Origin of the sequence: Vreelandella sedimenti, from assembly GCF_013416325.1 — a bacterium.
GTDB lineage: Bacteria > Pseudomonadota > Gammaproteobacteria > Pseudomonadales > Halomonadaceae > Vreelandella > Vreelandella sedimenti.
In genome coordinates, this window is record NZ_JACCGK010000011.1 from 55,654 (window position 1) to 112,447 (window position 56,794).

At 54.4% G+C, this 56,794-nt stretch carries 53 protein-coding genes (1 of these 53 cut by a window edge); 10 read left to right on the forward strand and 43 right to left on the reverse strand.

All coding sequences use genetic code 11. The annotated features are described in order from the left end of the window. Positions 1–210 precede the first annotated feature (210 nt). Positions 211–801, forward strand: a complete 591-nt coding sequence (gene smrA, locus HZU72_RS13415; RefSeq protein WP_027959436.1) for a DNA endonuclease SmrA — start codon at positions 211–213, stop codon at positions 799–801. Between the two features lie 81 nt (positions 802–882). On the opposite strand, the gene HZU72_RS13420 is transcribed toward smrA, so the two are convergent. From HZU72_RS13420 to metH, 4 genes are all read right to left on the reverse strand, one after another. Further along, entirely contained in the window at positions 883–1,446 is a 564-nt protein-coding gene (locus tag HZU72_RS13420; protein WP_180092935.1) for a DUF934 domain-containing protein, read from the reverse strand. After that, on the reverse strand, positions 1,439–3,091 hold the full coding sequence (locus HZU72_RS13425; protein ID WP_180092937.1) for a nitrite/sulfite reductase: 1,653 nt from the start codon (positions 3,089–3,091) through the stop codon (positions 1,439–1,441). The genes HZU72_RS13420 and HZU72_RS13425 overlap by 8 nt, the downstream gene beginning before the upstream one ends. A gap of 157 nt (positions 3,092–3,248) precedes the next feature. After that, the gene (locus HZU72_RS13430) at positions 3,249–4,574 is read right to left on the reverse strand and encodes an MATE family efflux transporter (protein ID WP_180092939.1); all 1,326 of its coding nucleotides are present in this window, start codon (positions 4,572–4,574) and stop codon (positions 3,249–3,251) included. 3 nt (positions 4,575–4,577) lie between these two features. Then, positions 4,578–8,273, reverse strand: coding sequence for a methionine synthase (metH, locus tag HZU72_RS13435; protein WP_180092941.1), 3,696 nt, complete (start codon positions 8,271–8,273; stop codon positions 4,578–4,580). Between the two features lie 292 nt (positions 8,274–8,565). Here metH and nfuA point away from each other — a divergent pair, with 292 nt between their 5' ends. Then, complete coding sequence (gene nfuA / locus HZU72_RS13440; RefSeq protein WP_027959432.1) at positions 8,566–9,189, forward strand: Fe-S biogenesis protein NfuA; 624 nt, start codon at positions 8,566–8,568, stop codon at positions 9,187–9,189. Between the two features lie 66 nt (positions 9,190–9,255). On the opposite strand, the gene HZU72_RS13445 is transcribed toward nfuA, so the two are convergent. Beyond that, the gene (locus tag HZU72_RS13445) at positions 9,256–10,296 is read right to left on the reverse strand and encodes a DNA-binding protein (protein ID WP_180092943.1); all 1,041 of its coding nucleotides are present in this window, start codon (positions 10,294–10,296) and stop codon (positions 9,256–9,258) included. 215 nt (positions 10,297–10,511) lie between these two features. On the opposite strand from HZU72_RS13445, the gene HZU72_RS13450 reads away from it, so the two are divergent. Together HZU72_RS13450 and HZU72_RS13455 are read left to right on the forward strand one after the other, a co-directional pair. Continuing rightward, positions 10,512–11,690, forward strand: a complete 1,179-nt coding sequence (locus tag HZU72_RS13450; RefSeq protein ID WP_180092945.1) for a tyrosine-type recombinase/integrase — start codon at positions 10,512–10,514, stop codon at positions 11,688–11,690. A 59-nt stretch (positions 11,691–11,749) separates the two neighbouring features. After that, positions 11,750–12,166, forward strand: coding sequence for a SufE family protein (locus tag HZU72_RS13455; RefSeq protein ID WP_039858498.1), 417 nt, complete (start codon positions 11,750–11,752; stop codon positions 12,164–12,166). A gap of 8 nt (positions 12,167–12,174) precedes the next feature. Here HZU72_RS13455 and yidD read toward each other — a convergent pair whose 3' ends face one another. Genes yidD through HZU72_RS13485 form a run of 6 tightly spaced genes read right to left on the reverse strand, consistent with a single transcriptional unit; the run spans position 12,175 to position 16,901 of the window. Beyond that, positions 12,175–12,507 carry a membrane protein insertion efficiency factor YidD gene (gene yidD, locus HZU72_RS13460; protein ID WP_180092947.1) on the reverse strand — a complete coding sequence of 111 codons (333 nt, stop codon included), beginning with the start codon at positions 12,505–12,507 and terminating at the stop codon, positions 12,175–12,177. Between the two features lie 23 nt (positions 12,508–12,530). Beyond that, a complete protein-coding gene (gene hisI / locus HZU72_RS13465; RefSeq protein WP_180092949.1) occupies positions 12,531–13,001 on the reverse strand; it encodes a phosphoribosyl-AMP cyclohydrolase in 471 nt (156 codons plus the stop codon). Positions 13,002–13,006: 5 nt separating this feature from the next. Beyond that, the gene (locus tag HZU72_RS13470) at positions 13,007–13,453 is read right to left on the reverse strand and encodes a transcriptional repressor (RefSeq protein WP_007114248.1); all 447 of its coding nucleotides are present in this window, start codon (positions 13,451–13,453) and stop codon (positions 13,007–13,009) included. A gap of 44 nt (positions 13,454–13,497) precedes the next feature. Further along, entirely contained in the window at positions 13,498–14,511 is a 1,014-nt protein-coding gene (locus HZU72_RS13475) for an alpha-L-glutamate ligase-like protein (protein ID WP_180092951.1), read from the reverse strand. Next, positions 14,508–16,031, reverse strand: coding sequence for an inactive transglutaminase family protein (locus tag HZU72_RS13480; RefSeq protein WP_180092953.1), 1,524 nt, complete (start codon positions 16,029–16,031; stop codon positions 14,508–14,510). The genes HZU72_RS13475 and HZU72_RS13480 overlap by 4 nt, the downstream gene beginning before the upstream one ends. Before the next feature lie 33 nt (positions 16,032–16,064). Then, entirely contained in the window at positions 16,065–16,901 is an 837-nt protein-coding gene (locus HZU72_RS13485; RefSeq protein ID WP_180092955.1) for an ATP-dependent zinc protease family protein, read from the reverse strand. A 225-nt stretch (positions 16,902–17,126) separates the two neighbouring features. Between HZU72_RS13485 and HZU72_RS13490 the strand changes: the two genes are divergently transcribed. Next, positions 17,127–17,660: a DUF3833 domain-containing protein gene (locus HZU72_RS13490; protein ID WP_180092957.1), complete on the forward strand. Its 534-nt coding sequence runs from the start codon at positions 17,127–17,129 to the stop codon at positions 17,658–17,660. Between the two features lie 96 nt (positions 17,661–17,756). Here HZU72_RS13490 and HZU72_RS13495 read toward each other — a convergent pair whose 3' ends face one another. The 4 genes from HZU72_RS13495 to gorA form a co-directional block, all read right to left on the reverse strand. Further along, positions 17,757–18,149 (reverse strand): ectoine synthase, encoded by a 393-nt coding sequence (locus HZU72_RS13495; RefSeq protein WP_022523470.1) that lies wholly within the window; start codon positions 18,147–18,149, stop codon positions 17,757–17,759. A 103-nt stretch (positions 18,150–18,252) separates the two neighbouring features. Continuing rightward, positions 18,253–19,524 carry a diaminobutyrate--2-oxoglutarate transaminase gene (gene ectB, locus HZU72_RS13500; RefSeq protein ID WP_180092959.1) on the reverse strand — a complete coding sequence of 424 codons (1,272 nt, stop codon included), beginning with the start codon at positions 19,522–19,524 and terminating at the stop codon, positions 18,253–18,255. Between the two features lie 106 nt (positions 19,525–19,630). Continuing rightward, complete coding sequence (ectA, locus tag HZU72_RS13505) at positions 19,631–20,209, reverse strand: diaminobutyrate acetyltransferase (protein WP_180092961.1); 579 nt, start codon at positions 20,207–20,209, stop codon at positions 19,631–19,633. Positions 20,210–20,428: 219 nt separating this feature from the next. Further along, positions 20,429–21,811 carry a glutathione-disulfide reductase gene (gene gorA, locus HZU72_RS13510; protein ID WP_180092963.1) on the reverse strand — a complete coding sequence of 461 codons (1,383 nt, stop codon included), beginning with the start codon at positions 21,809–21,811 and terminating at the stop codon, positions 20,429–20,431. Positions 21,812–22,018: 207 nt separating this feature from the next. On the opposite strand from gorA, the gene can reads away from it, so the two are divergent. Further along, positions 22,019–22,666 carry a carbonate dehydratase gene (can, locus tag HZU72_RS13515; RefSeq protein WP_180092965.1) on the forward strand — a complete coding sequence of 216 codons (648 nt, stop codon included), beginning with the start codon at positions 22,019–22,021 and terminating at the stop codon, positions 22,664–22,666. Positions 22,667–22,693: 27 nt separating this feature from the next. Here can and HZU72_RS13520 read toward each other — a convergent pair whose 3' ends face one another. The 7 genes from HZU72_RS13520 to galU all read right to left on the reverse strand — a co-directional run bounded on the left by HZU72_RS13520 (position 22,694) and on the right by galU (position 32,964). Continuing rightward, positions 22,694–23,221: a cytochrome c gene (locus HZU72_RS13520; protein WP_180092967.1), complete on the reverse strand. Its 528-nt coding sequence runs from the start codon at positions 23,219–23,221 to the stop codon at positions 22,694–22,696. A gap of 49 nt (positions 23,222–23,270) precedes the next feature. Then, positions 23,271–23,903 (reverse strand): peptide-methionine (S)-S-oxide reductase MsrA, encoded by a 633-nt coding sequence (msrA, locus tag HZU72_RS13525; RefSeq protein ID WP_180092969.1) that lies wholly within the window; start codon positions 23,901–23,903, stop codon positions 23,271–23,273. 11 nt (positions 23,904–23,914) lie between these two features. Next, the gene (gene tamB, locus HZU72_RS13530) at positions 23,915–27,967 is read right to left on the reverse strand and encodes an autotransporter assembly complex protein TamB (protein ID WP_423841456.1); all 4,053 of its coding nucleotides are present in this window, start codon (positions 27,965–27,967) and stop codon (positions 23,915–23,917) included. Between the two features lie 9 nt (positions 27,968–27,976). Further along, positions 27,977–29,830, reverse strand: coding sequence for an autotransporter assembly complex protein TamA (tamA, locus tag HZU72_RS13535; protein ID WP_180092971.1), 1,854 nt, complete (start codon positions 29,828–29,830; stop codon positions 27,977–27,979). Positions 29,831–29,934: 104 nt separating this feature from the next. After that, on the reverse strand, positions 29,935–30,768 hold the full coding sequence (locus tag HZU72_RS13540; protein ID WP_180092973.1) for a GumC domain-containing protein: 834 nt from the start codon (positions 30,766–30,768) through the stop codon (positions 29,935–29,937). Between the two features lie 9 nt (positions 30,769–30,777). Next, positions 30,778–32,070, reverse strand: coding sequence for a nucleotide sugar dehydrogenase (locus HZU72_RS13545; protein ID WP_180092975.1), 1,293 nt, complete (start codon positions 32,068–32,070; stop codon positions 30,778–30,780). A gap of 3 nt (positions 32,071–32,073) precedes the next feature. Next, on the reverse strand, positions 32,074–32,964 hold the full coding sequence (galU, locus tag HZU72_RS13550; RefSeq protein ID WP_180092977.1) for a UTP--glucose-1-phosphate uridylyltransferase GalU: 891 nt from the start codon (positions 32,962–32,964) through the stop codon (positions 32,074–32,076). Positions 32,965–33,135: 171 nt separating this feature from the next. On the opposite strand from galU, the gene ubiG reads away from it, so the two are divergent. Further along, entirely contained in the window at positions 33,136–33,879 is a 744-nt protein-coding gene (gene ubiG, locus HZU72_RS13555) for a bifunctional 2-polyprenyl-6-hydroxyphenol methylase/3-demethylubiquinol 3-O-methyltransferase UbiG (RefSeq protein ID WP_180092979.1), read from the forward strand. Next, on the forward strand, positions 33,880–34,548 hold the full coding sequence (locus tag HZU72_RS13560; RefSeq protein ID WP_180092981.1) for an HAD-IA family hydrolase: 669 nt from the start codon (positions 33,880–33,882) through the stop codon (positions 34,546–34,548). A 64-nt stretch (positions 34,549–34,612) separates the two neighbouring features. On the opposite strand, the gene HZU72_RS13565 is transcribed toward HZU72_RS13560, so the two are convergent. The 13 genes from HZU72_RS13565 to HZU72_RS13625 form a co-directional block, all read right to left on the reverse strand. Next, a complete protein-coding gene (locus HZU72_RS13565; RefSeq protein ID WP_180092983.1) occupies positions 34,613–35,374 on the reverse strand; it encodes a YciK family oxidoreductase in 762 nt (253 codons plus the stop codon). Positions 35,375–35,418: 44 nt separating this feature from the next. After that, positions 35,419–36,213, reverse strand: a complete 795-nt coding sequence (gene ybgF, locus HZU72_RS13570) for a tol-pal system protein YbgF (protein ID WP_180092985.1) — start codon at positions 36,211–36,213, stop codon at positions 35,419–35,421. Between the two features lie 80 nt (positions 36,214–36,293). Further along, positions 36,294–36,833, reverse strand: a complete 540-nt coding sequence (gene pal, locus HZU72_RS13575) for a peptidoglycan-associated lipoprotein Pal (protein ID WP_180092987.1) — start codon at positions 36,831–36,833, stop codon at positions 36,294–36,296. 53 nt (positions 36,834–36,886) lie between these two features. Beyond that, positions 36,887–38,173: a Tol-Pal system beta propeller repeat protein TolB gene (gene tolB, locus HZU72_RS13580; protein ID WP_180092989.1), complete on the reverse strand. Its 1,287-nt coding sequence runs from the start codon at positions 38,171–38,173 to the stop codon at positions 36,887–36,889. Continuing rightward, positions 38,173–39,339 carry a cell envelope integrity protein TolA gene (gene tolA / locus HZU72_RS13585; RefSeq protein WP_371829546.1) on the reverse strand — a complete coding sequence of 389 codons (1,167 nt, stop codon included), beginning with the start codon at positions 39,337–39,339 and terminating at the stop codon, positions 38,173–38,175. Before tolA ends, tolB begins: the two co-directional genes overlap by 1 nt. Before the next feature lie 13 nt (positions 39,340–39,352). After that, a complete protein-coding gene (gene tolR, locus HZU72_RS13590) occupies positions 39,353–39,790 on the reverse strand; it encodes a protein TolR (RefSeq protein ID WP_180092991.1) in 438 nt (145 codons plus the stop codon). 11 nt (positions 39,791–39,801) lie between these two features. Next, on the reverse strand, positions 39,802–40,497 hold the full coding sequence (gene tolQ / locus HZU72_RS13595; RefSeq protein WP_007114222.1) for a protein TolQ: 696 nt from the start codon (positions 40,495–40,497) through the stop codon (positions 39,802–39,804). A gap of 58 nt (positions 40,498–40,555) precedes the next feature. Continuing rightward, positions 40,556–40,969 carry a tol-pal system-associated acyl-CoA thioesterase gene (gene ybgC / locus HZU72_RS13600; RefSeq protein WP_180092993.1) on the reverse strand — a complete coding sequence of 138 codons (414 nt, stop codon included), beginning with the start codon at positions 40,967–40,969 and terminating at the stop codon, positions 40,556–40,558. Next, on the reverse strand, positions 40,966–42,003 hold the full coding sequence (gene ruvB / locus HZU72_RS13605) for a Holliday junction branch migration DNA helicase RuvB (RefSeq protein ID WP_180092995.1): 1,038 nt from the start codon (positions 42,001–42,003) through the stop codon (positions 40,966–40,968). Before ruvB ends, ybgC begins: the two co-directional genes overlap by 4 nt. A gap of 84 nt (positions 42,004–42,087) precedes the next feature. Then, a complete protein-coding gene (gene ruvA, locus HZU72_RS13610) occupies positions 42,088–42,696 on the reverse strand; it encodes a Holliday junction branch migration protein RuvA (RefSeq protein WP_180092997.1) in 609 nt (202 codons plus the stop codon). A gap of 105 nt (positions 42,697–42,801) precedes the next feature. Beyond that, entirely contained in the window at positions 42,802–43,365 is a 564-nt protein-coding gene (ruvC, locus tag HZU72_RS13615; RefSeq protein WP_180092999.1) for a crossover junction endodeoxyribonuclease RuvC, read from the reverse strand. 78 nt (positions 43,366–43,443) lie between these two features. After that, positions 43,444–45,225 (reverse strand): aspartate--tRNA ligase, encoded by a 1,782-nt coding sequence (aspS, locus tag HZU72_RS13620; protein WP_180093001.1) that lies wholly within the window; start codon positions 45,223–45,225, stop codon positions 43,444–43,446. 65 nt (positions 45,226–45,290) lie between these two features. Further along, a complete protein-coding gene (locus HZU72_RS13625) occupies positions 45,291–45,590 on the reverse strand; it encodes an FmdB family zinc ribbon protein (RefSeq protein WP_180093003.1) in 300 nt (99 codons plus the stop codon). A 251-nt stretch (positions 45,591–45,841) separates the two neighbouring features. Here HZU72_RS13625 and HZU72_RS13630 point away from each other — a divergent pair, with 251 nt between their 5' ends. Beyond that, entirely contained in the window at positions 45,842–46,783 is a 942-nt protein-coding gene (locus HZU72_RS13630; RefSeq protein WP_180093005.1) for a D-2-hydroxyacid dehydrogenase, read from the forward strand. Between the two features lie 35 nt (positions 46,784–46,818). Here the strand turns inward: HZU72_RS13630 and HZU72_RS13635 are convergent, their stop codons facing one another. Together HZU72_RS13635 and HZU72_RS13640 are read right to left on the reverse strand one after the other, a co-directional pair. Then, entirely contained in the window at positions 46,819–47,094 is a 276-nt protein-coding gene (locus tag HZU72_RS13635) for an acylphosphatase (protein WP_180093007.1), read from the reverse strand. 36 nt (positions 47,095–47,130) lie between these two features. After that, positions 47,131–48,030, reverse strand: a complete 900-nt coding sequence (locus tag HZU72_RS13640) for a YihY/virulence factor BrkB family protein (protein WP_180093009.1) — start codon at positions 48,028–48,030, stop codon at positions 47,131–47,133. A gap of 142 nt (positions 48,031–48,172) precedes the next feature. Between HZU72_RS13640 and HZU72_RS13645 the strand changes: the two genes are divergently transcribed. Next, complete coding sequence (locus tag HZU72_RS13645; protein ID WP_180093011.1) at positions 48,173–49,267, forward strand: bifunctional nicotinamide-nucleotide adenylyltransferase/Nudix hydroxylase; 1,095 nt, start codon at positions 48,173–48,175, stop codon at positions 49,265–49,267. Between the two features lie 17 nt (positions 49,268–49,284). Here the strand turns inward: HZU72_RS13645 and HZU72_RS13650 are convergent, their stop codons facing one another. The 6 genes from HZU72_RS13650 to HZU72_RS13675 all read right to left on the reverse strand — a co-directional run. Continuing rightward, complete coding sequence (locus HZU72_RS13650; RefSeq protein WP_180093013.1) at positions 49,285–50,202, reverse strand: LysR substrate-binding domain-containing protein; 918 nt, start codon at positions 50,200–50,202, stop codon at positions 49,285–49,287. Between the two features lie 63 nt (positions 50,203–50,265). Continuing rightward, positions 50,266–51,687: a cardiolipin synthase gene (cls, locus tag HZU72_RS13655; RefSeq protein WP_180093015.1), complete on the reverse strand. Its 1,422-nt coding sequence runs from the start codon at positions 51,685–51,687 to the stop codon at positions 50,266–50,268. A gap of 92 nt (positions 51,688–51,779) precedes the next feature. Beyond that, complete coding sequence (locus tag HZU72_RS13660) at positions 51,780–53,285, reverse strand: fumarate hydratase (protein WP_180093017.1); 1,506 nt, start codon at positions 53,283–53,285, stop codon at positions 51,780–51,782. A 210-nt stretch (positions 53,286–53,495) separates the two neighbouring features. Continuing rightward, complete coding sequence (nei, locus tag HZU72_RS13665) at positions 53,496–54,329, reverse strand: endonuclease VIII (protein WP_180093019.1); 834 nt, start codon at positions 54,327–54,329, stop codon at positions 53,496–53,498. A gap of 4 nt (positions 54,330–54,333) precedes the next feature. Beyond that, the gene (gene uvrB, locus HZU72_RS13670) at positions 54,334–56,358 is read right to left on the reverse strand and encodes an excinuclease ABC subunit UvrB (RefSeq protein WP_180093021.1); all 2,025 of its coding nucleotides are present in this window, start codon (positions 56,356–56,358) and stop codon (positions 54,334–54,336) included. Positions 56,359–56,395: 37 nt separating this feature from the next. Continuing rightward, positions 56,396–56,794: the 3' portion of an OsmC family protein gene (locus tag HZU72_RS13675; RefSeq protein ID WP_071693199.1), read on the reverse strand. Its footprint extends 9 nt past the window's final position; only the last 399 of its 408 coding nucleotides appear in the window; its start codon lies beyond the right edge, outside the window; the stop codon is at positions 56,396–56,398.

A 56,794-nucleotide genomic window follows, 5' to 3' on the forward strand; every position in this document is an offset into this window, starting at 1 on the left:
CACACCAGGGCGCCTCGCAATGTAGGATGAGAATGTGAATGGGGCGATAAAAAAACAGATGCTTAGCTTGTCGCCACAGACAGAGGATGACAAGTTCTATGTTATCGACTGTTTGAATCTGCTTAAGCAAACTACCCAGGTTTGCTAGGCTATGTTGGTAAAGTCTGCATGTGAATAGGTGCTCATTAGAACCTGCCGTAGGAGCCTGCAATGAATCAGCCGCTTCGTGATGATCTGGATTTTCGTGCTCTCGTAGGTGATGTGAAACCGCTGCCACCGAGAAATCGTGCTGACCCAGGCGCTAATCGCAAAAGCCCCTCAGAATCCCAGTTGGCTCGGCGGGAGTGGGCAGAGGAAGAAATGGGCGCACGCAATTTTCTGTCCGACGACTTTGTCGATCTGCTGCCCCCCTTTGATCCGATGGAGTATCGCCGCGAAGGCATTCAGCAGGGCGTAGTCGATAAATTAAAGCACGGGGGCTATAGCGTTCAGTCGCAGCTCCACTTGCTTCGGCGTCCATTAACAGAGTGCCGCCGTATGCTCTTTCCCTTTATTCAAGAAGCCTACGCCCACGATTTACGCTCCGTTATGATCGTGCATGGCCGCGGGCGAGAGATTGATAGCCCCGCCAACGTACTGCGTTCATACCTGGCCAAGTGGCTATGCCAGTTTGAGGAAGTGCAGGCGTACGTCTCCGCACAGCCTTCGGAAGGTGGGTTGGGCGCGACCTGGGTAATGCTACGTAAAAGCGATCGCGCCAAAGCCAATAATCGCGAGCGCCAGCAGAAGCGGCGGGGGTGACGGTTTAATAATAGAGCCAGTCACAAATAAAAAGGGCAACCGAAGCTGCCCTTTTGAGTTTATAATATTCACGCCCTGCGTCTACTTATTGTCGGCTAAACGGTGCTCAAACAGCGCCTGTCGCTCTTCTACATCGGGTTGGTAGCGAACGCTGATAAAACTTAGCGCGCGCAGGGCATCCTCGGGATGCTGGTCATCGCGCAGCGCCATGGCAGTAAAACCACAGCGGCGCATATACTCCAACTGATCCACCAGAACATCACCTACCGCGCGCACTTCGCCACTATAGCCGTATCGCTCGCGTAGCAGGCGGGCGATGGTGTAACCCCGGCCATCCGTAAACGCAGGGAAATCAACCGCGATTGCGCTAGCACTACTCAGCTGTTGGCCTAACTCAAGATTAAGCTCGGTATCGCTGGTGAGTAGCGGTGCCAACTCAGCGTCGTCCTGATTGGCCTGCCACAATGCCAGCGGTACAAACGCCGGGCGCTGCTCGGGAAGGGCATCTGCATCGTAGGAAACACACCAAGCGTTTTCCGCCGCAAGCTCGCCATTGAAAATTAAGTGATCGACATGAACCGGTGTCTGTTCAACCGCTTCAGCTTGCGTCTCATCAGGTTTATTAGGCACAGGGTTATTAGGCATAGACACGCTCCTTAAAGGGTTTTAAGCCAATACGGCGGTAGGTATCCAAGAAGCGTTCGTCCTCATGGCGCTGTGACACATAGACTTCCAATACTTTTTCAACTACATCCGGCACGTCTGAGCGGAAAAAGGACGGGCCTAAAATCTTACCAAGCGAGGCATCGTCGGTGGAGTTGCCGCCAATCGATATCTGATAGAACTCTTCGCCTTTTTTATCCACGCCCAAGATGCCGATATGACCAACGTGGTGGTGGCCACAAGCATTCATGCAGCCGGAAATATTCAGATCCAGCGGGCCAAGGTCATACAAGAAGTCGAGGTCTTCAAAACGTTCCTGCAGCGCCTGGGCAATGGGAATAGAGACCGCATTAGCCAAGCTGCAGTAGTCGCCCCCAGGGCAGCAGATAATGTCGTTGAGCGTGCCTACGGTCGGGTTCGCCATGCCCAACGCTTCCAGCTCATTCCACAGTGCTTCCAGTTCATCGATCGGCACATCAGAGAGCACTAAGTTCTGCTCGTGGGTAACACGCACTTCACCAAAGCTGTAGCGATCGGCTAAATCAGCGACGGCTTCCATTTGGTCAGCGGTGACATCCCCAGGCGCATGCTCGCGGCGTTTCAGTGACAGCGTTACGGCCTTATAGCCGGGCACTTTGTGGTCGGTCACGTTGTTGGTGACAAAGCGTGCGAAGCTGCGGTTTTCAGCGCGCAATCGGTCAAAATCTTCGTTAGCATTCTCTGCAACCGGGCGACGATCAGGCTCAGGGAAGTGAACTTTGGCTGCGTCGACGGCTGCTTGGTTAAGCGTTTGCGGGCCGTCTTTCAAATGCGCCCACTCTTCCTCCACCCGACGACGGTACTCCTCAATACCCAGAGCTTTTACCAGGATTTTAATCCGCGCCTTGAACTTGTTATCCCGGCGACCAAACTGGTTGTATACCCGTACACAGGCTTCCAGGTAGGTGAGCAGATGCTGCCAGGGCAGATCTTCACGTACCACGTCTGCAATCATCGGCGTACGGCCAAGGCCGCCACCGGCTAGCACTTTAACACGCAGCTCGCCGTCGGCGTTGTGCCATAGGCGCAGGCCAATATCGTGTACTTGAATCGCCGCACGGTCTTGGGCCGCACCGCTGACCGCGATTTTAAACTTACGCGGCAGATAGGCGAATTCCGGGTGCAGAGTCGACCACTGGCGGATTAATTCGCACCAGGGGCGTGGATCTTCCACTTCATCGTTGGCGATGCCGGCAAACTGGTCGCTGGTGGTGTTACGAATGCAGTTACCACTGGTTTGAATCGCGTGCATCTGTACTTTGGCGAGATCTGCCAAAATATCCGGCACGTCTTCAAGGGCAGGCCAGTTGAGCTGCAAATTTTGCCGGGTGGTAAAGTGGCCATAGCCTCGGTCATAGCGGCGGGTGATCTCAGCTAGGGCACGCAGCTGGCTACCCGCCAGCATGCCGTAAGGAATCGCAATACGCAGCATAGGCGCATGGCGCTGAATATAGAGGCCGTTCTGCAACCGTAAAGGGCGAAACTCCTCTTCTCCCAAACGCCCAGCGCGGTAGCGTTCCATTTGGTCGCGGAACTGAGCGACACGCTCGTCAACCAGGGTTTGGTCGTGAATATCATAACGGTACATGTGGCACGATCCTGCTAAAAAGCGAAATGGTCACGTTGAGACGGACGTTAATGTAGCGTCACCTTAACGCGGGCGTCATATTCTTCAAAAGAATATATAATTATCTTTTTATCTCTAAAAGCTATTTAGAATATCTATTATGAGTCAGGCAGCCTGCTTATAAAGCAGGGGCCAGCCAGCGTCGTCGTTGCCATACCCATAAAAAGCCAGCTGAGTTTATCAACCGGTAGAGCAGTTGCATAAGCCAGATACCTAATAAGCCCTGGTTTAAACCAATCCCGACCCACCAGGCCAGGGGTAAAAAAAGTAGCCACTGCATTCCCAGGGTCAACATCATCACCGTGCGTTGAGCGCCCGCGCCCATTAAGGCCTGGGCGAGCACTAAAGCTGCGGCATCCAATACAATCATCACGCCGGTTATCTGCAACGGAAGTTTACCCAGCGCTACTAGCTCGCTACTGCTGAAAAATATCCCAAGTACCTGTTCGGGTATCATTAACATCGGCAGCGCCAGCACAAGTAGCAGTAGCCATGCGACCCGCAGCGCATCCAGGCCCCAGCGGTGGGCTTCGTGCTGAGCATCTCGGCCTAATGCCTCACCCACTAAGCTCATCGCTGCAACGCCAATCCCCACCCCCGGCAAAATTAGCAGCAGTGAAAGATTAATCAATACATGGCCAACCGCGACACTGGCCGTGCCTAGCTGGCTAAGTAACCAAATGAGTACCGCATAGCCCGCTGCAAATAAAAACTGCTGCAAAGAGTGAGGAGCGGCAAGTACCAAGGTCGTGCGCAGGGTGGCTAAGCAGGGCATGCGTGTCAAACAAAGTTGGATACATGGGCTTTTTATGCTCACACAACACCAAACAATCAAACCAATAAACAGCGATAATGTTGTACCAGCACCCGCACCGCTCGCCCCCATTTTGGGTAGCCCGGCGAATCCATAGATCAACCCCGCACTGGCCGCCACATTAATCACGTGAACCGCCACGATGATACGCAAGTAGAGATGCGTTTGCTGGCGTCCGTTCCAGTAGCCACGAAAGCAGAGCGTTAGCGCAATGGCCATTAGTGACACCACCCGCCAACGAAAATAGTCAACGGCGACGCTTTGAACATCATCGGCCTGGCTAATCAAGCCAATCAGCAGCGGTGCTTGCCACCAAGCCAAGAGTGACAGCGGCAGGCCAACACCAAGCCCAATCACCAGCCCTGAGTTAAGCGGATGGGCAATATCCGCGTGGGCAGCCCCCACGCGCTGGGCGGTTTGTGACTGCACGCTGGAGGAGAGGCCAAATACAAGAGCGCTGAGCATAAACATGGCGTAGCCGCCCACGCCAACACCCGCGAGCGCTACCTCGCCTAAATGCCCCACCAGGGCAGCATCGATCAAGTTGAGCATGCTCTGGGAGAGCATGCCCAACATAATCGGAAAAGCTAAGCGCATGACCTTGCCATGGCGACCGGGGACAAACAGCATTAATTAGCTCAGGTCGTAGGAGAGCACTGGCGAGAGCCAGCGCTCCATCTCCTCAAGGGGCATCTGTTTACGCTCGGCAATGGCCTCGACCTGATCCCGGGTAATCTTACCGGTGGAGAAGTACTTCGACTGGGGATGGGCAAAGTACCAGCCAGAAACCGCTGCCGCAGGCCACATGGCGAAGTTTTCGGTCAATGCCAAACCGGTATTTTCGGTGGCATCGAGCAGCCGGAATAGCGTGGCTTTTTCGGTATGATCCGGGCAGGCAGGGTAGCCGGGGGCAGGGCGGATGCCCTGATACTTCTCAGCGATCAGGGCATCGTTGTCCAGCGTTTCTTCCGGTACATAGCCCCAAAACTCTTTACGCACCCGTTCATGCATGCGCTCGGCGAAGGCTTCTGCAAGGCGATCTGTCAACGCCTGCACCATAATCGCATTGTAGTCGTCGCCTGCCGCCTCATAAGCTTTGGATAGCTCATGAACGCCGTGGCCCGTAGTGACCGCAAAGCCGCCAATCCAGTCAGCTTTGCCGCTCTCTTTGGGAGCAATAAAGTCGGCCAGGCTGTAGCAGATACCGTCACGGCCTTTAGTGGTCTGTTGACGGATATGGAAGAGACGTTCGACGACTTCGCTGCGTGACTCATCGGCGTACACCTCGATGACATCATCATCAACGCTGTTGGCGGGCCATAGGCCGATAACACCGCGGGCCTGGACGCGTTTCTCATTGACCAGCTTGCGCAGCATGACCTTGGCATCTTCAAACAGGTTGCGGGCTGCTTCACCGACCACCTTGTCGTCGAGTATCTTGGGATACTTACCCGCTAACTGCCAGCTCATAAAGAAGGGCGTCCAGTCGATGCGCTCGATCAATTCTTCGAGGTCGTAGTCATCGAAAGTTTTTAGCCCCAGCATATTGGGCTCGGCGGGAGTGTGGGCGCTCCAGTCGGTACGGAAGCGCCGCTTGCGTGCCTGGGTGTAGTCCAGGTCCGCCGCTTTGGGACGACGCTTGGCGTTACGCTCGCGAACCTTCTCGTACTCTTCACGTATTTCAGCGACGTAAGGTGTTTTTAAAGCAGGCGTCAACAATCGGCCCGCTACACCAACGGCCCGGGAGGCATCGGTAACGTAAATCACCGGATGCTCATACTGCGGCTCAATCTTCACCGCGGTATGCGCTTTTGAGGTGGTAGCACCGCCAATCAGTAACGGTAGATCCATACCTCGACGCTGCATCTCTTTGGCGACGTGAACCATCTCATCCAGCGACGGGGTGATTAGCCCGGAAAGTCCGATAATATCGGCGTTGTGCTCTTTGGCCGCCTGCAGGATTTTATCTGCGGCGACCATAACGCCAAGATCGATCACCTCGTAGTTATTGCATTGCAAAACCACGCCGACGATATTTTTACCAATATCGTGGACATCGCCTTTCACCGTTGCCATTACGATCTTGCCTTTGGCTTTGGTCTCTTCGCTCTTTTCGGCTTCGATATAGGGGATTAAGTAGGCCACGGCCTGTTTCATGACCCGCGCAGACTTAACTACCTGAGGCAGGAACATTTTGCCGTCGCCAAACAAATCGCCGACCACGTTCATACCGTCCATCAGCGGGCCTTCGATCACCTCAATAGGGCGTTCGGCCTCTGCGCGGGCCTGTTCGGTGTCATCCTCAATATACACCGTAATACCTTTAACCAGCGCGTGTTCGATACGCTTGTTAACCGGCCAGCTGCGCCACTCAAGATCCTCTTTCTTAGCCGCGCCGCTGCCGTCGCCTTTATACTTATCGGCGATATCCAGCAGTCGCTCGGTGCCATCGCTACGCCGGTTAAGCACCACGTCTTCAACCGCATCGCGCAGCTCGGCGGGGAGGTCGTCGTAAACAGCGAGCTGGCCTGCGTTGACGATGCCCATGGTGAGGCCCGCACGGATGGCGTGATAGAGGAACGCCGAGTGAATTGCTTCGCGCACCGGGTTGTTGCCACGGAACGAGAACGAGACGTTAGACACCCCGCCAGAAATCATCGCGTGGGGCAGGTTTTCGCGAATCCACTGGGTCGCTTCGATAAAGTCGACCGCGTAGTTGTTGTGCTCCTCAATACCGGTGGCGATGGCAAAGATATTGGGGTCAAAGATAATGTCTTCCGCGGGGAAGCCGATGTCATCCACCAGCAGGCGGTAGGCGCGCTGACAAATTTCGGTTTTGCGGGCAAAGGTGTCTGCCTGGCCCTCTTCATCAAAGGCCATGACGACAATGGCAGCACCAAAGCGGCGGCATTTGGTCGCCTGTTCGCGGAAGGCGGCTTCACCCTCTTTAAGCGAGATGGAGTTCACCACCGCCTTGCCCTGGACACACTTGAGGCCCGCTTCGATAATCTCCCACTTGGAGGAGTCGATCATAATCGGCACACGGGCGATATCTGGCTCGCCGGCAATCAGGTTAAGGAAACGCTCCATGGCTTCCTTGGACTCGAGCATGCCCTCGTCCATGTTGATATCGATGACTTGCGCACCGCTTTCGACTTGCTCCAGGGCGACTTCCAAGGCGGTGGTGAAGTCCTCTTCCACAATCAAGCGCTTAAAGCGCGCCGAGCCGGTAACGTTGGTGCGCTCGCCGACGTTGACGAACAGCGAGTCAGCCTCAATGTTGAACGGCTCTAGGCCTGATAGACGGCAGGCGCGGCTGCGCTCAGGAATTACCCGCGGCGTCATATCGCGAACCGAATCAGCAATGGCGCGAATGTGCTCGGGTGTTGAGCCGCAGCAGCCGCCGATAATATTCACCAACCCGCTGGCAGCAAACTCGCTGACAATCTCCGACATCTCTTCCGGCGTTTGGTCGTACTCACCAAACTCGTTGGGCAGGCCCGCATTGGGGTGGGCGGAGACAAAGGTATCGGCTTTGGTAGAGAGTTCTTCCAGATAGGGGCGCAGCTCCTCGGCACCCAAGGCACAGTTCAAGCCTACCGACAGCGGCTGAGCATGGCGTACCGAGTTCCAGAAGGCTTCGGTGGTTTGACCTGACAGCGTACGCCCCGAGGCATCGGTAATGGTGCCGGAGATCATTACCGGCAAGCGCTCGCCGCGATCATCGAACAGCTCTTCCAGGGCATAGATCGCGGCTTTGGCGTTAAGCGTATCGAAGATGGTTTCGATCATGATCAGATCAGCACCGCCTGCAATCAGCGCTTCAGCGGCCTCATAGTAGTTCTCGCGCAGCTCATCAAAGGTAACGTTACGCTTGGCGGGATCATTCACATCCGGCGATAGCGACGCTGTGCGCGAGGTGGGGCCTAACACACCTGCCACGTAGCGGGGCACACCGGTTTCAGCGGCCACTGCGTCGCAGACCTCACGAGCCAGGCGCGCTGATTCACGGTTGAGTTCAACCACCAGCGATTCCATGCCGTAATCAGACTGTGACAGCTGAGTGCTATTAAAGGTGTTGGTCTCAATAATGTCAGCACCGGCTTCCAGGTAGTCACGGTGAATCCGTGTGACCACTTCGGGGCAGGTTAGCGCGAGCAGATCATTATTGCCTTTGAGATCCGAGGGCCAGTCGCTAAACCGTTCGCCGCGAAAATCTTCCTCGCTCAACTGGGCATTCTGCAGCATGGTGCCCATACCGCCATCCAGAATCAGGATACGTTGGGCAAGGCGTTGGGTGAGGGTTGCGATCAAAGCACTATCAGCCATGGCAGGGGGAGTTCTCCAGCGTCACAGTCGTCAAAGGGGATGTTGTTATCGTCGGAAAAGCAGCATCTGTCGTTATAAGGCGCATAATGATAACAAAAGGGAGGGCAAAAGGCGCCCCTACGGAGGCTATACGCAAGATAAGGAAAGATAATTAATAGTCGCTCATAAAAAGAGCCGTTTAAAATAGCCGACTAAAATAGTCGGGATTGTGTCAGCGCGCTGTTTTGCTTACCATAGACACAAATGACATGTGAAGTGGCGCCGCCACTACCACGGGAGGAAGACAGCCCTCATGACCACGACTAGCGAAAAAGAAACCAGTGTCGATACCCAAGGTATTGATATTACAAACAGTGCGCAAGAATACTTGGCAGAACTGCTGGAAAAGCAGAACGTTGAGGGTATTGCCGTACGCATTTTCATTACCCAGCCGGGCACACCCTACGCGGAAACGTGTCTAGCCTACTGCCGCCCCGGCGAAGAAGAACCCACCGATGTGCTGCTTGAACTCGAGAAAATCAACGTCTTTCTCGATAAAAACAGCCTGGCGTTTTTGGAAGAGGCGGTGGTGGATTTCAACGCTGACCGCATGGGTGGCCAGCTAACCATCAAAGCGCCCAACGCCAAGATGCCCAAGGTAAATGCGGATAGCCCGCTGGAAGACCGTATCAATTACGTGCTATACAGCGAGATCAATCCTGGGCTGGCGGCACACGGTGGTGAAATCAAACTGGTGGAACTCACCGAACAGCAGTACGCGGTGTTGGCCTTTGGCGGCGGCTGCCAGGGTTGTGCAGCGGTTGATTTAACCCTGAAAGATGGCGTTGAGAAAACCCTGATGGAGCGCATTCCAGAGCTTGCCGGTATTCGCGACGTTACCGATCACAGCGATACCACCAACGCTTACTACCGCTAAATAAGCGATAGTAAGGCTCAAAAAAGCCCAGCTTGAATCGCTGGGCTTTTTGCGTCTCTAAGTTGATTACTGGCTTGGCTCACTGCTCTGCTTTGAAAGCGCATCGGGGAGTGCCGTTAGCTGTGTTTGCAACGCTTCCATACGGCTCCAAAGCTTCTCTTGCCACGCTTGCTGTAGCGCAGCTTCGCGCTCGGCATGCTGCTGAGATTGTCTGTTTAGCGCGACTTTGGCCTCATCTAGCTGCTGGGTCAGCGCTTTCTCTTGCTTCTCCAATGCCGTCATTTGCTGTTTCTGCTCACTTAGCTGTTGCTCGCGCTCACTGGCTTCCAGCTGTAGTTGATGCAGGGCCTGCTGCTTTGTCTTTAGCTCCTGACTCAATGTATCAATGCGCTGCTCAGACTGCTGCAGACGTTTTTGGAAATTCTTCTCTTCCTGGGCACGCGTCTGCTGAGCGCTATCCAGCATCGCCATCAGCCTTCCTTCGGCCGCCTCATGGCGCTGCTCCTCTTGTGCTAAACGCTGCTCCCACGCTACCTGCTGCTCGCTGAGGGCATTGCTATGCGCATCGCGCTGTGCATCTGACTGGTTCTCTAGCTGCTGCTGTACCTGCTTCAGTTGAGTTACTTCTTCTTGCGCTATTTCAGCTTTTTGATGCCAGTGATGTTCGCTGGTTTGGCTAGCGGCCAATTCCCGGTTTAACGCCTCCATGCGCTGCTCCATATGACGCAAGTGCTCGGCGAGGGCGCTTTCGCGTTGCTCGGCGTTAGCGGCCTGCTGTTTTGCATCTTCTGCGAGCTGCTGTGCATCTGCAACCTGGCGATTGGCATCTTCTCGATAGTGAAGCAGCGTTTGATTCGCTACCTCCTGGGCCTCGCGCCATAGCTCGCTGGCCATGGTCACCACGACTTCTGGCACCCCCTTGGGCGGCGGCACGTCGCGATTTTGCTCCCGCTCACTGCGCCACAAGCGGAAGTGATCACTAATCGTCGTGAAGCTGCCGGTGCCCAGCACATCGCGAATACGCTGCACGCTGGGCGTGTCGCCCCGGGCCAACAGGGCATCAATGGCTTGTTGAACATCGCTGTACTGAATGCCGTTGCGGGCCATGAAATGATCCTTCCTTGAGAGCTTCTGTAACCACCATTGTCGGGACTTGTCGTATAAAAGGCAACAATTACGTATTATGTAATACGTAATTTTATTTATGATAATACGCATAAATTCAAGATTACCCGTATTATCTTGAATTTATAGTGTTACAGGAGCACACTTAAGGCCAGATAATGTAAACATCGGCTAAAAAGAAGAGAGTAGCGACGGGCATGGCGAACGAGGTTATAACACCCACTGGCCAACTTCAGATATTGAAAGAGTCGCCGAATGGCGGACGTATTAGCGCCCAAAACGATGTCCAGGCAGTGACCGCATGGCTTGACGAGTACGTGGATAGCCCGCAAACCTGGAAAGCGTACCGTCGCGAAGCGGAGCGGCTGCTGCTCTGGCTCGCCAGCCAAGAGCACACGCTGGCCGATATCAACCGCGAAAACTTGCGCCGCTTTGAAGCCTTTCTCGCCGACCCACAACCAAGCGAGCAGTGGGTAGGGCCCTCCAAACCCCGCGCGCACCCGTCATGGCGGCCATTTCGTGGCGGTTTATCGCCCGCCAGCCGACGCCAAAGCCTGGTGATACTGCAAGGGATGTTTGCCTGGCTGGTAGAAGCTGGCTGGGTTAACCATAATCCGTTTCGCTTGATGCGCGATAAATCGCGGCGCCTGAATAATCAAACGCCGCGTGTTGAGCGCTATTTGGAAAGTGATTTGTGGGCGTGGCTGTGGGAGTGGCTGAATAGCCCGTTAGAGACTGGGGAGGGCAGTCGTGCCCGTTTTGAACATGCACGACGGCGCTTTACCTTTGGCTTTGCCTATTTGCTGGCACCGCGCATTAGCGAGATGGCCGATGCGCGGATGGGGGACTTCCAGCGCAGCGAAGGACGCTGGTGGTGGCATGTGGTGGGCAAGGGAAACAAGATGGCACGCATTCCGCTGCCTGACGATATGCTTGATTGTCTGCGCCAGTGGCGCCATGTACTGGGGTTGCCTGGATATCCTGAGCAGTTTGAAGCTAAAGCACCGGTGCTTCGCGCCCTGGATGGACAGCGTGGCCTGGGCCATAATCAGCTTTATCGGCTTATTCGCGCTACGTTTCAGCAGGCAGCACAAGCACTTAAAGATATTGACGGAGCGACGGAGCATGTGACAGCGCTTAACCTGGCAACGCCGCACTGGTTAAGGCACACATCGATCACCCATCAGGCTCAATCGGGCATTAGTCTACGCCATCTGGCCGAAAGCGCTCGACACGCGCGCCTCGACACCACCTCACGCTATCTCCATAGCGAAGACAACGAGTGGCATCTTGAACAGCAGCGACATCGATTGACTGTTTCCGACACAACCTCCCTCAAGACTCCTTCGAGCCGTTATAATGGCCACAATGAGTAACCCTATGACTCAAAACATCAGTCGCCAATCAAGCCAATTCCAATAGAGAAGGAAATAGCATGAGCACTTCCGGCGCCGAACAGGCCCAGCAAGAGCTAATCGAAGATTTCGAGATATTTGATAACTGGATGGATCGTTACCAGTACATTATCGATATGGGCAAGCAACTGCCTGACTTTCCCGAAGAGTGGAAGCTCGAAGAGTTTAAAATACAGGGCTGCCAGTCAAACGTGTGGATGCGCCATGAGGAGGAGGGCGATAAGCTGGTGTTCAAAGCGACCTCCGATGCCGCCATCGTATCCGGCCTGATTGCCGTATTGCTGCGCATTTACAGCGAACGCACCGCCGCTGAGATTCGTGCTACCGAGCCACACTTTTTAGCGGATCTGGGATTGGATAAGCACCTTTCACCTACGCGCAGCAACGGCCTGCATGCCATGCTTGAGAAGATCTACGCGGTAGCACAGCAGAAGTAGAAAACAAGCTAGCGAGGGTGATGATCACAGCAAGAGGGCGACGATGCCTTTTCGTCATCCTCACGGCAAAGCTGTTCGCTGCGGCCGCCGGGCACCGGATCCATACCGCCAGGATTGCCTGGGTGGCACTTAACGATCCGCTTAACGGACATCCAGCCGCCCTTTATTGGCCCATGCACCTGAATCGCTTCAACCGTGTAGGACGAACAGCTCGGCCAGAAGCGGCAGCGCGGGCCTAAAAGGGGGCTGAGCGTATATTGATAGACTCTAACGCAGCCAATCATCACCTTCATCAATACCCAACGCGGGCCTGATCGTAGGGCTGATATCAACCGAGTCATGGCTAAGTTTTGCATAGGCAAAGCTAGTTTTTTTTGCCGTACAGTTCGTCAGGATCAATCAGAGGATTGCTGGCAATCGAGGCCTGCTCTTCACCCACGGTAATATAGAAACAGCTGCGCCGGCCGGTGTGGCAAGCAGGTCCCGTTTGTTCGACTTGCAACAATAGCGTATCGCCATCGCAATCCAGCGCAGCAGAGACAAGCTGCTGCTGCTGGCCCGATGACTCACCCTTGCGCCATAGTTTTCCCCGCGAGCGCGAATAGTAGCAAACACGCTGGGTGGTTAACGTCTCTTCCAGCGCCTCACGGTTCATCCAGGCCATCATCAACACTTCGTTAGTATCGTGCTGCTGAGCAATGGCAGGGATCAAACCATCAGCATTAAAACGCACCGCGGCTAGCAAAGTGGCCACAGCGGGAAGAGTATCTTCTGGGGCAGCACGCTCGAGTTGTTTAAACAGGGCATCCGGCGCGACGTGATCAAAACGGGACATACAATTTACTCGCTAGCTGTTCGACAGTCCTGACAAAGCCCTTGAAGCTCAATGGTTTGGCGCTCAACGTTAAAGCCCTGGCGTTTTGCCAGCGCCGCCAGTTGATCGCTGATCTCGTCCAAGTGCAGCTCTTCGACATAACCGCAGTGACGGCAAATCAGTAGCTGAAAACCGTGGGCATGCTCTGGGCAAGCGCAGGCCACGTAGGAGTTCTGCGACTCAATGCGATGCACCAAGCCTTGATCAATCAAGAACTCGAGCGCCCGATAAACCGTAGGAGGGCGGGCGGCCGCATGCTCAGTAGAGAGCTTATCGAGCAGGTCATAGGCTTTTAGTCCGCCGCCATTTTCGGCAATCATCTCTAGCACGCGTCGGCGAATAGGGGTGAAGCGGACGCCGCGGATATGGCACTGAGACTCCGCCTGCTGTAGTAGTGTACTCGCTTGGGTCATGGGCAACTCGTTGAACGTTGTTAGCCTAGGCTCTCGTTAGTAGTCTACGCGCCGGTGGAAGCGGTGTCAGAGCTTTCTACCGGTTCGCTGTCTACCAGCTCACTTTGTCGCGCAAAATGGTGCTGGGCAAAAGCTACCCGTTGTTTAGCGGGCACGCCATCGGGTTGACGTTCAACCAGGTCGAGGCGACGGCGCAAACCTTCGCCATTGGTCATTTGAATAGCCAAGCCAGGCCTGGCGTTGAGCTCAAGCAGCATCGGGCCGTATTTTCGATCCAGCACCATATCGGTACCCAGGTAGCCTAGACCGGTCATTTCATAACAACCCGCCGCTAAGTTAAGCAGCGTTTCCCACTGGGGAACGACCAAGCTTGCCAGATCGTGCCCAGTGTCCGGATGGCTAAAGCAAGGTCGGTCAAACTGAACGGCGCGCAGGGCAGCCCCAGTGGCGATGTTCAAGCCAACGCCTACCGCCCCTTGGTGCAGGTTAGCTTTGCCGTCGGAAGCTGCGGTGGAGAGGCGCATCATGGCCATCACCGGGTAGCCCTTGAAGACGATAACCCGGATATCAGGAACACCTTCATAGGTGTAATCCATCAGGCTTTCATCGAAATTAATCAGTGTTTCAATCACCGCTACATCAGGCGAGCCACCCAATGAGTAGAGCCCCGACAGAATATTCGACACGTGTCGCTCAATATCGGTAAGAGAGAGCTTGGCACCACTAGGCTTGATAAAGGCGTTATCTTCGACCTTTTCAATCACCAGGATGCCCTTACCGCCGCTTCCCTTGGCAGGTTTGATGACAAAGCCTGTGTGCCCTGTGAGCATGGCGCCAATGTGCTTAACGCCAAACTGTGTTGTTACGGTGCCAATCAGCTCGGGCGTGGTAATCCCATACTGTTGAGCCAGTAGCTTGGTTTTAAGCTTGTCGTCGACGAGGGGATAGAGACGGCGACTATTATAGCGGCCAATGTAGCGAATATTACGCCGATTCATGCCGATAATGCCTTTATCCCGCAAGCGCGTGGGCCACGTCCAGTTCTTCAGCCAACTCATGAGGGTTTCTCATCGTCAGTGATTGGCTTGAAGCGGCGCAGCTCAAGTAAACGGTAGCCGGTGTAATTGCCCAGCAGCAAGATCAACGCCATCAATATCAACTGAACGCCCAGGAAGTTGAAGGTGATATGACGCACCCAGGGGTTATTCATCGCCAGGTAGGCAAGGATCGCCGTGATCAAACTGCCGCCGCCTTGGATTAGCACCTGCTTAGGGCCTTCCTCTTCCCAAAGTATCGACATCCGCTCGATGGTCCAGGCCAGGATGATCATCGGGAAGAAGGTAATCGTTAAACCAGCACTGAGCCCCATGCGGTAGGCCAATACGGTGAAGATCGAGATAATCGCAATCACCGTTATGATCACCGCTGAGACCCTGGCCACCAGTAATAAATTCAAGTAGGAGAGATAGTTACGAATAATCAGACCGATGGCAACGATAAGCAGGAAGCCTATCAAACCCGTGGGAAGGGTGGTTTGAATGAAGGCGAGGGCGATCAACACCGGCATAAAGGTACCGGACGTTTTGATGCCCACCAGCACACGCAAAAACACCACCATTAACGCACCAATGGGAATCAGCAAGATAGTTTGGAATAGCGCTTGCTCCTCCAGTGGCAGGCTGTGAATGGAGAAGTTCAGCAGCGTATCCTCAGAGTAGTGGTTGCGAACCGCCGCCGAAGCAGGCTGGTCATGGGTCATCATGGAGAAGGTAACCCGCGAATTGGTGCCACCCTGAACTTCCAGCACGGCTCGACCGCCGGTTTCCCACAGCAGCAGGTTATCGGGCTTACCTTGCTCACCTGTCAGTGGATGAAAAATTGACCACTCTTCGCCTGATTCATCAAACACCTGAATCCAACTACTAAGTGTTTGACGGCGCCGCCCATCTTCTAACAGTAGGCCGCTCACTTCACGGGCTTGTACGCCCGCCTGATTGAGTAATCTTACTACCAGCGCCGCCGGATTCTCTTGTGAAAGCAGTAGCCGCGCATTTTCTTCCTGACGCTCACCGTTAATGTCGCGAATTAGCTCGCGAGCGAAAGTGGCGTTGTTGGCACTACGCGCCCAGGCTTGCTCAATTAGTTGGCTGGCCGCCGTATCATAGGGACTTTCCCAGGGAGTGGTAACGGGCACTTCGGGAGGTGTCTGTACCGGCGAACGCGCATCCTGGGACACCAGCATCTGAACTGAGTAATATAACGCTTGGCTGCCCACGGCTTCGCGAATTGTCCAACGGGCGGTACGGCCTAATTCGTCCGCCTGGTAAGCAAGCCCATAACCCGACGATGCAGTGTTTTCAGTCAGTACGCGGTAGCCTGCCTGATGAGAAGGCAGCGCCAGATCGACCTGAACAGGGCCACCCTGGGCATTGAAGTTAATACCTGCTTCAATTTCCCACACTTGCCGCTGCTCACCAGGCAGCCATGGGATTTCAAACTGCACATGACGATGCACGCTGGTCGCTACGCCCGCGACGAGCAACAGGACGACAATAATATAAAACATTAACCGTGACATGGAGATTCCTTTCCTCGTGAAGCGTCAGAGCGGTTACTCTTCGCTATCGTCTTCATCAACTGCTTCATCTTCAGTAGCTTGATCCGCTGGTTCGCCACCAGGAAATTCGGGGCGCTCATGCAAATAGGTGTCGGCCACATCAATTACCGCAATATCCATCAAAAAGCGCCGTCCTAGAAGCACTGGATAATCGAGATGAGAGCGGTCATTGAGGGTAAATTCGACATTTTCACGAATCGGCCCTAGAGTCAGTAACAAAGAAATGACGGGACGTGACTCTTCGCCAGAGGCTTGAATAATGCGCACTCGGCGCACGATAGGCGCTTCAACCCACTCATCGCGCTGCGATTCAACGGCCACATCGTCGTCGTTCAGCGCCAACTTGAAGCGTACCCAATTTTCACCGTCACGCTCGAAGCGAGTGATCTCGGCAGCAGAAAGGGACGAGGTGTTGGCTCCTGAATCGACTCGCGCTTTAAGGTAGGTGCCCAGGCTTGGTAGGCCAACCCATTCGCTGCGGCCCAGTAACGTTTTAGTGGTCAAGCTCTCATCAACCTCACACTCTTCACGAATGATGACCGGCTCTTCACCGCGAGCTTCCAATTGCTGCACGTCTTGGCGGAGGTAACGCAATAAACTGCCCACTTCACGAATATCAGCGGTCAATGCCTGCTGGTGATCAAGCTGGCGTTGCTGCAGATCAATGCGGGTGTCGCATTGTTGCGTTAGCTGGCTCTCTAACTCCAGGATACGAGAATTGAATGAGGCTTCGCTTAAAGGGGGCGGTTGGTTCGTTTCCGGCTGGGTTGCTGCACAGCCTGCGATCGAAAGCGACAAGCCAGCGATAAGCCACAAAACACCTGGGCGCATAACGAGAGATATCCTTGGACAATAGGTTGGGGAATGATAAGGAGATGGGGGTCTAGTGTCCAACGCCATCATCGCTTTTCGGGCACCCATTCTATCTTATTTAACATAATATATATTAATCGAACCTGAGTGCTCACAGTAGTCATGGCTGCCTGTCTGCTCTATGCTAACAAAATGCTTTACCATAATTGTACCCAGCTCCATTTAAATATAGGAAATGATGTCATGATCCGCCCTTTGCGTATTAGCCTCTTTTTTACACTGCTCTTCTTATTAGCTGGTTGTGCTGGTGTCACTATTGAAGACTACGCTGATTCTGAGCCTCGTTTGGACGTCGCCGAATACTTTGCGGGCTCCACCCGTGCCTGGGGCATGGTACAAGATTATTCAGGCGAGGTTCAGCGGCGCTTCACCGTGGATATACAAGGCAGCTATGAAGATGACACCCTGACTCTGGATGAATCTTTCGTCTTTTCAGATGGTGAAACTGATCGACGCGTTTGGACATTTGAGCGAATCGATGAACATAGCTGGGTGGGTACTGCCAGCGACGTGGAAGGTCAAGTTGAGGCGCACCAGTACGGCCATGTTTTCCATATGCGTTATCCGTTAGAGATCGAAATCGATGGTCGGATGATCTCATTTACGATGGATGACTGGATGTACCTTCAATCGGATGGCCGCTTGATCAATCGAACCGCCATGCGCAAATTTGGCTTTACGCTTGGTGAAATCACACTAGTGTTTGAGAAAAACTAAGAAACCTTTGATTTTCTATTGCGCTCGTCTTCAGATTAAAAAAGGCAGCCGCATACTTAGCAGGCTGCCTTTTTATTTATCTCACGCTAGTACGATTTACTCTGGGGCTGCGTACGAGCCATCTTCCTGGTGAACCTCATTACCTGTGATCGGCGGAGTAAATACACAGGCAACCGTCATGCCCTTCTCTTTGCCGCGCAGCAAGTGTTCATCATGCTGGTCGAGTAGATAAATGTCGCCTGCTTTGATCGGCCAAATTTTACCGTCAGCCAGGGTTTCAACTTCGCCTTCACCTTCGTAGCAAAACACTGCTTCGTAGTGATTTTTGTAGTGGATATGCGTTTCAGTGCCTGGAAAAATGCGGGTAATATGGAACGAAAAACCTGCATTATCGTTGGCCAGAACAAGGCGCGTGCTGTCCCAGTTACCATTTTCAGCGGTCACTAGACGGTCTGTTTTACGCGCTTCATCAAGATTACGAACGATCATAGGAGTACTCCGTTGCAAAACGACTGGCGACTACCAGCCGCTATATCCCTAACTAAAAACTGTGAGCTACTGCTGCAGCGTAACGCTTAATCCTACCGCCAAGTTATTCGCTAGCAACAACAGCTTTAACGCACATTTCGAGAATATCCAAACCTTCCAGCAGATCATCATCGCTAATGGTTAGCGGGCATAGACACTTAACCACTTCACCATCCTGACCACTGGTTTCAATTACCAGACCATGCTCAAAGGCTTTACTGGTAATTTTATCGGCAATATCACCCGACACGACGTCAATACCGCGCATCAAACCACGACCACGTTCAGTGGCAGGCATGCCGTGTTCCGTTAACAACGCTGCTAACTTCTGAAAGCGCTCTTCTACAATACGCCCTTTGCGCTGAACATCACGCTCAAAGGTGTCATTAGTCCAGTATTTTTTCAACGCCGCTGTGGCGGTCACCATCGCCAGGCTGAAACCACGGAAAGTGCCGTTATATTGACCCGGTTTCCATTTGTCCAGCTCAGGGCGCATCAACACATGGGCAAATGGCAGGCCAAAACCGGAGAGCGATTTCGAGTTGGTAATAATGTCAGGTGTAATACCCGCATGTTCGAAGCTAAAGAACTTACCTGTACGGCCACAGCCTGCCTGAATATCATCGATAATCAGCAGAATATCGTGGGCACGGCAAATCCCTTCGAGACGCTTCAACCACTCCAAGCCTGCAACGTTAATACCGCCCTCGCCTTGCACGGTTTCAATGATAACGCCCGCTGGAATATCCAAACCGCCAGATTTGTCGCTGAGCAGCTTTTCAAAATAATCCAGAGTATCGGTATGCTCACCCATGTAACCATCGTAAGGCAGAAAGCTAGCGCCCTGGGTGGGTATGCCACCCGTGGCTTCACGGAATTTACGATTACCTGTGGTCGCCAAAGCCCCCATGGTGACGCCGTGGAAACCATTGGTGAAGGTGACAATGTTGTGACGGCCTTTAGCCACACGAGCCAAGCGGATAGCGGCCTCTACGGCATTGGTACCGGTTGGGCCAGGCAGATGCACTTTATAATCCAGCCCGCGTGGCTTGAAAATAACTTCTTCCAGCGTTTCAAGATAATCGCGCTTGGCATTGGTCCACATATCCAAACCGTGAACAACACCGTCAGTCGACAGGTAATCAATCATCGCCTGCTTCATGTGCGGATTATTGTGGCCGTAGTTCAGCGTGCCCGCGCCGGCGAGGAAATCAATGTACTCACGGCCATTCTCATCGGTTAGGCGCGCATTTTGCGCTTTGGTAAACACCACCGGAAACGAACGAGAATAAGTACGTACATTGGATTCCATGCGTTCAAGCGTCTGGGTCTGCATTAGCGACCTCCTTGGTTGATCATTTTAACTTTAGGCATTACTTGCCCGAAGCAACATGAGCGGGAAAAACGGTAAGTCCGATACGAGTATCTAGCAAAACGGCGTATTAGATGCGGTCTGTTTGGAACGGGCCGATACGAACCAGGTTTTCCGGGTCATGCTCTCCTCCGAGCTGTTCGGTAGAGAAGTATTCGCGGCTGTTTAGCGGCGCATGCCAGCGCGCAGCCAGGCGACGAAATAAGCCCCAAGAGGCTAGATTGTCAGGCGTGATGGTAGTTTCAAGGTGATGCACATCATCAAGCTCGGGACGCGACATGATCGCCTCAACCAAGCGACGCGCTAGGCCTGTGCCGCGTGCCTTTTCACCGACAGCCACTTGCCACAGAAAATAGGTGTCGGGGGCATTGTCCTTAACATAGCCAGACACAAACCCCACCACTTCGCCGTCTTCATTGGTCGCCACTGCGCAGGTGTCACGAAACTGAGTAGCAAGCAGTAGGTAGGCATAGGCTGAATTCACATCCAGCGGCGGACAGGCTTTGATAAGCTCGTAAACTCCCCAGCCATCATCTGCATTGGGTTTGCGAATAAACAGCGGCATCTCCGCATGACCCACAACAGCATCAGCCACCGTTGGCCTAGCAAGGTCAGCAGAGGGGGTAAAAGGTTGTGTCGGCGTACTCATAGTTATGCTTCGCTGTAGCGAATTTGATGTTCATTATAACAGCTGATTATGAGCAATTCAAAAATCATATTATTCTACACCTCGCTTTCCATAATTTTTTGTTATGAGCGAATGATGCAACCACTGCTCACTCCACCGCTCGCCGTTATCACTTTTAGAATAGTGCAAGTAGCCTAGAAAAAAGGCGCACCAATGGGCACGCCTGCACTTTTAATGTATTTATCTGCGTGTCAGCGTACGCAGCGTGACGAACTCCTCAGCTCCCGTCGGGTGGATGCCTACGGTGCGGTCAAAGTCCTGCTTGGTAAGGCCAGCTCTTACCGCGATTGCAATTCCTTGAATAATTTCACCCGCGTCATCTCCGACCATATGGGCCCCTACGACTACATCGGTAGCATCGTTCACGACCAGCTTCATTAAGGTGCGCTCTTGGCTACCTGATAGGGTGTGCTTCATGGCGCGAAAATCGGTGCTATACACACGAATATTGGTGAATTTTTCCCGCGCGTCCTGCTCGGAAAGGCCCACGGTACCGATGTTGGGGTGGCAAAAAACGGCGGTAGGGATCGTTGTGTAGTCCAACGGTTTGGGAACCGTATCGGCAAAGTGGACGTCGACAAGCTGCATTGCCTCAGCCAGTGCTACCGGTGTTAATTCCGGCCCAGCCGTCAGGTCGCCCAAGGCTAAAATAGAAGGCAGCGCTGTTTCAAACCGCTCGTTTATGGGGATTTTGCCCGCGTCATCCAAGCATACGCCCAACGCTTCAAGCCCTAGCTCACGGATATTCGCCTTCCGCCCTGTGGCGGCGAGCACCACATCGACTTCAAGCATGTCGCCGTTGGTAAGGTGAACATTGTAGCCGTCTTGGCTGCGCTCAATGCTCTCGATGTTAGTGTTGAAATGGAGGTTGACCCCCTTTCTTTCCATTTCAGCGCAAGTGAACTCGCGAACCTGTTGATCAAAGCCTTTCAAAAACAGTTCGCCACGGTAGATGAGGTGCGTCTCGCTACCCAGACCATTAAAGATGCTCGAAAATTCCACCGCAATATAGCCACCGCCAAGCACTAAAAAGCGCTTAGGAAAAGTATCCAGATCAAAAATCTGATTGGAATCCAGTGCGTGTTCACTGCCAGGAAAATCGGGTACCCAGGGCCATCCACCAGTAGCCAGAACGATTTTTTGTGCAGTCACCGATATATCGCCATGCTCGCCGCTTAAGGTCACCGTGTGTGCATCGGCCAGGCGTGCTCGTGCATTGAAGAGCGTTACTCCAGCGCCTTCCAGCATGCGTTGATAAATGCCATTCAGACGTTTGATTTCACTAATCTTATTGTCGCGCAGTGTGGCCCAATCAAAGCTGGCGGGGCCAGGCAACTGCCAGCCAAAACCTGCCGCATCGTCAAAGCTGTCATGGAAATGGGCAGCGTAGGAGTAGAGCTTCTTGGGCACACAGCCAACGTTGACGCAGGTTCCACCCAGGTAGCGATCTTCGGCAATGGCCACTTTGGCGCCGGTAGCCGCGGCCATACGCGCAGTGCGTACCCCACCAGAGCCTGCTCCAATAACCAGAAGGTCATATTCGTATTCAGAAACGTCTGCCATGATTTGCTCCCGGGGAGTTAGAATTCGTATGGATCAATATCGGGTTGCCCATTGGTCAAGTGCAGTAGTTGACCTGACTACCCGGGAAGGTTAAAACCTTCTGCTGCTATTTTGTACTGGCCTACGTTATATAAGGCCTAATTCCACCCTGAGTAGGGCTTTGATAACCCGCTTATCTTAATGCCCTTTAACTTTTCTGGAGACGCTATGTCTGACCCTATTGCGACGCTACTCGACAATAATCGCGCCTGGGCTGAGCGTATGTGCGAAGAAGACCCCGACTACTTTAAGCGCCTTTCAAACCAGCAGAACCCCGATTATCTATGGATTGGCTGCTCCGACAGCCGAGTGCCGGCGAATCAAATCATTGCACTCCCGCCTGGAGAAGTTTTCGTACACCGCAACGTCGCCAACTTGCTTCATCACACCGATATGAACGCCCTCTCGGTGGTTCAGTTCGCGGTGGATGTTCTTAAAGTCAGCCATATTATGATTGTCGGTCACTATGGTTGCGGGGGGATTAAGGCCGCCATGATGGGAGGCGAATGTGGCGTGGTGGATTACTGGCTGCACTCGGTGCGCGAACAATACAACCACCACAGGAATTCGCTTGACCACCTCCCACTGGAAGATCAAATCGACCGCATGTGCGAGCTCAACGTGAAAGCCCAGGTAAACAGTTTGTGCCGCACCAAGATTTTGCAGCGCGCTTGGCAGCGAGGTCAGCAGATTTCGGTGCATGGCTGGGTCTACGGATTAAGCGATGGCCGCGTTAAAGATCTTAACTGCACCGTAAGTGGTTTAGAACAAGTGGAAACGCTTTACCGTATTGATCGTATCCAGCCAGGCGATTAAGCACTCCCCCAATGCCTATCGCTACGCTTAGTCGTAGCGGTAGGCACGATGGCAGCTCTTACAGCTCGCGCCCACTTCTGAAAGCGCACGGGCAGTGTCTCGAGTATCCTCTTGCTCGGCTACATCGATTAAATGAGCGATTTTTTCCTCCAGGTCGCTAAAGCCGGCGGCGAATTCACCCCACTTTTCCCATATAGATGCCCGCGCTTCAGAACCACTGCCGTGGGTGCCCTCAATAAACGCAGGTAGCAAACGATCAGCACTGGCACGCTCTTGTAGCTCAAGCAATCGCGGTGTTGCGGCCACAATATCTTGATTATTGATTAGATCAAAGCGCAGCTGACGCACCAGACTCTCAATATCCTTAAGCTCTTCGCGACGCCAAATGACGGCTTCGCGTTCACTTGCGAATGGCGTGTCGCTGACAGCTTGGGGCATGGCTAGGGCGCTAGTCTCCTCGCCTGCCCAGGCCAGCGGCGTGCAGAGCATTAGTGCTAAGGCGCTGGCTGCCGTACCGCGGCGGGAAGCCCACTTCAGGTAATGGCGTTGCTGCATAATGGCTTCCTGTCGATGATTCGGTAGTCAAAGGTGTAATGCGCGCGCTTTAATCTATCGGGCACGTGACCCCCGTCCCTTTTAAGCCACAGTAGCCATGGGGGTTTTTATCCAGGTACTGCTGATGGTAAGCCTCTGCGTAATAAAATGTTTCTAGCGGCTTAATCTCAGTCGTGATTGCCCCTCTGCCCGCTTTGTCGAGCGCCTGTTGGTACGCTGCCGCGCTTTGCTCGGCTACCGTTTGCTGCGCTTGGCTGGTGGTAAAAATGGCGGAGCGATATTGCGAGCCAATATCGTTACCCTGGCGATTGCCCTGGGTCGGGTCGTGCGCTTCCCAAAAAACCTGCAACAACGTTGCCAGCTCGACTTGCTGTGGGTCATAAATCACCCGCACCACTTCGGTGTGGCCGGTACGCCCCGTGCATGTCTCGTCATAGGTAGGGTTAGGTGTCTCACCACCGGCATACCCCGCCGCAGTGACATAGACCCCTGACAACTGCCAAAACAGGCGCTCAACGCCCCAGAAACACCCCATGCCTAGCACGATCTCCTCGTGGCCTTCGGGAAACGGAGGATGTATCGAGTGCCCATTAATGGTATGCACCTGGCTTGTTTCTATAGGCGTATCACGCCCAGGCAGTACACGGCCTAAACCTGAGCTAGCGTTTGAAAATAGTGACATATCGCCCTCACTTATTGCTGCTGAATGATTTCAGGATTACCGGAACGGGTAAAGGTGTAGATTAAATCCACCGCTTGGTTGGTACCCGAGACGGCCTGTACATAAAGGTTACGCCACAGCGTGTAGCGTAGTGTTAGTTCGGCAATTGGCGAGAAAATTCCCACCCCGTAACTAATTCTAAGATCATCGGTGAGTTGGCCACTGACAGCGACTTGACTGTCGTCACCGGCCCCGGCGGTGTCCAAAGTTAAGTCATCAATGCCGAAGGCTTCACCAATGGAACCGACCGCTCCACCGGTGCGCCCTAACGACATACCAATCAGCGCGGTGGTCAGTGCGCTATCCACCCCGCCCCCCGAAGCATCAGGCGCGCGACCCCGTAATAGATAGGAGAGCGCTCGGGATTCATCCATCGCCGGTTCAGAAAAGATCAGTACGTTTGGTGATTCGGCACTGCCTGTTACCCGCAAGCCCGCAATAACGTCATCTTCGGTAACGTCAGGGTTGCGAATGGCTTCGAAGTCGAGCGTAGGTAGACCTGGCGGACCACTAAACAGCAGTTCACCGCGGCGAATAACCAGGTCTTGGCCGAACGCTTGGAAACGACCATCGACCAAATTAACGTCGCCGAACAGTTGTAGCGCGCCGCTGCTTTGGCGAATTTCCAGCGCGCCTCCCAAGCCAGACTCCAAGCCGTAGGCTGAAATTTGCATATCGCTGCCCAACGTTAGGGTCACCAGTACGTCAATAGCCATACCGGTGGCGGCAAGCTCATCCGCGGCACTTGGGCCATCCTCATTGGCAGCCGCTCGCTGAGCCTCAATTTCGGCCTGGCGATCGTCGCGCTCGGTAATAATCACTTCATCGCCACTTGGGGTGACTGCCGATGAGGGCATATCGCCAATTTCAAGTCGTGCCCAGGGTAAATTCACATCCCCTCTCACTTGCAGCCTTTCCGGCGTGACCCGGATACGGATATCCGGCGCTACCTCAAGACGTCCAAACTGAGGCAGAACGACCAAGATAGGCTCCTGCACAGCATTCAGGTCGACGCCAATCCGCCAATCATCACCGCTTGGCCAATATGCATCACCGGTGATTTCCAAACGCCCGCGCTCAGCGGCCAGATAGCCGTCAATATCCCCCTGTTCACCGTCGAATGAGACCACCAGATCGCCACCCTGAATATCGACAGGAATATCCGGGCCACTTACCCCTATGCCGCGCAGTCCAAGCTGACCTTGTAAGTCAGGCGCGGCGGTGGTACCGGTAATTTGGACGCTGCCCGTTAAATCGCCCTCTAGTCGATCCATTCCTACCAACATAGGTCGATAGGGTTGCAGCGAAACATCTTCTGCACGCAGCTCGCCAGTTAACGCGCCGGCCCCCAAGGGATCATTAACCGCTAGGTCTAAGTTGATATCGCCCGCTTCGGCAAGCGAAAGCGACACATTGGCATTCGCCTGGGCTTGGTTGGCCTCGATCTGAGCGTCTAAACTGACTTCTGGCAGTTGCACAGGCTGGCCATAATCATTAACGGCGGTAATGGCGAGTTCGCTAAGAATTTGTAGATCTGCCTGCCACTGGGCACCCCCTTGACGCCAGTTGGCAACAAGATCCGCGGTTGTATCCCCCTCTAACTGCCACTCTTCAGGCAAAAAGGGCTCCAGCATTTCCATTGGCACTTCACGTACCGAAAGCACGGCGTTGCCCTGTTGCGCAGAGGCAGTGATCTCCTCTTCAGAACAGACTAGCCCACCTTGCTCCCGGCGCAGGCAGAACGGCGATAGGCGCGCCTGACCATTGGCTAGGTCATAGCGCAGGTCTAGAGGCGCTTCAAGACGAATATCCCCCGCCTCAGACTCAACTTCCAGTGGCGTTACGCGGGCTTGGTAAAGCTGGCCTTGCTGGTCAAAGCGGCCTTCCAGGGCAATCAGCGCACGGCTTAAAGCACTGTTGTCTGTACCCTGGGCGGTCAGTTCAAGCTGATGCTCTGAGAGGCGCCCGGCCAAATTGGCCTCTATGTTTGCAAGGGCCTGACCCCCAGCATTGACGTTTTGTAGTGCGAGCTGTACGTCGAGGGAGGGATCCTCAATGCCCTGTACATCAGCATCTAGGATAAGCCGTTCAATACGATTCTGACCAAAACGCACGCCATCACCCTGTAAACTGGCGAGTAATTGCGGTTGATTAAAACTACCGCTGGCCTCTAGCGTACCGACGATAGTGCCCGCCAAGTCTGGCGATAGCGTTTGCAACTGGCGTAGTGCAATGTCCGCGTTTAACGACATGGCCTGTTCGCTCATTTGCCCCTCTGCTGTTAAGCGATTCTCCCCCTGGGTAAACAGCAACTCGTCAATCTCCAGCTCCAGGTTGCTGTTAGCATCAAAGGCCGCTTGCAGGGTTAGCGGGTAGTCGCGCAGTTCACCGTCAATCGCTAAGTTGGGTACGCTAACTGCCCACTGATCCTCTTGCTGACGCAGCGTAAGCTCGATGTCGCCGTTTAAATTACCCTCAAGCTGATCCACGAAGTGGGCAGGGTTAAACTGATCCAGACGAATAGTGGTGTTGACCTGTAGCGGTGCAACCCAACTGATGTTGCCTTCGCTGCGCAGGGAACTTTCGTCGACTGCGAGGGTGAGCGGTTGCCAGCTAAACTGCTCGAGATCGCCCTCTCCGGTGACGTTAATTTGAGTGCGCGGCAGGCTCGGGCCCTCAACCGCCAGAGCCAATTGAGCACTATAATCGCTCAGGCTGCCGGTGACCTGTAGATCCAGGTCATCGACTATATAGGCTTGGGCTGTCTCTTCTTCAGTGCTGTCATCGACGCTTTCATTGCTACTCTCATCTGCGCTGACAGGCAGCGGCCACTGAACTTGGTCACTTTGTAGCTGCAGTTGAAACGGCAGCGTCGGGGCGAGTGCATCGACTTGCCCCCTCAGGGATGCATTGACCGCGCCAGAGGCATCCAACTGCGCTTCAAGCGCATCCAGTGGGCCAGACAGCGTTAAGGTTAAAGATTCGCCACTTAGCTCAGGGTATATCTCAGGTAAAAATAGTTCGACGCCCAAGCGAGCTTCGAGTGGGTAGTTGCCGGTTAGAGTGGCGTTCGCGGTTAATTCCGCCTCAGCATCCGGGGTAACCACGGAAAGCTCAGTTACTTCGACGTTATCACCTTCGGTTAACAGCCCAAGCCGCAGTCGCTCGACGCGGTACTCGGTAGCCCCTTCCAATCGAAAATCGTTGAGCGTGAATTCAGGTATCTGGATATCAACCGGTAGCGTGATCTCTGGTAGTTCCAGGCGTTCGCGTTCTTCAAGCTGCTGCTCTGGAGATTCCACCGACGCCACGGCTTCTTGGGGTGGTTGGTTGAGCAAGATAGCGGCATCGATGGCTTCAGCATAAAGCGGCGTTTCAATGCCCTGGGTTAGCAGAACACCCGGGGAAGGTGGCAAATAGACACGTGGCTGCTCCAAATGGGTTGGCGAGAGGCGTACTGTGTTTCCTTCAGCGGTGGCTGCCGAGCTTAACGAGCGCCACGCTACTTCGGTACCATCGGCAAGCCTGAGGTTAACATCGTCCAGCAACAAGGAACGTAGTTCGATGGGAAAAGGAAAACGAATAGCCAGCGGGCTCTCTTCCTCTTCGGGAGGTGGCGCTTGCTCACTGGATGGGCCTAGCTGGATGTCGGCGCCCACCACACGCAGTGTGTCGATGCATAGGCGCCCTGACAGAACACAGTCATCCGCCCACTGGAGTTCGAACTCATCCACGGTTATACGTGTTTCGCCTAGCTGTAGCTGGAAATCTTCGAGCTGGAAATGGTCGAGCAAGCCGCCTTCATGATGCGTGTAGGAGAAAAAATCACGCTGCTCCCCCTGCGAGAGCAGCACCCCAGTGCCCCAGGGTGATAACGCCACCCCGACAATCAGCGCCACAATACCGAACAGCCAAATAGGCAACACGATTACAAGACGCACAAGGCTCCAGAACAGTAGCCAGGCACGATACTTTGGAGACAACATACGGCGTTTATCAGACGCAGCTGGTTCAACCTGAGACAAGTCTCTCTCCTAGAATTCCGGTCCGATAGAAAAGTGCAAACGCCAATCGTCTTCGTGGTCAAAAGGGTGGGCGATGTCAAAACGAATTGGCCCCACCGGCGAGACCCAGCGTACCCCGACCCCAGCGCCCGTTTTCAAATCATTAGGCCCCCAGTTATCAAACGCATCGCCGTTATCTATAAAAGTGGCCCCCCACCAATCCCCCGTCACGCGACGCTGATACTCCAGGGTCGAGGTCAGCATTTGCTGCCCACCGCGCAGTCGGCCCTCGTCGTTGCGGGGAGATAAGCTCTCATAGGAGTAACCACGCACACTGCGGTCGCCACCCGCGAAAAAGCGCAGCGATGGCGGTATTTTGGCAAAATCATCGGTTTCAATGGCGCCTAAACTAATACGTGCCAAGAAGCGGTTATCGTTGCCAATCATGCGGATCCACTCCGTATCCCCCGTGATACGAGCGAATGTCGCATCCGAGCCCCAAACGGTATCCGAATACTCTAACGAGAGCTGCTGGCGATCACCCCATAACGGAAAGCGCTGAGGACGTGTCCGCGTACGCGACCACTGAATACCTGGATAAAACAGCCATACTTGATCCGCTTCGCCGCCCTGCTCAAAGTCCTCATACGTAGTGCGGAAATAGATCGTTTGCACCCAATCGTTATCAAACTCCCAACGCCGGGCTAGCTCGACAGTGCCTTCTAACGACTTGGTGTCGCTGTCATCGACATTACGAACCCCGTACTGAAGCCGATAGCTGTCGCGAAGCGGATCTTCCAGTGGCACATTATATACCCCGGTAAAACGCTGCTCTGGGGCAGATAAATAGAGGTCGTGATCAAGGCTATGACCAAAGCGGTTAATCCATGGTTGATCCCAACCAAAGCGCAGACGTGGCCCTACATCGGTGGCGTAGCCAATACCCACTTCAAACTGATGGCGATCAGCAGGTTCAACACTGACATCGATAGGCAGTTGGGTATCACTGGGCTTATTAAGACTTAGCGCGCTGGCCAAAGCAGCACTGGTGACTCTCGGGCGCTCCGGCTGAGAGGCGGTGGCTTCACTCCACCAGGGGGCACCACCGCCAGGAGGAGAAATAACCAACTCTTGGGCGGTTTCGAGGCGAGGACGCACCGAAACCGAGCTAAACCAGCCGGTTTCCGCAAGCGAACGATTATAGTCTGCCAGAGTCTGTGCTAAATAGGGGTCGCCCGGCTCGAAGGGCTGCATGCGGCGCAATCGATCAAGCTCAATATGGCTGCCGGTAATGGAGGATTCACCAAATTGGTAGCGCGGGCCACTGTCAAAATCCATATACAGGCGCGCACTTTGTAGATACGGACGCACTTCCATGCGCCGATCGGTAAACCCCCAGTCAAAATAACCGCGCTCAATAGCCAACCCTGAAAACTGGCTGCTTAATCGATCCCAGGGGGCGTGCCGCAACACATCCCCTTCTTCCAAAGGAAAGTCCTCTACGGCCTGCTGGAAAGGTGGATCTTCACTCGCATCGCCTTCCACATTGATTGACAGAATTTCAATTTCAACCTGAAGGCCGGGTTCAATTTCAAGCCAAGCACGTTCATCATTGGCGCGCTCAAGGGTTATTTCGGGTTCGTAATAGCCGTAAACACGCATTGCTTCCTCGGTACGTCGGCGGATCTCGCCCTCTAAACGCACCTCGGTATATTGTGCCGCATCGATATTCTGTAAGTAGGCTTGGATATTGCCTTCGACCTCATCGGAAACACCCCTGACAGTCGCTTCTAATGCCCATGCGCCAGGTGATACGCATAACAGCGGTAGCACAACAGTAAAGGTGCGCTTTGTGGCTGCTGTCCATCGCCGTTGTCTTCCCATACATTTTTATCCCAACCTAAATCAGCGGCTTCATCGCCTAAGCATTTCAACGCATTAGCATGTTAAAGATTAAGCAATCACACCCACACTTCCGACGCGCCTTATTAACGCAACATTTCTAACTGGGCACTGAAGGCAAGCTGCGCCTGACGTACTTGGCGCACATCGCTTTCCAGCGAATTCAGCCGTTGAGACCACTCCTGTTCCAATGCTTCCAGGGCTGCTTGATCTGCAGGTGCTTCTATCTCTGCAACGGACTCGGCAACGGATGTTTCCAGCTCATCAAAGCGCGCCTCAAACGCTGCTCTTTGTGCCGACAGCTGCTCTTCCCAAGCGCTACTGGCACTATTGAGCTGACTATCCAGGCCATCGATGCGCCGTTCGGTCAATTGCTCCAGATGGGAGACTTCCTCAACAAGATTTTGACGACCCGAGGAACCCGTTTGTTCTAAGGCGTCAAGAGATTCCCGCACCGCCATTAATTGACTGTCGCGCAGTTCGGCTTGCTCTCTAAGTTGAGACAACTGCTGCAACAGTGTGTTGATGGAATCACTAGAGACCGTATCCTCGCTAGAGGTGAGAAAGCCGTACAACTCTTCTCGAGTCTCGGCCAACGACATTGACAGTTGCTCCTGCTCTTGGAAAAGCGTCGACATCTGAGCTTGTACAAAGGTTATCGTATCTTGCACATCAGTGTCATCCGAATCCAACCGAGCGTGCACATTGGAGACTTCCCCACTCACCCGGTGCAGCTCATCCAACAGTCGTTCACGTTCGTACCAAAGTCCAGCCGCCGCCGCGCCCATAAGCGCAATGATCAGTAGCAAACATAGCCATAGTGGCCATAGCGTGGGCCCCTTTCGGTGACGCAAGTGTTGCGCCGTCAAGCTTTGATCCACATCGGGCACAATACGAGAGGATGCGGTGGCGTCTGGCATGACATTTCCTCAAAGAGTCTTCGGGTCGGCACGGCGGCCAATACCTCGGTACATTAATCCACAGCTGGCAACGAACTCAGGGTCGTAAATATTGCGTCCGTCTAGTACGAGCTTAGCGTTTAAAAGCGAGCCGAGTCGGTGCCAGTCCGGGTTCCAATACGTTTTCCATTCAGTCACCAGCATCAGTACATCGGCCCCCTCACAGGCTTGGTAAGGGTCATGCGTATAGGTACGCAGGTCGTCACGTTTGCCTACCAAGGCGTGAAGAGCTGGCACTGCTGCTGGGTCGTGGAGCTGAACCTTAATTCCCTGCGCCCAAAGCGCCTCAAGCAGCGTTAATACCGGGGCGTGGTCAATACGCGCTGTGCCGGGCTTAAACGCCGCGCCCCATATCGCCACGGTTTTACCCGCCAGTTCACCTGCAAAGTGAGCCCACAGTTTGCGAAACAGGGTCTCTTTCTTCTGCTCGTTAATATCCATCACCTGCTCAAGCAGTGCTGAATAACGACCGCTTTGCAGTTGCACATCGGCCAGGCGCATCAAATCCCGGGAGAAGTTCGGCCCACCAAACCCACATCCGGGGTAGAGATACTCAAACCCGATCCGCGAGTCAGCGCCCATACCCTGGCGGACATGCTCAACATCCACCCCCAGGGTATCAGCCAAGCCAGCAATTTCATTCATATAACTGATACGGGTAGCCAGCATGCCGTTAATAGCCAGCTTGGTGAGCTCCGCAGCGCGGCGCGGCATACACTGAAATACTTCGCTGCGGCGATTAAAGGCGCGTAATAGCTCCCTGGTCACCTGCTCACCAGTGGCATCATCGCAACCTAGCAGCCGCCTAGTGGGGCGGGTAAACGAGTCCCACGCCCGCCCCTCTTCCAACGTGTCTGGGAGTGCCACGCTGGTGTGCTGCATGCCTATCAGTGCATGCAGGCGCTCGGTCTCGCCGACCGGAAACGTTGAATTATTGATAAGCACTATGCCCTGCTGATCGACCAATAGCGGGTCTTCAACCAGCGAACTGGCTGAACTACGCTGCGCAGGAGATAACGCCAGCCAGATCACATCAGGTGCGCGCGCCTCTTTAAGCTGCTCAATGACCTGCAGCGTCCCATCTGCCAAACCCTGCTCCAGATGAGCCATCAGCTGAGGTTCGCTGCGCAGCCAGTCCACTTGGGAAAGTGCTGACCAAGGGGTGTCAGCGTGCGGCAACCACTGCACCTGATGCCCGACCCAGGCCAGCGCAGCGGCGGCCGTCGCTGCGCTCAATTCGCTACCGTAAAGTAACACCCGCATGGATTACTCTCCTTGTTGGTAACGTGATAACAGGGCTTTGAAACCCTCACCAAACTCGGGGTGACGACGTGCGTAGGCAAGTGTGGCTTCAAGATAACCCAGCGGCTGACCACAATCGTAGGTCGTGCCCTGCATACGATATGCCTGAACCCCCGACTGTTCGCGCAGGGTCTCCAGCGCATCAGTGAGCTGGATTTCGCCACCGGCACCGGGCTTGGTGGCTTCTAAAATGGAGAAAATATGGCCTGGCAGCGCGTAGCGACCAATCACGGCTAGGTTTGAGGGCGCTGCATCACGCTTTGGCTTTTCCACCATTCCCACAAGATCTGCCGATTGGTTAGGTGCTGGCACATCGCCAGCGGGTGCCACGATGCCATACTTCTCGACTTGCTCCCAAGCCACCTCCTCCACCATTAGCTGCGCCGTTTGCTGTTGATCATAAGCTGCCAACATGCCGGCCAAGTCGGTCGCTTGGTTGGCACTGTTGTCGACCAGCACATCGGGAAGCAGCACTGCAAAAGGTTCGTCGTCGCCAATGATCGGGCGAGCGCATAGCACCGCGTGCCCCAACCCTAACGGTACACCCTGACGAATACTGATAATGCTGACATCATCAGGTACCAAATTGCGCAACATTGCCAAAAGCTCGTGTTTACCTTTCGCTTCCAGACTGGCTTCTAGCTCGGCGTGGGTGTCAAAGTGGTTTTCAATAGCGCTTTTATTACTACTGGTGACCAGCACAATCTCACGAATACCCGCGGCAATAGCTTCTTCGACCACATATTGAATAACCGGCCTATCGACAATCGTAATCATCTCCTTGGGAATAGCCTTCGAAGCCGGTAAGCAGCGGGTGCCAAACCCAGCAACAGGAAGTACGGCCTTGCGAATCATAAAGAGGTCCTTTTCATGCGTTCCGACACAGGAGTGGTTAGAATGTCCATAATACTGAAGGCGTGGATGGATGCCACCTCGCCAATGGACGATAACCAATGCAAATGGATAATAACCAGTAATTAAGCGTCAACTCTTCGCTTAATGCGCAACGACAATGGGAGTCACAACATGCAAGCGACACCACAGGATAGCACTGCTGGTCACTATCAAGACAATGTCGATGCAGCAGAAGTCGCCAAATTTGAAGCGCTTGCTAGCCGCTGGTGGGATCCGCAGGGTGAATTTAAACCACTCCACGAGATTAACCCTTTGCGGCTCGATTTTATTGATGCGCGTGCGGGCTTGGCAGGAAAAAAAGTGCTGGATGTGGGCTGTGGCGGCGGCATTTTGAGCGAATCAATGGCCAACCGCGGGGCTAAAGTAACCGGCATTGATCTCGGTGAAGCACCTTTAGCGGTGGCTAGGCTGCACGCGGCAGATCGCGGTGTCGAGGTCGATTATCAGCACATCAGCGTGGAAGCCATGGCGGCTCAAAAGCCCGCTTTTTACGATGCAGTGACCTGCATGGAGATGCTTGAGCACGTACCTGACCCCGCCTCCGTCATTCGTGCCTGCAGCGCCCTGGTTCGCCCCGGTGGCTATGTGTTTTTCTCTACGCTGAATCGCACCGCCAAGTCGTATGCGTTTGCCATTCTAGGCGCCGAGTACGTGCTGAGACTGCTCCCCCGGGGTACGCATAACTACGCGAAATTTATTCGCCCTTCAGAAATGGCCGCCTGGTCTCGCGACTGTGGCTTAGAAGTTCGTGAGCAGACGGGACTTACCTACAATCCGCTAACCCGGCACTATCGTTTGGTAAGCCATGATGTTTCGGTCAACTACATGATGTACTGCCGTAAGGTGAGCGATTAAATGCCGATACAAGCGCCCCAAGCGATTCTCTTCGATCTAGACGGCACCCTGGTCGATACCGCTCCAGATTTAGCCCATGCAACCAATACGCTACGTATTCACCACGACTTAGAGCCGCTGCCCTTTGAAGTGATTCGCCGCCAAGTCTCTAACGGCGGTAGTGCGCTGGTGACACTGGCGCTAGGGTTAGAAACGACAGCGGATGGACATACTCAAGCACGCCAGTTCCTGCTGGATGCCTACGAGCAGGCGGTCGCGGTGCACAGCCAGGTTTTCTCGCCGCTCGATGTATGGCTGAAGGAGTGGCATGGCAGCCAGCGACCCTGGGGAATTGTGACCAATAAACCGCGTCGCTATACGCTACCGTTGTTGGACGCATTGGCACTTCAGCCGGGTGCCCTGCTGTGTGCAGATGACCTGAGTGTTAAAAAACCAGCCCCTGAGCCGCTCTGGGAAGCTGCCCGGCGACTAGGCGTTGAGCCGGGTCAGTGCTGGTATATCGGCGACCATGCACGGGATATCGAGGCCGCCGTCGCTGCGGGGATGACGGCCGTGGCCGTTGGCTACGGCTATATCAGCGAAGAGGATGACTATCAGCAGTGGCCTGCTGACTTATGGTTTGGAGAGTGTCACGCGCTGGTCGATGCCCTGAACGGTTTCAAACGCTAGCAATAATTTCAAGCGTGAGTACCTGCGGGCATCGACGTGCTGATAAGGGGTTTAAAAGTAAGCGCTATACCCGTGGCGGCTGGGCATCGAGCTTTTGACCGTTGGTGCCTGTACTGTCTGGCCCCATAAGCCATAAGTAGGTAGGCATGATGTCTTCCGGCGTGCGCAGTGTGAAGGGATCCTCACCGGGGAACGCGGTACGCCGCATTTGAGTGCGTGTGGCACCCGGATTGAGTGAATTCACGCGTACAGTGGACTGGTTATCCAATTCGTCGGCCAACACCTCGACAAACCCTTCGGTGGCAAACTTAGAGACTGAGTACGCTCCCCAATAGGCGCGGCCTTTACGGCCAACGCTGGAAGAGGTGAATATCACCGATGCATCGTCAGACGCCTGCAGTAGCGGCAATAGTGCCTGAGTCATCCAGATGGGCCCATTGATATTCACCTGCATCACCTGCTGCCAAAGCTCAGGGTTATACTGCTCGAAAGGCGTGATGCGACCCAACAGCCCGGCGTTATGCAACACACCGTCCAAACGGCCAAACTCTTTATCCAGCGTTTCCGCCATATCATGAAAGTCTTTTAGCGTAGCGCCTTCAAAGTTGAGCGGAAAAATCGCTGGCTGGGGGCCGCCGGTCGCTTCGATTTCATCATAAACGCGCTCTAACTTGGCAATGGTGCGCCCCAATAGAATCACGGTGGCACCGTGTTGGGCATAGCTCAACGCTGCCGCACGGCCAATCCCGTCCCCTGCGCCGGTTACCAACACGATGCGATTTTCCAATAGGTTGGGCGCTGGTTGATAGTCGATCTTGCAGCTCATGCTGATTCCTTGAAACTATTCTTAGAAACTATAAGGAGCAAAATTTAACTTGCTGATTGGCGTAAAAAGTCATTGGCAAGGCCCGCGGCACTGCTTTGCGGGTAGTCATCGCGCACTTGCTCGAGTAGCTCACGGCTGCGCTCTGCTTCGCCTTTACGCGCTTTCACTAAGCCTAGCTTATAGATCGCATCTGGCACTTTACTGCTGCCGCTGTACTCCTCGATCACTCGGCTAAATGCCTGGTCGGCAGCATCCAGCTCGCCTTCTGCAGCATATAGCTCGCCCAGCCAGTAGTGGCCATTAGCCGTTAGACTAGTGTCAGGATGGTCGCTAACAAAGGCCTCAAAGGCCGCAATCGCTTCATCAAAACGGCGCGCTTGAACATGCGCAAAAGCTGCCTGGTAATCGGCCTGGGCGTCCTCACTGACGTTGCGGCTCGAAGGCGCGTTGACAACTTCTTCAGCGGCCTCAGGCTTGACTGCTGGCGTTGACTGCTCAATCTGAGTTGGGCCGCTGCTCATCAGGCGGTCTTCAATATCGAGATACTGCTGCTGGGATTGACGACGCAGCTGTTCCAACTGATGGCGTAACTCTTCAATTTGACCACGCAGTTGCTGGATCTCCTGCTGGTGCTCCTGCACCTGGTTAAACAATACCAGGTTACCGCTGGACGCTTCCTGGCGCTGCGTTTGCTGGTAAAAGCTGCTGTTGGAAGAGTTGGAAAGATCTTGAACGAGCGGCTGTTGAGCGGTGGCCGTTAGGGGCAATACGGACAGCGGGAGCACTATGGCTCCCGCACCGCACAGCCTCTCAACGTAACGCTTGAGACTGTGATTCATGATGACTCCGTAGACGTAAACGGCGTGCGATAAGCCGCACGCCGAATTCATCAGTGGTTAAGCATTTAATCGTTAAATGCTCAGTAGTTAAATACAACACGACGGTTCTGAGCGTAGGCGCTCTCGTCTTGACCATTGACGGCCGGACGCTCTTCTCCATAACTAACCACGCTCATTTGTGAAGAAGAGACGCCCTGAATATTCAGGAAGCGCTCTACTGCACCGGCGCGACGCTCACCAAGCGCCATGTTGTATTCACGGGTACCGCGTTCATCAGTATGTCCGTGGAGTACCACTTGAGCGTTCGGGTTAGCACGCAGATAGCGCGCATGAGCCATTACCACGGATTCGTACTCGCTCTTAATTGTATCGCGGTCGTAATCGAAATAGATGGTGCGTACTTCTGGGATGCGTGAATCAGCCTGCTGACCAGCGCCTGAACCAGAGGTGGAACCATACTGACTACCCGTGCCTGTACCCGAGGTGCTAGACCCAGTCGTGCTGCCATCCTGGCTACCGTACGAGTCACCGTCTTGGGTTCCGCCGGTGCTGGAACAGCCAGCGATTAACACGATAGATAGCGCTGCTGCTAATGAGCGAGCCAACGGTTTAAGTTGCATAATCAGACTCCTTGCCTGAAAACAGAAATTTCGATGTTAATTAATTGAGTTGATCAATTTAAGAAGGGTGACCAAGCTGGATCACGAACATCGCCTTGTGCTGACGGCAGCCTGAATGAAGAGCGGCCATCGGCAGAAACAGCACTAAGCACCCCACTGTTACCCTGTTGGGTAGCGAAGATTACCATGGTCCCGTTCGGCGCAACACTAGGAGATTCATCTCTTGTTGATTCACTTAATACCACTAAGCGGTCACCGCTTAGGTCTTGCCTTGCTACTTGATAACCACGGCTAGAGCGATGGATCAAGAATATTTGTTCGCCATCCGGTGAGAAGCGGCCACGCGCATTGTAATTACCGGTAAATGTTAGCCGTTCGGCCTCACCGCCACCCAACGAATACTGGTAAAGTTGAGGGCCACCGCTGCGGTTAGAGGTAAACAGCAGGCTTTGACCATCTGGCGCCCATGCGGGCTCAGTATCGATACTGTTATTGTTGGTGATGCGCTCTACGGAACGGCTGCCAACATTCATAATGTAAATTTCAGGCTGGCCATCTTTAGACAGTGACATGGCAATACGCCGCCCATCCGGTGACCATGCTGGCGCGCCGTTAATACCATCGAAGGAGGTCGCTTGCACGCGCTGGCCAGTGGCCACATCCTGAATATAAATCGCCGGACGCTCAGTCTCAAAGGAGACATAGGCGAGCTTGGTGCCATCGGGCGACCACGTCGGTGACATGATCGGTTCATCAGAGGTCAACACCTGCTCACTACGGCGACCATCGGCGTCTGCAACGTACAGACCAAACTGCATATCGTCACCGATACCTTGGGCCGTGACATAAGCAATTTTGGTAGAGAACGCGCCGCGGATATCGGTAATCTCTTCAAAAATTTGATCGCTGATATAGTGTGCAGCGCCGCGCAGGTCATTACCCCTCACTGTCACGGTTTCACCGATCATTCGACGCTGACCGCTGATATCCATCAGTTCAAACTGTAGTTCAAAGCCACCGTCAGTTTGTTCTGCCTGGCCGACTACTAGATAGCGCACATCCAACGAACGCCAGGTGCCGAATTGCACATCGTCAGATTGACTCGGTTGCTCAAACATAGCGCTACGCTCTAGAGGAGCAAAATAGCCACTCCGCTCAAGGTCATCCTGGACAATCTGGGCGACATCTTCGGGCAGGCCGTCTGAGCCGGCGAACGGCACTACTCCTATAGGCAGCGCTTGATCGCTGCCTCGCGTGATCTCAATGGTTAAGTTGGCACTTGCCACACTGCTGACTAGCAGCAGAAGACAGAACAAACACACTTTGCTCAAACTTTGCATCAGCGAACATCTCCCGGGGTAAATCGCAGATTAAACTGACGTAAATTACGCTGCTGATCGGCTGGCAAATCTCGCAATTCACCAAACGGTGCAGCATGTTCCACGGCCTGCATTACAGACCGGTCAAAAGCACTATCGCCGCTTGATGTCACAATCGACGTTGCCAACAACTCTCCTGAAGGCCCTAGCCGTACCTGTAGGGTAGCACTCATCGCATCACTTGCACCGGGCGGAATCACCCACGCCTGCTCGACAGCACGACGAACAATGTTGATAAAGCTATTGGCCGCTTGCTCCGCTTGCTGAGCATTGGCTGCCGCTTCGGCCTCACCGGCCAGTTGGCGCTGCATGGCCGCTTCTGCAGCTTCCGCGGCTTCGCGTTGGCGCTCGGCTTCTGCTTCGCGACGCTGCTGCTCTTCAGCTTCTCGCTGGCGTTGTGCTTCTGCCTCGCGCTCCCGCTGGGCCTCCTCTTGCTCTCGAAGACTCTGCTCTTCAGCCTCGCGTTGACGTGCGGCCTCCTCTTCTTCACGGCGCTGCTGCTCTTCAGCTTCGCGCTGACGCTCGGCTTCTTCCGCTTCGCGGCGCTGCTGTTCTTCGGCTTCGCGCTGGCGTTCTGCTTCTGCCTCTTCGCGTTGCTGCTGTTCGGCGGCTTCCTGCTGGCGCTGTGCCTCTTCCACCTCACGCTGACGCTCTGCGGCAGCTTCCGCTTCGGCTTCACGTTCAGCCGCTTCAGCAGCCTGCTGTTCGGCCTGCTCAGCCGCTTCTTCAGCTCTGCGCTGAGCCTCAGCTTCCGCTGCCGCGCGCGCCTCTTCTAACGCCTGTGCCTCCGCTTCCGCCGCCTGCTGGGCGGCCTCTTCTGCGGCTTGCTGCTCGGCTGCGGCCTGCTGTTCACTAGCTGAAGGCTCTTCCGGTGCCTCAGGCTCGGTGGGGGCTTCGGCGGGCGCATTCATCGCCGCCTGCTCTTCCGTTGCTTGCTGCGCCTGGTCGGTAAAGGTTTCGGTGCTGACCAGCGTTGCCTGTACGATCGAGGAGCTGTCAGGTTCTGCGTTCCGACTAGGCAGGCTGATCAAGCTAAACGCTACAATTGCCAGGTGCACGCCAATCGCCAGGACAGTTGGCCACTTATAGCCGACGTCTTGAGGATCGCGCGGGGATTTCAGTGCCATGTGCTGCTTGCCCTTACCCATCGTTTGGCGGCTCAGAAAGCAGCCCCACATTAGCCACGCCGGCGCCTTGCAGGGTACTCATCAAGACGACAATCTGACCGTAGGCCACATTACGGTCGCCGCGTACCATCACCGGTGTGCCTGGACGACGCTCTATAATCGTTGTCACTCGTGAGGACATCTCATCCAGCGACACCGACGTGGAGTCTTCCCCAAGCGTGATGAAGTACCCGCCGTCGCTATCAACAGAGATAATGATCGGATCATTATCCTCCTGGGACTCAATGGGCTGAGAGGTGACTTGCGGCAACTCAACTTGTACACCCTGGGTCAACATGGGCGCGGTGATCATAAAGACCACCAGCAGCACCAGCATGATGTCAATGAAAGGGACAACATTAATCTCCGCCATTGGCTTGCTTTTACCGCTACGATTGAATGGTCCTTGCATGGCTCTCTCCCTTAGCTGGCGCTCGGTTTGCCGTCACGACCTTGCAAGTTGCGGTGCAGGATAGCGTGAAACTCTTCCGCAAAGTCTTCATATTTGCCCAGCAGGCGAGAAGACGAGTTAGAAAGGCGGTTATAGAAAATCACCGCCGGAATCGCCGCAAATAGGCCCATGGCTGTGGCAATGAGCGCCTCAGCAATCCAGGGAGCCACCGTAGCAAGGGTCGCTTGCTGGGTCAGTGATAGTGCCTGAAATGACCCCATGATGCCCCATACAGTGCCGAACAAGCCGATATAGGGGCTAGCTGAGGCTACCGTGGCAAGAAACACTAAATGCTGGGTTAAGCGATCCTCTTCCCGAGACCACGCTACGCGCATACTGCGCTGAACACCTTCCAGCACGGTATCCGGGTCGCGGGTTTTAGGCATCAAACGGTTAAATTCGCGAAAACCGGCTTGAAAAATATGCTCGGCGCCGTGGCGCGGGTCATCGGCGGGAATTTCACGATAAAGTTCGTTTAAGTCGACACCTGACCAAAAAGACTCCTCAAATTGGTTGTACTCCTTCTTGGCACGGCCCAGCGCAATACTGCGCTGAAAAATCACTACCCAAGAGAGGATCGACCCCACCAGTAGCAGCAGCATTACCAGTTGCACTACAGTACTGGCATTCATTATCAAATGGGGAATGGACATGGTGTTATCGTTCACAGGTGCCCTCATCAATCTATTAGGGTCGGGATTACCGACGCAGTGAGCGACCTCTTGGTTAAGAGGCCTGGGTCAAAACTTTAAGCGATGTAGGCCATGCTTTTGGCCGTAAACGTTCGGTGCTCAAGCAGGCTATCTCGACTGTGGCAGAGCATAGGAGTTCCTCACCACGCCAAACCTGCTGTTCAAATGTCATCCGACAGCGCCCAACGTCGGTAACGTGAGCACTAATCTCCAACGCGTCATCCAAGCAAGCCGGTTTCGCGTAGTGACAGGCCAAGCGGTATACCACTAGCTGTGTGCCTTCGTCTAGCAGCGTTTGCTGATTCAGGCCCAACTGGCGGAGCCATTCACTACGCGCACGCTCCATAAACTTCAAGTAGTTAACGTAGTAGACAATGCCGCCTGCGTCAGTATCTTCCATATAAACGCGCAGCGGCAGTCGATAACCTTCTCTTGTGCAGCTACTCACGGACGGCGCTCTCCTTCCATATCGGTTGCCTGTTCGTGGGGCACGCGCTCAAAGTGCAACCACGCTTGCCGGGTGGCCACCCGGCCGCGGGGAGTGCGCATCATCAAGCCCTGCTGAATAAGATAGGGTTCAATAACGTCTTCGATCGTGTCACGTTCTTCACTGATCGCCGCGGCGAGTGAGTCAATACCCACCGGCCCACCTTCAAATTTATCGATCATGGCCAGCAGTAGCCGCCGATCCATATGATCCAAGCCGTGGTGATCCACATTAAGCATATTGAGAGCCGCATCAGCCATGGCGACATCGACGACGCCATTGCCTTTCATTTCGGCGTAATCCCGCACCCGGCGTAGCAGTCGGTTGGCAATTCGCGGCGTGCCCCTTGAACGCCTGGCCACTTCAATGGCGCCATCGTGGCTGGTTTCAACGCCTAACAAGCGCGCCGAACGCGAGACAATTTCTGTTAGCTCTTCCAGGTTATAAAACTCAAGCCGCTGCACGATACCAAATCGGTCTCGCAGCGGGGAGGTTAATAACCCTGCCCGGGTCGTGGCGCCCACCAGGGTGAAGCGGGGAAGATCCAGTTTAATCGAACGTGCCGCAGGCCCTTCGCCAATCATGATATCAAGCTGAAAATCTTCCATGGCCGGGTAGAGTACTTCTTCAACCACCGGTGACAGGCGATGAATTTCATCGATAAAGAGTACGTCGCCGGGCTCTAAATTAGTCAGCATGGCGGCTAGATCGCCTGCCCGCTCAAGTACCGGTCCGGAGGTCGACTTCATACCGACGCCCATCTCGGTGGCAATAATATGCGCAAGGGTCGTTTTACCTAACCCTGGGGGGCCAAATACCAGAGTGTGATCCAGGCTCTCTTCGCGCAGCCGCGCGGCGCCGATAAAGATTTCCAGTTGCTCACGCACACGCGGCTGGCCAATATAGTCATCCAGCCGCTTGGGACGAATCGCGTAATCAATGCGCCCCTCCCCCTGTTCAGGCTCAGCGGCGATCAGCCGATCGTGTTCTAACATAGGTGCTCTTCTTTATGGTGATTCAAAAGGTCTATTCACGAAGGTCTATCCGCTACCCGCAATTTCGTACTTATTCCGCTCTGCTTAGCCACTCATACGCTGTGTGAGCGCGGCTTTAATCAGCGCTTCGGTAGACTGATCGGGATCGATATCGGCGAGCATTTTCGATGCCTCAGTCAGTTTATAACCCAAGCTAACTAACGCGGCTTCCGCATCGGCAAGACTATTGTGGGCAGAAGCACGGCCATTGGTGGCTTCAAGGGGCAGTAGCGCGTTGCTGCCATCTTCCCACTCAGGAAAACGGTCGCGCATTTCAATAATCAGCCGTTCTGCGGTTTTCTTACCCACCCCTGGCAGTGTTGTCAGCGCTTTGCTGTCGTCATCACGGACGCAGCGCATAAAGGCGTCTTCGTCCATACCCGACAGGATGGCTAGTGCAAGCTTGGGCCCTACGCCATTGACCTTGATCAGGGCACGGAACAGAGCACGTTCATGCTCACGGCCGAAGCCATAGAGTAAGTGGGCGTCATCACGAATGGTTAAATGGGTGAATAATGAGACGCTCTCATTAATCGCAGGAAGTGCGACCAGCGTATTCATTGAGGTTTCCAGCTCGTAACCTACGCCGTGAACGTCGATCACAATCCAGGGAGGTTGCTTTGCCACTAGCTGACCACTCAGACGTCCAATCATAAATACGCTCGCACCGGAATGAAAAAATAGAGTAAAAAAACAGATGATTACTATAAAGCGACTCTGTACAGGTGACCAGTAGTTCAGCCATCGGTACAGCGGGAATTAAAGCCGCCAGCGTCCGGCAGAGCGACGGCGGCCCCGAGATGGCGCAGCGGGCAAGCCATGGCTGCTAAATACTGAGCCGTTATAAGCATGGGTTAACGCAATGGCTAAAGCGTCGGCTGCATCGGCCTGGGGAGTAGCAGAGAGCTGCAGAATGGCGGTCACCATATGCTGCACCTGCTCTTTGTCCGCGCCACCCTGGCCGGTCACCGCCTGCTTGATCTGCCGCGCGGCGTACTCGGCAAGACTCAAACCATGGTTGGCCATACACACCATTGCCGCCCCCCGAGCCTGGCCCAGCTTTAGCGCTGAATCGGGGTTTTTGGCCATAAATACCCGCTCAATGGCCACCTGGGAGGGTCGATGCAGACCGACGACTTCGCTAAGACCGGCGTATATTTGCGCCAAGCGCTGCTCCAAGGCCCCTTCTGCCGTGCGGATACAACCACTCGCTACGTAGCAGGGTTTAACGCCAATAATATCGATCACCCCGTAACCGGTTACCCGGGAGCCAGGGTCTATGCCCAAAATGCGAATGGGTACGACGGGCTTTTGCTCTTCCATGCGTCGATACTCGTGTGACTAGAACATACAAAAACACCGACGCCGTGGCGTCGGTGTTGAGCAGCCATCCAAACCGATTTATTCGGCGGCGGGTTCCGCTTTGACTTTCTGACGTAGACGGATGTTCAAATCTTTCAACTGCTCGGGGCTGACTTCGCCCGGTGCATTGGTCATCAAACAGGCAGCGCTTTGAGTTTTCGGGAAGGCGATGACTTCACGAATAGTTTTGGCACCGACCATGAGCATGACCAAGCGATCCAAGCCAAAGGCTAAGCCACCATGAGGCGGTGCACCATACTGAAGTGCATCCAGCAGGAAGCCGAATTTCTCTTGGGCTTCTTCTTCACCGATACCTAGAATCTCAAACACCGTGCTCTGCATGGTCTGATCGTGGATACGAATAGAGCCACCGCCCAATTCGGTACCGTTGAGCACCATATCGTAAGCGCGTGAAAGCGCGTTGGCAGGGTCTGCCTTGAGCTCTTCCGGTGTGCAGGAAGGCGCGGTAAAGGGGTGGTGCAGCGGGCTCAGTCGACCACTGTCGTCGGCTTCAAACATTGGGAAGTCGACTACCCACAGTGGCGCCCACTCTTGAGTATAGAGTTCCAGATCAGCACCGAGCTTGACGCGCAGCGCGCCAATGGCTTCATTAACGATACGGGCTTTATCGGCACCGAAGAAGATGATGTCACCATCTTCTGCGCACACGCGGTCGAGCAGCTCTTCAACGATGTTTTCCATAAACTTGACGATCGGAGACTGCAGACCTTCAAGCCCTTTGGCACGCTCGTTGACCTTGATCCACGCCAAGCCTTTGGCACCGTAGATGCCGACGAACTTGGTATATTCGTCGATCTCTTTGCGCGATAGCTTGGCGCCGCCGGGTACTTTCAGCGCCGCTACGCGACCATCATCCGCGCTGGCAGGGCCCGAGAAGACCTTGAAATCGACTTGCTGCATCAGGTCGTCGACATCGGTCAGTTCCAGCGGGATACGCAGATCCGGCTTATCGGAGCCGAAGCGATCCATCGCTTCCTGCCAGGTCATGCGCGGGAACTCAGGCAGTTCGGCTTTTAGCACGCCTTGGAAAAGCTGACGAATCATGGCTTCGGTGATGCCCATGATGTCGTTCTCTTCCACAAACGACGCCTCGATATCAATCTGGGTGAACTCAGGCTGACGGTCGGCGCGCAGGTCTTCATCGCGGAAGCACTTGGCAATTTGGTAGTAGCGGTCAAAACCCGCCACCATTAACAGTTGCTTAAACAGTTGCGGCGACTGGGGTAGTGCAAAGAAACTACCCGCGTGGGTACGGCTAGGCACCAGGTAATCACGAGCGCCCTCTGGTGTCGCGCGGGTAAGCACCGGCGTTTCGATATCCAGGAAGCCCTGGTTTTCGAGGTATGCGCGCACGTTATGAGAAATACGCGAGCGCAAACGCAGCTTCTCGATCATATCTGGGCGACGCAGATCGATATAGCGATGCTTTAAGCGCACTTCTTCGCCGACTTTGCCATGCTCATCCAACTGGAATGGCGGGGTAACGGCGGTATTGAGCACTTCAACGTCTTTTGCCAACACTTCAATCATACCCGTCGGCATGTTGGCGTTTTGGGTGCCTTCTGGGCGCAGCCGAACGCGACCAGTGATACGCAGGACAAATTCACTGCGGGCACGGTCGGCATTAGCGAATGCCTCGGCGGTATCAGGATCGACCACGAACTGTGCGATGCCGTCGCGATCGCGCATATCGAGGAAAATTACCCCACCGTGGTCACGGCGGCGATGAACCCATCCGCATACCGTAACCGTTTGATCCACCAAAGTTTCGTTTAGCTGGCCGCAATAATGGCTGCGCATGTCAAATCCTGTTCTGTTACGTGGCAATGAGTGTGTCGCGGGCGTCCCGACCCTGACTGCCGCGGCTATGCCGCGGCGCCCTTGTCTTTGGGAGTAACGCTCTTAGCGGTAGCGCTGGAGTCGCTTGATTTACCGGCATCTGCAGGGGCAGTTTTGCCATCAGCGGCCAGGTTCTTTTTGCTACCCGTTTTGAAATCAGTTTCGTACCAACCGCCGCCGGCCAAACGGAATCCCGCTGCCGAGACAAGCCGTTCCAAGCCATCACTTTGGCATGCAGGGCAATCCTTGAGAGGATCGGCGCTAATTTTCTGCAATTTTTCCATGCGATGGCCGCAGGCCTTGCACTCATATTCATAGATGGGCATCTTAATGACTCCTAATAATCAACCCTGACAAGCTCAGTTCTAAAGACCCAGCTCTGGCAAATCCAGTTCTATCTAAAAGACTCGTTCTGAAAAGAAAGAACAATGGCGAACACAAACGCTGCCAGGCTGCAATATGTGGCCAGTCGGGGTAAATTCCAAGGCTGCGGTTGATAAAGCGCCGCCATTATACCCTTTTGTGCCCCCTGACGAGCAAGGTTATACAGCCCCCTGCGGTTAATGGAGAGAAGAAAATGCCCCATGCGGTGATACTGGATGCGCAAAGTCTCGGCCCCGAGATCAATTTGGCCGCCATTAAAGAGACGGTTTCAAATCTTGAGGTGTTTGAGCAGACTACCACGCAACAAGCGCGAGAACGCCTTGCTAACGCCGATGTAGCGATCGTGAACAAGGTGGTGCTGGACGCCGAGACGCTGCAGCAACTGCCAAAACTGCGGCTAATATGCGTATTGGCGACAGGCCTCAATAATATCGATCTTGAAAGCGCAAAAGAACACAACATTGAAGTTAAAAATGTCGCGGCTTACGGCACTGCCAGCGTTTCCCAACACACTTTGATGCTCATGCTCGCCTTAGCCAATCACCTTCCCCAATATCAGCGCGATGTCGCCGCAGGCGAGTGGCAGCGTAGCGCCTTCTTCTGTTTACAGGATTACCCAACGCTCCAACTGGCAGGTAAACAGCTAGTGATGGTCGGACAAGGCGAGTTAGGTACCGAAGTAGCACGCTTGGCGGAAGCCTTTGGCATGCAGGTCACCTTTGCCGCCCGCCCCGGCAACGAAGCTAATGATAAGCGCCCTGCCCTTGACGACCTGCTTTCCGATGCCGATGTTATCAGCCTGCACTGCCCGTTGAGCGAGGCCACCAAGCACTTGATCAATCGGGAGCGCTTAGCGCGCGCCAAGAACTCACTGCTACTGGTCAACTGCGCCCGCGGCGGGGTTATCGATGAAGTGGCTGCGTTAGAGGCACTGCGTAGCGGCAAGCTGGGTGGATTAGGCGTTGATGTACTGCCCGCTGAACCACCCAGAGATGGGCATCCACTGTTGGATGCGCTCAGCGAGCCGCTAAACTTAATTGTCACGCCTCACAACGCCTGGATCACACCGGAAGCGCGCCAGAATATTGTTAGCCTGACAGCTAACAATATCCTTGAATGGAAAGGCGCCCAATAGAAACTTGCCGACGAACCAGAGGGCTCTAATAGGCTTTACTGGGGGGCAAAGTGGCTCGGGGCGCGGCAGTTATCCAGCACCTCGAGCTCCACGTGGGTAACTTGTGCACCTTCTGAGCCCTGCCATAGCCATTCGCTTAGCAGCTTGACTGCGTCGGAGTGACCACACATCAACACTTCAACCCGGCCATCGGGCAAGTTTTTGGCATAGCCGGTGATACTGTGCTGAAGGGCTTTCTCTTGGGTGGCACGGCGATACCAGACACCCTGCACCTTACCGGTCACAAGGGCACGTACACAGCAATCACTCATACTTACCTCCTTACCTTGGCGCTTCTTAACAGAGTGTTAAACAAACTCGCGTTTGACAATCACTGCACTATTGCGCGGAATTAGCGGGCGGCCACGGCGTAGCAGCAGTGAGCGGGTGAACGCCGCCCCAAACAGCAATATTAGTGAACTGTAGTAGACCCACAGCAAAATCATTACCACCGACCCGGCGGCACCATAGGTAGATGCGGTTGCCGTATACGCCAGGTAGATCGCGATCACACTGCGTCCAATAGTAAACAGTACGGCAGTGACGACAGCACCAATCAACACATCTTGCCAGCGCAACACAACATCGGGAAGTACTTTAAAAATGGTGGCAAATAGCAAGGTGACGACACCCAGCGAAACCAGCGACTCCACTGACGTTGTCAGCAAGCTGGCATAAGGCACTAAATTATCGGCGGCCTGGAGCATACCGCGCAAAACGACGCCTAACACCAGCGATACCATCAGTATAAATCCGATGGAGAGCACCACTGTTAACGATAGCAATCGGCTTTTAATAAAGCGTAAAGCGCTATTAGAAGTGGGCTTTGCCGTTACGCCCCAAATGGTATTGAGCGAAAATTGCATCTGGGCGAACACGGTTGTTGCACCAATCACCAAGGCCCCTACGCCCAATAGCGTTGGTAGGATACCCGACTCCTCAATCCTCGACTGAGCGACGGCGTCTTGAATAGCGACAGCTGCGTCAACTCCTAAGGTACCTTGCAGTTGCGCTACAATTTGTCCCTGAGCCGCCTCTTCTCCCATCACAACACCGATAACTGTGACAGCGATAATAATGGTGGGTGCCAAGGAGAAAAGCGTATAAAACGCTAGTGATCCCGCGTAGCTAAAAGCATTTCTCTCCAACCATAGTGACGTGGCGTCTTGGACTACTTTCCACCAAAAGATAGCGGCGCGTTTAATCATATTCACTCCCTGTATACTGGGTATGGAGACGTTTTATAAACGTTATCAATATCCTACTTTTTAGCATACCTAACCACAGCGTTAAGCGCAGTTTTCTGGTACGTTGCATCTCTGAGTTCACCAAACGCAAAAGGACGCTTGAATGGCTACTGATACTTCGCGCTCTGCGACTGCCTGCGACTTCGACTGTTTGGTGTTTATTGGCCGTTTTCAGCCGCCACATCTGGGGCATCTCGCGATCGTTCGTGAAGCGCTCAAACGCGCACGGCAGGTCATTGTGTTGGTAGGCTCTTCTTGGCAGGCCCGCTCACTACGTAACCCCTGGCGTTTCGACGAACGTCAAGCCATGCTTCGCGCAGGTTTTGACGACGCTGACAATCAACGCTTAGAGATCACCCCGCTACTCGATGCACTCTATAACGACGATGTTTGGGTGCGCGATGTGCAGCGCAAAGTGCGCGATTTAGCTGCGCCTGCCAATGCTCGCCTACCACGCATAGGATTGATCGGCGCTAGTCGTGGCCAGTCGAGCTACTACCTTTCACTGTTTCCTCAGTGGGAGTCAGTCAGTGTGCCGTCGGTGGAGGGCATTTCAGCCAGTCAAATACGTGAGCGACTGTTTCGCTCGCCCAGCTCAACGAATGACTACCTGAGTACCGGTGCTTACCACGATTTACCGCCGGGAGTAGTGGAGAGCGTCAAACACTTTTGCAATGAGCGCGCCTATCAGCGCCTGCTTGAAGAGCAGCAGTTGTTGGACCAGTACCGTCAGGCCTGGGCTCACGCTCCCTACCCGCCTATTTTTGTCACGGTCAACGCGGTGGTCGTGCAGTCAGGCCATGTGCTGCTGGTACGACGCACGGCGGCGCCGGGGAAAGGCCTTTATGCCCTGCCTGGGGGGTTTATCAACCCCCACGAACGGCTACTGGATGCCTGCTTGCGTGAGCTTCGCGAGCGCATTCGCTTAAAGGTTCCTGAACCCGTGCTCAAAGGCTCACTGCGTGGCCAACGCCTGTTTGATGAACCCCACCGCAGCTGGCGCGGGCGCACCTTGGCGGAAGCTTTCTATTTTGCGCTACGCCCCGATCAGCATCTGCCACGCCTAAAGCCCGTTAAAGGCGGTGATCATGCGCGCTGGGTAGCGCTTGCCGATCTCGAGCCCGACAGCCTGTTTGAAGATCACTTCTTTATCATTCAGAACTTCCTAGGGCTACCCGCCGATTTTGGCAGTAGCTAAACGTTGTCTGACGAGCGTTAGGCTTGTAGGAAATCCCGTGGCAGCTTCATCATCTGCCGCCATAAACGCTCTACGCCGGGCTTATGCACCATCGAGCAGCGATATAAGCGGATTTCCAGGGGGATATCCCAGCTAGGGTCACCTGCCCTCACCAAACGGCCACTTTTCAGCTCTTCACGAATACAAAAATCGGGTATCCATGCGACGCCAACGCCCTGTAATACCATTCCTTTCAGGCCTTCAGCCATGGCCGTTTCATATACCGTACGCAGCTTCATACGCAGCGGGTCATTTTTCAGTAGCATGCGCACACTGCGCCCTAAAAAGGCCCCCTGTGTGTACGAAAGATAGGGAATGGAAGCGTCGTGCTGGAGTGAAAATTTTGCTTTCCCATGCTCATCTGGCAACGAAACGGGCAGCATATTGACCTTACCAATTGAGAAAGAGGGGAATACTTCAGCGTCCAGCTGCATCGTCGCAAAGGGGTCGTAGTAGGCGAGCATCAGATCGCAGTTGCCCTCTCGCAGCACATGTATGGCTTCGCCCACATTCATGGCCACCAAGCGGGTCGGCAACTCGCCCAAACCCTGCTGCAGGCGGGAGATCCAGGGCGGGTAAAAACTCAATGCCAGGGAATGCGCCGCGACAATATCCAACGCCTCATTGGCGATAGAGAGACCGCGCAAATGGCTTAGTGATTCGTTTAACTGTTCGACCAGATTGCGCGCAGTAACCAAAAACAGCTGCCCTTCGGGCGTTAACCCGACGGGGGTGGTTGAACGATCCACCAAGGTGACATCAACGGCCTGCTCCAACGCTCGAATACGGCGACTAAAGGCCGGCTGAGTCACGTGTCGCTGGCGTGCTGACGCAGAGAAGCTGCGTGTATTGGCTAGCGCTACAAAATCTTCTAGCCATTTTGTTTCAAGATTCACCCCATGACTCCTTGTCTCACCCTGCGTTCGAGCATCTCGGTTTTCCTTATTAGGCTGACGTAACTATTGAACCGGGGCCATTAAATAGGCCGCCCGCGAAACGACTTTCATCCACACCGGGCGTTGGTTAATTTCATCGATAGTGACACGACGGCAGTGAGCAAAGTCTTTTTCCAGCATCGCCTCGACACTGGTAGCAAAATCGCGGCTAGGAATATACGCGGTAATCTCAAAATTTAACCGAAACGAGCGATTATCCAAATTGACTGTCCCTACAGTGGCTGCTTCGTTGTCTACAAGGATGACTTTTTGGTGTAAAAACCCAGGAAGGTAACGGTATATTTTAACACCCGCCCTTAACATATCGGGTAGAAATGAGAATGCAGAGAGGAAAACCAACAAGTGGTCGGGGCGCTCCGGAATCATCACCCGAACATCAACGCCGCGCATCGCTGCAAGTCGTAGCGCATCCTGAACGCCCTGGTCAGGGACGAAATAGGGGCTGGTCACCCACAGGCGCTGCTTGGCGCTATGAATGACCTGCTGAACGAGTAGACTGGCTGTATCCTGACGATCAGCGGGCCCAGAAGGCACGATCACCACATGATAATCGGCCACAGAGGACGACGTGTCAGCCATCCAGTTCAGGCTAATCACTTCATCCGTCGCCCAGTGCCAATCTTCCCAAAATGCCTCCTGCAAGCCCAGCACGCTGGGCCCTTCAAGCTTGAGATGGGTGTCCCGCCAAGGCCCGTGCCGTGGATTCTCGCCGAGATATTCGACCCCAACATTAAAGCCCCCTATCCAACCCTCTTTGCCGTCTATTACCGTCACTTTGCGATGGTTACGGAAGTTAAGCTGAAAACGGTGCTTAAAGCCTCGCGATGAGCGAAAGGCACTCACGGCCACCCCATCGCTGATTAAATCATTGAGGTAGCTATCGGCTAACTTGCGGCTACCCACTTCATCATAAAGAAAATAGACCCGCACGCCGCGCCGGGCAGCACGCTGTAAATGGTACTTCAAGCGTTGCCCGAGAGCGTCGTCGCGAACAATGAAAAACTGCACCAAGGCATACTGTTCCGCACGGTCAATACCATCAAACAGGCTCTCAAACGTTGCTGGCCCGTCAATGAGCAGTGTCGCTTGATTGCCATGGGTTAGCGGCATCATGGCAAGCTGCTCGACCGCCTGAATATCAGCGTTGGTAGAGGGCGCAACGTAGGGCTGAACGTTAGCCCGGTAGCGCACTAGAACCCGGCGTAGCACGGTGTCCCGCTGGCCTCGGGCAGACACATAGCCATAAAACCTTGGACGCCCGAAAAACCAGTACGCTGGAAGCGCGACATAAGGGAACGTCAGCAGCGAGATGATCCAGGCCACGGCCCCCTGAGAGGTGCGACTAGACATCAGCGCCATAATGGCTGAAACGATGCCGAGCAGATGTATCAGTAAGATGCTGGTCCCTAGCAACCAAGAGGTCATAGCCACGTCCTTATATAGCCCTCAAAAAGAACAAGGCCTCGCCGTCAGCGAGGCCCTTATGCGTCTAAAGCCTAATCAACCTTACCACTCCATTACGCCGACTGGGCAATAATCTCTTTCCACTTCGCAGGTCCGGTTTGATGTACCGATGTGCCCAGGCTATCAACGGCGACGGTCACCGGCATATCTTCAACCTCAAATTCGTAGATTGCTTCCATGCCTAAGTCTTCGAAGCCCACTACCCGCGATTTTTTAATCGCTTGAGCGACCAGATAAGCCGATCCGCCGACCGCCATTAAGTACACCGCCTCATTGTCACGAATAGCATCAATGGCAGCTTGGCCACGTTCTGCTTTGCCGACCATACCTAACAGGCCAGTCTCTTCCAGCATAGTGCGGGTGAATTTATCCATTCGTGTGGCAGTGGTTGGGCCAGCGGGACCAACGACTTCGTCACCAATGGGGTCAACCGGGCCGACGTAGTAGATAAAGCGACCTTTCATATCCACTGGCAGCGGTTCGCCTTTGGCCAGCATATCGACCATGCGCTTATGAGCCGCATCGCGGCCCGTTAGCAGCTTACCGTTCAACAGCAGCGTATCACCGGGCTGCCAGGTTTTGACTTCAGCGGGGGTCACTGTATCAAGGTTGACACGTTTGACGTTCTCGCCCGCCTCGCGAGTGATTTCCGGCCAATCCTCAAGCTTCGGCGGCTCAAGCACCGCGGGGCCAGAGCCGTCCAGAGTAAAGTGGGCATGTCGAGTCGCCGCGCAGTTGGGAATAATCGCTACCGGCTTGTTAGCCGCATGGGTCGGATAGTCTTTGACTTTGATATCCAGCACGGTGGTTAAGCCGCCTAGGCCTTGGGCACCAATACCGCTATTGTTGACTTTATCAAACAGCTCTAAACGCAGCTCTTCGGCACGATTGCTGGGGCCACGGGCCTGCAGATCCTGAATATCGATAGGATCGAGTAGCGCCTCTTTGGCAATCATCATGGCCTTTTCGGCGGTGCCGCCGATCCCAATCCCCAGCATACCGGGTGGACACCAGCCAGCGCCCATCTTCGGAAGCTGCTCCATTACCCAATCCACAACGCTGTCGGAAGGGTTAAGCATGGCAAATTTAGACTTGGCTTCACTACCACCGCCCTTCGCTGCCACGTGAATATCGACCGTATCACCGGGCACAATCGAGTGGTGAATAATCGCCGGGGTGTTGTCTTTGGTGTTGGCTCGCTTGCCGTCAGGATCCGCTAGCACCGAAGCGCGCAGAATGTTATCTGGCAGCAGGTAAGCGCGACGAACACCTTCATTGATCATGTCGTCCAGGCTCATGTCCGCCTCCCAGGTAACGTTCATGCCCACGTGAACGAATACGGTGACGATGCCGGTGTCCTGACAGATTGGGCGGTGCCCGGTGGCGCACATGCGCGAGTTAATCAAAATCTGAGCGATGGCGTCTTTGGCGGCGGGGTTCTCTTCGCGCTCATAGGCAGCTGCCATGGCGTCGATGAAATCTTTGGGATGGTAGTAAGAGATGTACTGCAGAGCATCGGCAACGCTTTGAATAACGTCGTCCTGGCGAATCACGGTCATGGACTAATAGCTCCTAGGTTATCGTCTAGTCAGCGGCTTTCTTCCGCGCCCGCGGAGGTGCCGTCTTAGCGTGCTACCAGTATACCGTATTGGCACTTACGCAGCAGCAATCCCTGGCGTCTATCTGAATACTATGGTTATGGCTTTAGTCGACGGTACCCCTTAAGCAAGATAACGGTATAAAAAATGGTAGCGTATGCTTTCAGCAAGCTAAACGCCCGCTCCAACCGACTGACAATTTGGGCATAAATAGAGCCTTCGCGACCTAACCATCTTACGCTCCACTACCGCTCCACAGCGGTGGCATTCAAGCCCTGCCCGTTCGAAAACCGCAAAACGCCACTGCCTGCGCGGCTCACCCGCTGCTTTGGCCTGCGTAATCCAGACCTCACGATTAGTAACGCCTGCGGCTTGGTAGGCTTGCTGGGTAACATCAATGATGCAGTCAGCCAGGATTTGCTGCTGTTCTGGGGTTAAATCCACCGGCCGAGCGCTTGGCGGAAGCTGGGAGAAAAAAAGGATTTCAGAACGCAAATAGTTGCCCAGCCCGGCGACCAACCCCTGATCGAGCAGCAGTGCCCCCAGGCTGCGTTTATGAAACTGCTTTAAATTCAGCCGCTGCTGCACATCAGAGGGAACCACATCTTGACTCAACAAATCAGGGCCCAGGCGGGCTAAGAAAGGGTGTTCGGTCAGAGTTTCTGCCTGCCAGAGGGAAATATCTGAGGCGCTATAGAGACTGGCGCAACGCCCTTCTGCGCTCAACCGCACCCGCAGCGCGCGCTTGGTATTAGGCGGCTTATCCTCGCTATGCAGCTTCCAAACACCATAAAGTTGGTTGTGGGAATAAAGCACGCGATGATCGGCAAACCGGATCAGCATTGCTTTACCCCAGGTATCTACTCGGGCAACCCGAACACCAATAAATGATGCTGCCTGCTCGGCAAGCTCTGGAAAGGCGAACCAGGCCTCGTCGATCACCCGTCCGCCTATCTGCTGCTCAATACGATCCGCCGCGCGGCGAATTTCTGGGCCTTCCGGCATACCGCTAGCCCAGCGCCAGCTGTTTGTCTTTCATTTGATGGAGCTGGTCGCGAAGCCGAGCCGCCTCTTCGAACTCCAGATTTTGCGCTGCCTCAAACATGGCGTCTTCGAGCTTACTGATGGCGCCCAGCAGGTCTTGCTTGCTCATCGTGGTGACATCATACTCGGCAGCGCTCTCCGCCACCTTGCGCTCATTGCCACGGCGGTGACTGCTCTTCTTGCCCGGCGCCTGGGCAGCTTCAAGAATATCGGCCACCGAGCGGGTAACCGTTGTTGGCGTAATACCGTGTTCTAGGTTGTGCTCGGTCTGCTTGGCGCGACGACGCTCGGTTTCATCAATCGCCTTGCGCATCGAGTCAGTAATCCGATCACCGTAAAGAATCGCCTTGCCGTGGGCGTTACGGGCAGCACGGCCAATGGTCTGTATCAGCGAGCGCTCGGCACGCAGAAAGCCCTCTTTATCGGCGTCGAGAATTGCCACCAACGACACTTCGGGAATATCCAGGCCTTCACGTAGCAGGTTGATGCCCACTAACACATCAAACTTGCCCAGGCGTAAGTCGCGAATAATCTCAACCCGCTCGACGGTGTCGATATCCGAATGTAAATAGCGCACTCGAATGCCGTGCTCGTCAAAATACTCGGTCAGGTCTTCCGCCATACGCTTGGTTAGCGTAGTCACCAGCACCCGCTCACCTACCGCAGTGCGCAGTCCAATTTCCGATAGCAGATCGTCTACTTGGGTACTGGCCGGACGCACTTCGATTTCAGGATCCAGCAGCCCGGTGGGACGCACAACCTGCTCAACGGTCTGGCTAGCGTGTTCGCCCTCATAGCGGCCTGGAGTGGCAGAAACAAAGATGGTTTGTGGGGAAATGGCCTCCCACTCTTCAAACTTCATGGGCCGGTTATCCAACGCCGAAGGCAACCGGAAACCATACTCGACCAGGGTCTCTTTACGCGAACGGTCGCCTTTGTACATACCACCGACCTGGGGCACGCTGACGTGGGACTCATCGATAAATAGCAGTGCGTCATCGGGCAGGTAGTCAAAAAATGTCGGCGGCGGCTCGCCGGGGGCACGCCCAGAGAGGTAGCGGGAGTAGTTTTCGATACCGTTGCAGTAACCCAGTTCCAGCATCATCTCAATATCGTAAAGTGTGCGCTGCTCAAGACGCTGCGCTTCTACCAGCCGTTCATGCTTACGCATCCACTCCAGGCGCTCTTTGAGCTCCTCTTTAATGGCATCAATGGCGCCCAGAATCGTTTCCCGGGGGGTGACGTAGTGGGATTTTGGATAGATGGTCATCCTTGGCACCTCCCCGCGGACAGCGCCGGTGAGCGGATCAAACAGTCGGATAGTGTCGATTTCGCTGTCAAACAGCTCCACCCGCACCGCCTCCTCGTCAGAGTCGGCAGGAAAGATATCGATCACATCGCCGCGCACCCGGTAAGTACCGCGGCGGAAATCCATATCATTGCGGGTGTACTGAAGTTCGGCCAAGCGCCGCAGGAAAGCGCGCTGATCAATGAGCTCACCGCGGGTAAAGTGAAGACGCATTTTCAGGTATTGGTCGGGATCACCCAGGCCATAAATCGCCGAGACTGACACCACAATCAGCGCGTCGCGGCGTTCTAGCAGTGCCTTGGTGGCCGAAAGCCGCATCTGCTCGATATGGTCGTTTATCGAAGCATCCTTTTCGATAAAGGTATCCGAGGAAGGTACATAGGCTTCAGGCTGGTAGTAGTCGTAATAGGAGACGAAATACTCTACGGCGTTATCCGGGAAGAATGCTTTGAACTCACCGTACAACTGGGCAGCTAGAGTCTTGTTTGGCGCCATCACGATGGTGGGGCGCTGCTGCTGTTCCACCACATTGGCCATGGTGAAGGTTTTGCCCGACCCGGTCACGCCAAGTAGCGTTTGGTGAGCAAGTCCAGATTCCAGGCCACTAATCAGCCCTTTAATAGCGGCAGGCTGGTCGCCAGCGGGCTGAAATTTTGACTGCAATCGAAAGGCTTTGCTCATCGGTGCTCCTGAAGAGAAAAAAATAAACTAATTAACACTAAACAAGGCGCGTGGCGATCTCGACCGTGGACTGGGTCATCAAGCGCTGAATGGGGCAACGGTGGCTAATATCTTCTAGCCTGGCGCGCTGCTCTGGGTCATCAATACCGTGTAACGTTAAAGCCACGTCTAGTTTGTAGATGCCCTTTTTTTCCTGGCTATCGTCCCGCTGCACGGTGACGGTAATGCCCTCAAGCGGCCACTCTTTTCGCTTGGCGTACATCTGCACGGTAATCGCTTTGCAGGTACCCAGAGCGATATCGAAATAGTCGTGGGGATCAGGGGCACTGCCCTCCCCACCCACTATCGGTGGCACATCAGCATAGAGATCTTCCAAGCCATTAACTTCAACTCGCTGCCTAAAGACATGGTTGCGTTCGCTGATCACTGTAATGGG

What these genes read in the sequence shown, in the direction of transcription:
- smrA (WP_027959436.1), top strand. Translation starts at nt 211, where the DNA reads ATGAATCAGCCGCTTCGTGATGATCTGGATTTTCGTGCTCTCGTAGGT.
- HZU72_RS13420 (WP_180092935.1), bottom strand. Translation starts at nt 1,446, where the DNA reads ATGCCTAATAACCCTGTGCCTAATAAACCTGATGAGACGCAAGCTGAA.
- HZU72_RS13425 (WP_180092937.1), bottom strand. Translation starts at nt 3,091, where the DNA reads ATGTACCGTTATGATATTCACGACCAAACCCTGGTTGACGAGCGTGTC.
- HZU72_RS13430 (WP_180092939.1), bottom strand. Translation starts at nt 4,574, where the DNA reads ATGCTGTTTGTCCCCGGTCGCCATGGCAAGGTCATGCGCTTAGCTTTT.
- metH (WP_180092941.1), bottom strand. Translation starts at nt 8,273, where the DNA reads ATGGCTGATAGTGCTTTGATCGCAACCCTCACCCAACGCCTTGCCCAA.
- nfuA (WP_027959432.1), top strand. Translation starts at nt 8,566, where the DNA reads ATGACCACGACTAGCGAAAAAGAAACCAGTGTCGATACCCAAGGTATT.
- HZU72_RS13445 (WP_180092943.1), bottom strand. Translation starts at nt 10,296, where the DNA reads ATGGCCCGCAACGGCATTCAGTACAGCGATGTTCAACAAGCCATTGAT.
- HZU72_RS13450 (WP_180092945.1), top strand. Translation starts at nt 10,512, where the DNA reads ATGGCGAACGAGGTTATAACACCCACTGGCCAACTTCAGATATTGAAA.
- HZU72_RS13455 (WP_039858498.1), top strand. Translation starts at nt 11,750, where the DNA reads ATGAGCACTTCCGGCGCCGAACAGGCCCAGCAAGAGCTAATCGAAGAT.
- yidD (WP_180092947.1), bottom strand. Translation starts at nt 12,507, where the DNA reads ATGACTCGGTTGATATCAGCCCTACGATCAGGCCCGCGTTGGGTATTG.
- hisI (WP_180092949.1), bottom strand. Translation starts at nt 13,001, where the DNA reads ATGTCCCGTTTTGATCACGTCGCGCCGGATGCCCTGTTTAAACAACTC.
- HZU72_RS13470 (WP_007114248.1), bottom strand. Translation starts at nt 13,453, where the DNA reads ATGACCCAAGCGAGTACACTACTACAGCAGGCGGAGTCTCAGTGCCAT.
- HZU72_RS13475 (WP_180092951.1), bottom strand. Translation starts at nt 14,511, where the DNA reads ATGAGTTGGCTGAAGAACTGGACGTGGCCCACGCGCTTGCGGGATAAA.
- HZU72_RS13480 (WP_180092953.1), bottom strand. Translation starts at nt 16,031, where the DNA reads ATGTCACGGTTAATGTTTTATATTATTGTCGTCCTGTTGCTCGTCGCG.
- HZU72_RS13485 (WP_180092955.1), bottom strand. Translation starts at nt 16,901, where the DNA reads ATGCGCCCAGGTGTTTTGTGGCTTATCGCTGGCTTGTCGCTTTCGATC.
- HZU72_RS13490 (WP_180092957.1), top strand. Translation starts at nt 17,127, where the DNA reads ATGATCCGCCCTTTGCGTATTAGCCTCTTTTTTACACTGCTCTTCTTA.
- HZU72_RS13495 (WP_022523470.1), bottom strand. Translation starts at nt 18,149, where the DNA reads ATGATCGTTCGTAATCTTGATGAAGCGCGTAAAACAGACCGTCTAGTG.
- ectB (WP_180092959.1), bottom strand. Translation starts at nt 19,524, where the DNA reads ATGCAGACCCAGACGCTTGAACGCATGGAATCCAATGTACGTACTTAT.
- ectA (WP_180092961.1), bottom strand. Translation starts at nt 20,209, where the DNA reads ATGAGTACGCCGACACAACCTTTTACCCCCTCTGCTGACCTTGCTAGG.
- gorA (WP_180092963.1), bottom strand. Translation starts at nt 21,811, where the DNA reads ATGGCAGACGTTTCTGAATACGAATATGACCTTCTGGTTATTGGAGCA.
- can (WP_180092965.1), top strand. Translation starts at nt 22,019, where the DNA reads ATGTCTGACCCTATTGCGACGCTACTCGACAATAATCGCGCCTGGGCT.
- HZU72_RS13520 (WP_180092967.1), bottom strand. Translation starts at nt 23,221, where the DNA reads ATGCAGCAACGCCATTACCTGAAGTGGGCTTCCCGCCGCGGTACGGCA.
- msrA (WP_180092969.1), bottom strand. Translation starts at nt 23,903, where the DNA reads ATGTCACTATTTTCAAACGCTAGCTCAGGTTTAGGCCGTGTACTGCCT.
- tamA (WP_180092971.1), bottom strand. Translation starts at nt 29,830, where the DNA reads ATGGGAAGACAACGGCGATGGACAGCAGCCACAAAGCGCACCTTTACT.
- HZU72_RS13540 (WP_180092973.1), bottom strand. Translation starts at nt 30,768, where the DNA reads ATGCCAGACGCCACCGCATCCTCTCGTATTGTGCCCGATGTGGATCAA.
- HZU72_RS13545 (WP_180092975.1), bottom strand. Translation starts at nt 32,070, where the DNA reads ATGCGGGTGTTACTTTACGGTAGCGAATTGAGCGCAGCGACGGCCGCC.
- galU (WP_180092977.1), bottom strand. Translation starts at nt 32,964, where the DNA reads ATGATTCGCAAGGCCGTACTTCCTGTTGCTGGGTTTGGCACCCGCTGC.
- ubiG (WP_180092979.1), top strand. Translation starts at nt 33,136, where the DNA reads ATGCAAGCGACACCACAGGATAGCACTGCTGGTCACTATCAAGACAAT.
- HZU72_RS13560 (WP_180092981.1), top strand. Translation starts at nt 33,880, where the DNA reads ATGCCGATACAAGCGCCCCAAGCGATTCTCTTCGATCTAGACGGCACC.
- HZU72_RS13565 (WP_180092983.1), bottom strand. Translation starts at nt 35,374, where the DNA reads ATGAGCTGCAAGATCGACTATCAACCAGCGCCCAACCTATTGGAAAAT.
- ybgF (WP_180092985.1), bottom strand. Translation starts at nt 36,213, where the DNA reads ATGAATCACAGTCTCAAGCGTTACGTTGAGAGGCTGTGCGGTGCGGGA.
- pal (WP_180092987.1), bottom strand. Translation starts at nt 36,833, where the DNA reads ATGCAACTTAAACCGTTGGCTCGCTCATTAGCAGCAGCGCTATCTATC.
- tolB (WP_180092989.1), bottom strand. Translation starts at nt 38,173, where the DNA reads ATGCAAAGTTTGAGCAAAGTGTGTTTGTTCTGTCTTCTGCTGCTAGTC.
- tolA (WP_371829546.1), bottom strand. Translation starts at nt 39,339, where the DNA reads ATGGCACTGAAATCCCCGCGCGATCCTCAAGACGTCGGCTATAAGTGG.
- tolR (WP_180092991.1), bottom strand. Translation starts at nt 39,790, where the DNA reads ATGCAAGGACCATTCAATCGTAGCGGTAAAAGCAAGCCAATGGCGGAG.
- ruvB (WP_180092995.1), bottom strand. Translation starts at nt 42,003, where the DNA reads ATGTTAGAACACGATCGGCTGATCGCCGCTGAGCCTGAACAGGGGGAG.
- ruvA (WP_180092997.1), bottom strand. Translation starts at nt 42,696, where the DNA reads ATGATTGGACGTCTGAGTGGTCAGCTAGTGGCAAAGCAACCTCCCTGG.
- ruvC (WP_180092999.1), bottom strand. Translation starts at nt 43,365, where the DNA reads ATGGAAGAGCAAAAGCCCGTCGTACCCATTCGCATTTTGGGCATAGAC.
- aspS (WP_180093001.1), bottom strand. Translation starts at nt 45,225, where the DNA reads ATGCGCAGCCATTATTGCGGCCAGCTAAACGAAACTTTGGTGGATCAA.
- HZU72_RS13625 (WP_180093003.1), bottom strand. Translation starts at nt 45,590, where the DNA reads ATGCCCATCTATGAATATGAGTGCAAGGCCTGCGGCCATCGCATGGAA.
- HZU72_RS13630 (WP_180093005.1), top strand. Translation starts at nt 45,842, where the DNA reads ATGCCCCATGCGGTGATACTGGATGCGCAAAGTCTCGGCCCCGAGATC.
- HZU72_RS13635 (WP_180093007.1), bottom strand. Translation starts at nt 47,094, where the DNA reads ATGAGTGATTGCTGTGTACGTGCCCTTGTGACCGGTAAGGTGCAGGGT.
- HZU72_RS13640 (WP_180093009.1), bottom strand. Translation starts at nt 48,030, where the DNA reads ATGATTAAACGCGCCGCTATCTTTTGGTGGAAAGTAGTCCAAGACGCC.
- HZU72_RS13645 (WP_180093011.1), top strand. Translation starts at nt 48,173, where the DNA reads ATGGCTACTGATACTTCGCGCTCTGCGACTGCCTGCGACTTCGACTGT.
- cls (WP_180093015.1), bottom strand. Translation starts at nt 51,687, where the DNA reads ATGACCTCTTGGTTGCTAGGGACCAGCATCTTACTGATACATCTGCTC.
- HZU72_RS13660 (WP_180093017.1), bottom strand. Translation starts at nt 53,285, where the DNA reads ATGACCGTGATTCGCCAGGACGACGTTATTCAAAGCGTTGCCGATGCT.
- nei (WP_180093019.1), bottom strand. Translation starts at nt 54,329, where the DNA reads ATGCCGGAAGGCCCAGAAATTCGCCGCGCGGCGGATCGTATTGAGCAG.
- uvrB (WP_180093021.1), bottom strand. Translation starts at nt 56,358, where the DNA reads ATGAGCAAAGCCTTTCGATTGCAGTCAAAATTTCAGCCCGCTGGCGAC.